This is a genomic window from Roseateles sp. P5_E1 (genome assembly GCF_054049335.1).
In genome coordinates, this window is sequence record NZ_JBFUMN010000011.1 from 1 (window position 1) to 54,619 (window position 54,619).

Sequence of the window (54,619 nt, forward strand, 5' to 3'; positions counted from 1 at the left end):
TGTGCGGTTCAGGGCCTCTTCTTTGGTGACTTTCTTCTGGCCCCGCAGAAGAAAGTTACCCGGCCGCCGGGACGGACTCCCGGCAATGCATCGAGGAGGCGCATTCCCGCCAAAGCAATCACTCAGGCCAGGATCTCCTTGATCACATCCCCGAACACGGTGGTCGCCTTCTCCGCCCGCCCTTGATGCGCAAACACCAGCTTCTTGTGGTTCAGCCCCAGCTGATGCAGCAGCGTCGCCTGCAGGTCATACGTATCGATCACCCCGGTCTCCGCCCGCAGCCCGATCTCATCGGTGCCGCCATACGTCCCCGGCTTGATGCCGCCCCCCGCGATCCACTGCGTGTAGCCCCAGGGGTTGTGATCCCGCCCGTTGCCTGACTGCCCATACGGCGTGCGCCCGAACTCCGACGCCCAGACCACCAGCGTCGTCTCCAGCAGCCCCCGCGCCTTCAGGTCGGCCAGCAGGGCGCCGACCGGCTGGTCCACCTGCTTGCACATGACGGCGTGGTTCTTCTCGAGGTTGTTGTGGGCGTCCCAGCTGTCCACGCTGTTGTCCGGCGCGCCCGAGATGACGTGGATGAAGCGCACGCCGCGCTCCACCAGGCGGCGGGCGCGCAGCAGGGCCGTGCCGTACTCGTCGGTCTCCTTGGTGCCGATGCCGTAGGCCGTCTTCGTGGCCGCGGTTTCCTTGGCCAGGTCGACGGCCTCCGGCGCCGAGACCTGCATGCGGTAGGCCAGGTCATAGCTCTTGGCGCGGGCGATCAACTCGGTGTCGCCGGGGTAGCGCTCGGCGTGCTCGCCATTCAGGGCGCGCAGCAGGTCGAGCTGGGCGCGCTGCTCCTTTTCCGTGATGCCGTCCGGCCGGGCAAGGTGCAGGATGGGCGAGTCGCCCTTGCGGAAGGGCGTTCCCTGCAGGGCGGCGGGCAGGAAACCGCTGCTCCAGATGACGGCGCCGCGGCCGCCGCCGGCTGAGCCCACGCCCGTGGGCAGCACGACGAAGGCGGGCAGGTCGGGGTTGGCCGAACCCAGGCCGTACTGCACCCACGAGCCCAGGGCCGGGCGGCCCGGTACCAGGCCGGCGGTGTGCAGCTTCAGTGACGCGATGACGTGGGTGCTGCCCTCGGTCTTGCTGCCCTTCAGGAAGGCGATGTCGTCGGCCTGCTTGGCGATGTGGGGCAGCAGGTCCGACACCCAGGCACCGCTTTCGCCATGCTGCTTCCAGGTGCGCTTGCTGGCGTAAAGGTTGCCCACGCCGCCGTCGGTGGCCGTCTTCAGGTCCTTGCCGAAGCTGTCGGGCAGCGGTGTGCCGGCCAGCTTGATCAGTTCGGGCTTGTGGTCGAACAGGTCCAGCGTGCTGGGCGCGCCGGCCATGTGCAGCCAGATGACGGCCTTGGCCTTGGCCGGGTGGTGGGGCTGGCGCGGCAGCGTCGGGTCGAGGAGTTCGCTGGCGAAGGCGGATGAGATGCCGCCGAAGCTGCCCGCGCCGAAAGCGGCGAAGGTGGCGGCACCGGCGTGGCCGAGGAAGTGACGGCGGGAATGATCGTGAGAGTGGCTCATGGGCTGACCTCTTTAGAAGCGATAGGTGAATTCGTTGGTGTTGACCAGCGTGTGGACCAGGTCGACGAAGGCGGCGGCGCGGGCCTTGCTGGCGCCCTTGGTGGGGCTTGTTGGCGCGGCTGCGACCACGGTCGTGGCGCCGCCGTCATCCGCCGACTCATCGCCGCCATCGCCCTTCTTGCGCTTGGCAGCCTGCTGATCCAGATAAGTCAGGAAGGCGGTGCGCTCGTAGCGGTCGGGCTCGCGCTTGTAGGCCGCCTTGTAGAAGCCGTCGATCTGTCTGGCGAGCTTGGGGTCGACGCCCCAGCCCTCGGGCAGATGCGGCTTCTTGACCTCGCCGGCCTGGGCCGTCTGCAAGGTCTCCTGAGCGTTCAGGAAGGCGACCAGCTTCGTCTTCTCCGCGGCCGTGGGCTTGCGCGAGAACAGGATCTCGTAGACGCGGTCRATCTGCGCGGACTCACCTGCAGGCGCCTCCTGGATGACACGGCCGGCCAGAGCCTGGCTCCAGCCCAGCACGAGGTCGCTGTTGACCAGGGCCAGGGCCTGTGGCGCCGTCGTCGTCACGTCGCGCTTGAAGTGAGGGGACTGTGGGTTGGCCCAGTCGAAGGTCTCCAGCAGCGGATAGGGCGAGTTGCGCAGCACGAAGACGTAGAGGCTGCGGCGGTTGTGGTCGCGCGGGTCCTCGGACGTCTGCCAGCGGTTGCGCTGGCCGCCGATGTCGAAGTTGGGCGGAATGGGCGGGTAGACCGACGGGCCGCCGCGCTTCTCCTCCAGCAGGCCGGAGGCGGCCAGCAGCGAGTCGCGCAATTGCTCGGCCTCCAGGCGTTGGCGCGGGAAGGCCCACAGCAGCTTGTTGTCCGGGTCCTGCTTGACCTCACGAGCCTGGCTGGCCTGCCGGTAGGTGCTGGACAGCAGGATCTGCTTGTGCAGCGTCTTCACGCTCCAGCCTTGCTTGACGAAGTCGGCCGAAAGCTTGTCGAGCAGCTCGGGGTGGGTGGGCTTGGTGCCGGTCTTGCCGAAGTCGGCGCTGGTCTCGACGATGCCGCGGCCGAAGAACTGGGCCCATTGGCGGTTGACGAAGACGCGGGCGGTGAGGCCGTTGTCGGGGCTGACCAGCCAGTTGGCCAGGGCCGTGCGGCGGCCCGACGACGTGGCCGTCGGCGCAATCTTCAGCGAGGCGTCGGTCAACAGGGCGGGCAGGCCGGGCTGCACCTCCTGCAGCGGTCGGTCGTAGATGCCCTTGAAGAGGACCTTGGTGGGCGGTGCGTCGTTGCCCAGCTCGACGATGGTGGAGACATTGCCCGGATCCTTGGGCTTGAGGGCGTCGAACTTCTTCAGCTGCGCCGTCAGCACCTCGTACTTGGCGTAGGCCTCCTTGTCCTTGGTCTTGAGCTGGTTCTCGGCGTTGCGCGTGCGGCCCGACAGGGTCCACAGGTTGCGGTGGTAGATCCAGCGGTCGTAGGCATTGCGCTCCGATGCCGGCTTGTTGATGGACTCGCGCGTGGCCGGCACGAAGCCCGACAGGCGATCGGTCTCGAGCTTCTCGATGATGGGCTTGAGCAGCGCGTTGCGCTGTTCGCGGATGTCCTTGGTCGCGTCTTCCCACTTGGCCAGCTGGGCGTCGTAGTCGGCCTTGGCCTTGCCCGTCAGCGGCGAGACATCGTCCTTCCAGCTGGTGTTGGCGAAAAAGGCCTGGAACTCGTAGTACTCCTTCTGAGTGATCTTCTCGGTCTTGTGGTCGTGGCACTGGGCGCAGCCCAGCGTCGTGCCCAGGAAGACGGCCGAGACCGTGTCGGTCAGGTCGTTGGCGACTTCCTGCTTCTTCAGGTTCAGGTCGCGGGCGTTGATCTCGTCGGGCAGGTTGCGCAGGAAGCCGGTGGCGATCAGGGCCTCGGTGCGCTCGGGCCAGAGTTCGTCGCCAGCGATCTGTTCCTTGACGAAGCGGTCGAAGGGCTTGTCGGCGTTGAAGGCGTTGACGACGTAGTCGCGGTAGCGCCAGATGTTGGGACGCGTGCCGTCGGTGTTGTAGCCATCGCTGTCGGCATAGCGGCTCAGGTCCAGCCAGCGGCGCGCCTGGCGCTCGCCGTAGCGCGGCGAGGCCAGCAGGCGCTCGACGAGCTTTTCATGCGCCTTGGGCGACTTGTCGCCCACGAAGGCGTTGACCTCCTCGGGCGTGGGCAGGATGCCCCAGGCGTCGAGCGTGGCGCGGCGGATATAGGCGTGGCGGTCGGCCTCGGGCGAGGGGGCGATGCCTTGCGCCTCGAGCTTGGCCAGCACGAAGGCGTCCAGCGGCTGGCGCACCCAGGCCTTGGCCTTGGTGGCCGGCGTGGCGACTTGCGTGTTCAGTAGCGTGTAGGACCAGGGGCGCTCGCTGCCCTTGGTGAAGCCGCCGGGCGGCGCGTAGTCCTCGGCGGGGCTGAGGGTGGCAACGCCGGCCAGCAGGGCGGCGAGAGCAAGAGGGGCGATCCGGAACTTGGGCACGTAGGTCTCCCGGGGAAATGGCAAAGACGGAACTGAAGGGGTCAGCGCAATAAACGCGCCAGCGAAAACGGCGCGAATCGGGCCAAAAGAAGGGCAGATTTGCGGTGGCGCCAACAGCGCTGTTGAAACACTGTTGGCGGATCGACAGCGCTTACAACCTGGCCATGAACTGGATGCCCACGCTGCGCGGGATGGCCGGCGTGTAGCTGGTGCTGCTGATGGAGCGCACCGTGTCGTCGTTGAACAGGTTCTTGACGATCAGGCTGACGTTGAAGCTCTTGTTGCGCGTGCCGAAGCCGATGCCGGCGTCCACCGTCGTGCTCTTGGGCACGATGGAATAGGCCGAGAGGCTGACGTCCGAGTAGTAGGACGAAGAGAAGGCCACGTTGCCGGTGTAGTTGATCTCCTTGTCGCCCCAGACCGGCTGGCGGTAGTCCACGCCGATGTTGCCGGTGTACTTGGCCGCGCCCGCCAGCGGCCGGCCGCTGATGTCGGTATAGGGCGCGGAGCCGGGGTAGGCGTCCTCGATGCGCTGGGCGGCGTTCGGGAAGGACTTGTACTTGGCGTCGTTGTAAGCGGCCGAGAAGCGCACCGTCAGGTCGCGGATGCCGCCGTAGACGCCGTCGATCTCCAGGCCCTTGACCTCGACCTTGGGCGCGTTGCCGGTGGCGCTGGTGTAGTAGCGGGTGCCGTCGTTGGTCTGCGTCGTCGTGTAGACGTCCAGCACGCGCACGCTCTGCTGGTAGTTCTTGATGCGGGTCTGGAAGACGTCGGCGTTCAGGATCAGCGTCTTGTTGAACAGCGCCGACTTGAAACCCAGCTCGAAGCTGTCGGTCTTCTCGGGTTCGACGGGCGAGGACACGCCGTTGACGAACTGCGCGATGCCAGCCTTCTCGCCGTGTTGCAGCGAGGCATAGCCGGTCAGGTCGCGGTTGAACTTGTAGCTCGGGCTCAGCACCCAGGCCGGTTGCGTCTTCTTGAAGGGCTCGGCCTCGGTGGTGGGGAAGAGCACGCCGATGTTGGCCTGGCGGATTGCCTTGGCATCGGCGACCTGGCGGCGTTGCGCGGCGCTCAGGGCAGCGTAGGTCGGCACGTTGAAGTACTTGGCCGCCGTGGCGTTGGCCAGCGCGATCTGCTCGGCCGTGTTGCCGGCGGCGAGGTCGCCCGTCGCGTTGGTGGCGAAGCCGCCCAGGGCGACGCCGTTGACGCTGACCGGGTTCAGCTCGGGCGCGCTGCCGTCGCTGGTGATGCGGCTGGTGCCGGTGTTGCGGCGGTCCTCGCGCGTCAGGCGGGCGCCGGTGGTCAGCGTCAACGCCTCGCTGAGGTGCCAGTTGGCCTGGGCAAAGATGGCCGCGCTCTTGTTGCGGATGTCCTGCACGCCGGTCGGGCTGTTGTAGGAGGCCTTCACATTGGCCAGGCTGTTGCGCAGCAGGTCGCGGCCGGCGGCGTCGGCGTCCAGTCGGGCGTACTGCGCGTTGTTGGCGAACCAGGCGCCGGCGTCGTTGCCCCACCAGCGGCGGTAGTCAGCGGTGTTGTCCACCTTGATGAAGTACAGGCCCGCCTGGTAGTCGACGAAGCCACCGGGCGCGGACGTCAGGCGCAGCTCCTGCGTGGCCTGGCGGTAGTCGTTCCAGAAACCGCCGGCATTGCGATAAACGTCGAAAGGCGTCGCGTCGTCGTTCACCGCGTCGAAGTGATAGCTCTTGTAGGCGGTGATCGACGTCAGCGTGTGGCTGCCGAGCTGCCAGTTCAGGTCGGCCGTGGCGCCCGAGCTGCCGGTCACCAGCGGGCGCACCGAGTCGGTGGTCAGGAGGTTCTGGTAGTCGGCGAGGGAATAGCCGGTGTTGTCCTTGAACCAGCGGCGGCCCAGGCGCTGCTCGTTGGTCACCGTCGTGATGGGGGCGCCGTTGGAGTAGGTCGTCGGCGGGTTGATGACGGGGAAGCTGCGGCCGTTGGTCGTCTCGCCGGCGCGCGGCTGCAGGTCGAAGGCGAAGCGGGCCTTGAAGTCCGGCGAGGGCGTGACGAGGAACTGCACGCGGCCGGAGATGCGGTCGGTGTTGGTGTAGCTGACATCGCGGTTGTAGGCGTTTTTGATGTCGCCGGCGCCCTTGTTGGCGGAGAAGGTGCCGCGCCAGGCCAGCAGGCCGTCGACGATGGGGCCGCCGATGGCGGCGGTGGCGAACAGGCCGTCGCGCTGGCGAAAGCCCAGTGTGAAATCGGCCGTTGGCGTGAAGCTGGGGCGCTTGGTGGTGAAGATGATGTTGCCGACGCTGGCGTTCTTGCCCAGCAGCGTGCCCTGCGGGCCGCGCGTGACCTCGACGGTGTCGATGTCGACGAAGTCGAAGCTCGACGTCAGCGCGTTGTAGGCATAGGAAACGCCATCCACGATGATGCCCACGCTCGGGTCCTGGGCCTCGGTCTGGCCGATCTTGCCGATGCCGCGGATGGAGATGCTGCTGGTGCGCTGGTTGCCGAGGTTCCAGCTGACGTTGGCGGCGCGCTTGGTGATGTCGTCGATGCCCACGGAACCCAGGCGGTCCAGCTCGGCGCCCTGGATGACGGAGATGGACAGCGGCACGTCCTGCAGCTTCTCGATGCGGTTGCGGCTGCGCACGGTGACGGCGCCGAGGGCCTGGGTGTTGTCCTCGGCCGGCGCGGGCGCGGCGGCTTCCTGGGCGAGGGCACTGCCAGCAGCGAGGGCGGCGATCAGCGCGGTCAGTGGATGCGGGCGAAAGCGATGTTGGGTCGTCATGGAATGGAGTGATCGATAGGGCGGGGTCGGTCACTTCATTGCAGGGAGCGTGCCCAATACGCTGGGCGTCTAAGCAATTGCGCTTCGCGTTGGCAGGCGGCGTTTTGGCGGTTTTCATGGCCCCCGTTGCGAGTCGTGCGTGTGATCGCGCAGTGGGTGCTGTTGCTTGTTGAACAGCAGGTCAGCAAATCGTGCGGCCTGGAACACAGCCACAGAGGCACAGAGGCACAGAGAAATTCATGCCTGTCCTCTGTGTCTCCGTGTCTCTGTGGCTTGTTTGCGTTCTGGCACGGAAGCTGCGCTGTGGGCGAGGTCTGCCACTCCTTTGACCTCATCATGAAAACACTGCACGCACTGGCCGTTGGCGCTCTGCTTAGCCTGACCGCCGTCGCTCACGCCCAGACGGCCGCTTCAGCGCCGGCCGCAGCCGCCGAATGGAAATACAAGACCCCGCGGCTGAAGGCGGCCGAGGTCGATGCCCTGCTGGCCCAGCCGGACAAGCTGCTGGTGCTGGACCTGCGCCGCCCCGACGAGCTGATCAAGTACGGCAGCTTCCCGGCCTTCCTCAACATCCAGAACAAGGATCTCGAAAAGCACCTGGCCTATCTGCCCAGGGATCGCGCCATCCTGACCGTGTCCAACCACGCCGTGCGTGCCGGCCGTGCCGGCGACCTGCTGGCCGAGAAGGGCTATCGGGTTGCGGGTGCGACCGGCAGCGAGGACTACGAGCAGGAAGGCGGCAAGGCCGTCGCCCATATCCAGCCACCGGCGCCACGCGCACAGGCGGCTGCCGGAAGCACCGATGTCGCCGCAGCTCGCCAGCCCTGAAGGCGCGGGCGAGGTTCCGGTCTGGGACCTGCCGCTGCGCGTCTTTCACTGGGCCTTGGTGGGCCTGGTGTCGGCGGCCATAGCGACGGGTCTCGCCGGTGGCGCCTGGATGAGCTGGCATGCCCGTGCCGGCCAGGCCATTGCGGCCCTGCTGGTGTTTCGCCTCGGCTGGGGGCTGTGGGGCACGCGCTATGCACGCTTCGCGCAGTTCTGGCCCGCGCCCACGCGCCTGTGGGCCTATCTGCGCGGGCGCTGGCAGGGCCTGGGCCACAACCCATTGGGCGCGCTGTCCGTCTTCGCCGTGCTGGCCCTGCTGTTCACGCAGGTGCTGACCGGCCTGTTCGGCAATGACGAGATCGGCTTCGCCGGGCCTTGGTCGAGTTGGATCGAGGAAGACCTGAGCCTGAAGCTGACCGGCTGGCACAAGCTCGCAGCCAAGCTGCTCTATGCCTGGCTGGGCCTGCACCTGGCGGCCATTGCCATCCATGTCTTCATTTGCCGCCAGCCCCTGCTGCGCGCGATGTGGCGGGGCCATCAGCCCGGCGCTCCGGCGGCCGCGGCCGAGCGGTCACGGCTGGGCTGGGTGCTGCTAAGCCTTGGCCTGGCGGCGGCGGCCTGGAGCCTGCTGTGGGCGTCGGGGCGTTTCTAAGCCAGCGCACCGCTCAGCACCGCCTGCAGCAGAAGGTGGTGGTTGCGGGCCACCGCCTCGGCCGGCAGTGGGTGGGTGGGCGGGGCGAGCGGCATCGGCAGCGCCGCATCGCCACTGAGATCCTGCCAGGTCATCAGCGCCGCCAGCATCTGCAGCGGGTGGCCCGGCGAGGCGATGCCGTTGAAGACCGGCACGCCGGCGTCGCGGTCGAGCTGGCGCAGGTCGGCCTCGGCCACGCCCTGGCATTCGATGGCGTCATAGAGCTGGCCGAGCAGTCCGGCCATGTCGCGCGGGTCGCGGCGGTCGGCCGGGCCGGGGCTGGTCGCGCGAACGCGCGCCACCTGCGCGCCGAGCTCGGTGGCGGCGAGGAGAAAGGCCTCGGCTTCGAGGCTGGCGTGGTCGTCGCTGAGCAACGCCAGGTTCTTGCCGCGCAGTGGCGCACCCGGGCCGGTGCCGCGCTTGAACTGCCGAGCCCGGCCGATCAGCGTCAGCAGGTCGTCGCGCGTCAGCCCTTCCAGTGACCAGAGAGATTTGTGTTTGAGCATGGCATTGGGTGCATGTCCGGCAAGGCTAGGCGGTACAGCGCGGACCGGGCCTGACGCAGATCAAGTACGCACGGCTGTTTACCAACGGTTTACCGAGCGTTACCCAGTGATGTGCGCCATTGCTCGGCAGTTGTTGGCCGGTTTCTACGCTGCTGTCCATTGCCACACGCCGCCCAGGACACCCCGAAATGCTGACCGCCACGATGACTCCCGCCGCCGCCCATCCCACCTTGCGCGCGCCGGCCGCCGCGCCCCAACGCATTGCCGACACGCTGCAGGGTCTGCAGGCCCACGTGGACATCAGCCGCCGCGTCCTGCACGCCGGCGACCGCGTCTACCGCACGGGCGACGCGTTCGCCAGCCTGCATGTCATCAACTCGGGCTTCTTCAAGACCCTCAACCTCGCCGCGGATGGCCGCGAGCAGGTCGTTGGCCTGCACTTCAAGGGTGATTGGCTCGGCTTCGACGGCATTGCGACCGGCCGCTACGGTTGCGACGCCATCGCGCTGGACACCGGCGAGGTGTGGAGCGTGCGCTACGACGCGCTGCTCGCTGCCTGCGCCCGCCATGCACCGCTGCTCGGCCTGTTGCATTCGGCCATGAGCCGCGAGATCAGCCGCGACCGCGACTCCCTGCTGTCGTTGTGCACGCTGTCGGCCGATGCCCGCGTGGCCGACTTCCTTCGCTACTGGGCCGACGCCATGGCCCAGTGCGGCCTGCGCAGCGACCAGATCACCCTGCGCATGACGCGCGCCGAGATCGGCAACTACCTGGGCATGACGGTGGAGACGGTCAGCCGCGCGCTGACCAGGCTGGCTCGCGAGCAACTGATCGCCTTCACCGAACGTGGCCGCCGCGATATCTGCATCCCCGACGTGGCGGCGCTGGGTGCCTACGTGCAACGCGGCGTCGCCCGGACGCTGCTGCAGTGACTCAGCGCGCCGCGCGAACCAGGGGAGTGGCAAGCGCCCGGTGGCGCAGTAAGGTCGCCGTCATCGAAGACACCCGGACGGAGCTTCCGCATGACATTGGCGTTGAAACTGCAATCGCGTTCCCTGGTGATGGTGGCCGCACTGCTCACGGCGGGCGTGGCCCAGGCGGCCTCGCAGGCCCCGGTGGCAGCCGAGAACGGCATGGTGGTCACGGCCCAGCACCTGGCCACCCGCATCGGCGTGGACGTGCTGAAGGACGGCGGCAACGCGGTGGATGCGGCCGTGGCGGTGGGGTATGCGCTGGCGGTGGTCTACCCCGCGGCGGGCAACCTTGGCGGCGGCGGCTTCATGACCGTGCAGCTGGCCGATGGCCGCAAGACCTTCCTGGACTTCCGCGAGAAGGCACCGCTGGCTGCCACGGCCAATATGTACCTCGACAAGGACGGCAACGTCATCAAGGGCCTGAGCACGCTGGGCCATTTGGCGGTGGGCGTGCCGGGCAGCGTGTCGGGGCTGGAGTACGCACTGGGCAAGTACGGCACGATGAAGCGCGCCGCGGTCATCGCGCCGGCCATCCATTACGCGGAGCTGGGCTTCGTGCTCGACCAGGGCGACATCGACATGCTGCACGCCGCCACCGACGATTTCCGCAAGGACCCGGCCACCGCGGCCATCTTCCTGAACAAGGGCGAGCCTTTCCAGGTCGGCCAGAAGCTGGTGCAAAAGGACCTGGCCACCACGCTCAAGGCCATTCGAGACAAGGGCGAGGCGGGCTTTTACAAAGGCCCTGTGGCCGCCGCCATCGTCGCCTCCAGCCAGGCGGGCAAGGGCATCCTGAGCGCCGCCGACCTCGACCAGTACAAGACGCKCGAACTGCCGCCTGTGGAATGCAATTACCGGGGCTATCACGTCGTCTCAGCGCCRCCACCCAGTTCGGGCGGCGTCATCATCTGCGAGATCCTGAACATCCTGGAGGGCTACCCGCTCAAGGAACTGGGCTTTCGCTCCGCGCAGGCGGTGCACTACCAGATCGAGGCGATGCGCCACGCCTACGTGGACCGCAACAGTTACCTGGGCGACCCGGATTTCGTCAAGAACCCGCTGGACCGGTTGCTCAGCAAGGACTACGCGGCCCAGCTGCGCGCCGTCATCGCGCCGAACAAGGCCGGCGTCTCCAAGGACATCAAGCCCGGCGTGTCGCCGCACGAGGGCAGCAACACCACGCACTACTCCATCGTCGACAAGTGGGGCAATGCCGTGTCGGTGACCTACACCTTGAACGACTGGTTCGGTGCCCGAGTCACCGCGGCCGGGACCGGCGTGCTGCTGAACGACGAGATGGACGACTTCACCGCCAAGGTGGGCGTGCCCAACCTCTACGGCCTGGTGCAGGGCGAGGCCAACCGCATCGAGCCGGGCAAACGGCCGCTGTCGTCCATGAGCCCCACCGTCGTCACCAAGGACGGCAAGACGGTGATGGTGGTCGGCACGCCGGGCGGCAGCCGCATCATCACCGCGGTGCTGCACACGATGATCAACGTCATCGACTACGGCATGGACGTGCAGGAGGCGACGGACGCGCCGCGCTTCCACCAGCAGTGGCTGCCCGAAGCGACCAACGTCGAGGCCTTCGCGCTGTCGCCAGACACGCGCAAGATCCTCGAGGGCTGGGGCCAGAAGTTCGCCGACCCGCAACCCGCCAACCACCTCGCCAGCATCCTGGTTGGCGCGCCCAAGCTGGGCGGCAAGCCGGTGGGCAAGAACCGCTACTACGGGGCCAACGATCCGCGGCGCAATTCCGGGCTGGCGGCGGGCTACTGAAGGGCCCTCACCGGCCCGCCCGACCCGCCGATACTTCCGGCTCCAAGAAGCCGCCCAAGCCCAAGCGTTGAAGCCTGCCGACACCACCACCCCCGCGCCCGCGCCTCAGCGCTGGCGCTGGCTGGCGGTTCTGCTTTTCGTGGTGCTGCTCTGGGGCGTCGTCGAGGTCACCGGCCTGCGCCAGCAGATCAGCCTGCAGGCCGTGCGCGAGGGTTTCGCCCAGCACCGGCTCTGGGGCTTTGCAGCCTTCACGGCGATGTTCGTGCTGGCCAACCTGGCACACATTCCCGGCGCCTTCTTCCTCGCCGCGGCGGTGCTGGCCCTTGGGCCGGCGTGGGGCGCGTTGACGACCTATGTCGCGGCCTGCATCGCCTGCACGGTGACGTTTGTCGTCGTGCGCGCCCTGGGTGCCGACGCGCTGCGTGAGCTGGACAACCGGCTGGCGCGCCGCCTGTTCGCGAAGCTGGACGCCCATCCCGTGCGCAGTGTCGTGCTGCTGCGCACGGTCTTCCACTCGGTGCCGGCGCTGAACTACACGCTGGCGCTGTCCGGCGTGCGGCTGCGCGACTATGTCATCGGCACGCTGCTGGGCCTGCCCCTGCCCATCCTGGTCATCACGACGCTGTTCGACACGCTCGCCGTCTGGATGGGGTGGGCCGCGCATTGACCCCGGCCTGGCAGGGCCTCGCGGCGCTGGCGATGATGGAGTGATGACCTCGTCCACCTCCCGCCAGCTCTGGCTGCTGGCCCTGGCCAATTTCGCCATCGGCATGGGCGCCTTCGTGGTCGTCGGCGTGCTGTCGCCGGTGGCGCTGGCCTTCGGCGTCGACCGGGCGCAAGCCGGTGCGCTGATGAGCGTCTATGCCGGCACCTATGCGGTCGCCTCGCCGCTGCTGGTGGCGGCCACTGGGAGGCTGGACCGAAGGCGGCTGATGTCCATCGGCCTGGCATTGTTTGCGCTGGGTGCCGTGATGGCCGCGCTGGCGCCCAGCTTTGCGCTGCTGCTGGCGGCACGCGCCGTGATGGCCCTGGGCGGCGGCCTGGTCACGCCGGTGGCCGCCTCGGTCGGCGTCGCGTTGGCCGGGCCGGGCCAGCAGGGCCGGGCCCTGGCTATCGTCTTCGGCGGGTTGACGCTGGCCCAGGTGCTGGGCATTCCGGCCGGCGCCTGGCTGGGCTATGCGCTGGGCTGGCAGGCGGCCTTTGTCGTCGTTGCCGTGCTGACCTTGCTGAGCCTCGCCGCTATGGTGGTGGCCCTGCCGGCCGGCATCGCGGTGCCGGTGGCCAGCCTGAAGAGCCTGGGCGCCGTGCTGCGCAGCGGCCGGCTGATGGGGGCAGTGGCCTTCACGGCACTCTTCATCGGCGCGCTCTATGTTTGCTACACCTTTGTGGCGCCGCTGCTGGAGTCCGTCTACGGTCTCAGCCGCGACGGCGTGACCGGCATGCTGCTGCTGTTCGGCCTGGGCGCCGTCGCCGGCAATGCGATGGGCGGCCGACTGACCGACCGCATCGGGTCGCGCCGCACGCTGGTGCTGCTGTGCCTGGCACAGTGCCTGCTGATGCCGGCGCTGACCCTGCCGACCTGGCCGCTGGCGGTGATGGGGGCGCTGGTCTTCACCTGGAGCGTGTTCGGCTGGAGCTTCATGGTGCCGCAGCAGGCGCGGCTGGCGGCGCTGGACCCAGCCCAGCTGCCGGTGCTGTTCGCGTTGAACGCCTCGGCCATTTATGTCGGTGCGACGCTGGGCGCCAGCGTGGGCGGCATGGTGCTGAAGGGGCTCGGCCTGCATGCGCTGGGCCTGTTTGGCGCCGCGCTGGCCCTGCTTGGTCTGGCGTCTTTGGCATTCCGTCGCTGACCTTGGACAGGGGCCGACGAGCACCGGATACTGGCTGTTCCACAAGGAGACACTCCCTATGAAGACCTGGCTGATCGCCACTCTCGCCACTTCCGCCATGTTTGCTGCTGCGGGCGCACAAGCTCACGACGCCGACCCGCTGAAGGCCGCCGTTGCCGCCGACAACCGCTTGGTGGGCAATGTCGCCCGCGATGCACAACGTCACCCCTACGAAACGCTGAGCTTCTTCGGCATCAAGCCGACCGACACCGTCGTCGAACTCGCCCCGGGCGGTGGTTGGTTCACCGAGATCCTTGCCCCCTATCTGCGCGAAGGAGGTCAGCTCTATGCGGCCGACGGCGGCAGCGCGCGCTTCAAGGCCAAGATGGATTCGATGGGCGTCTACGGCAAGGTCAAGATCACGGCCTTCGACCCGGCCAAGGGCGTGTTTGACATCGCCCCGGCCGGCAGCGCCGATGCGGTGCTGACCTTCCGCAATGTGCACAACTGGATGAACGGTGGCACGGCCCAGGCCGTCTTCGACGCCGCTTTCAAGGCGCTGAAGCCTGGCGGCACATTGGGGGTCGAGGAGCACCGGCTGCCGGTCTCGCGCACCCAGGACCCCAAGGCCCCGAGCGGCTATGTGCAGGAGGCCACCGTCATCAAGTTCGCCGAGAACGCGGGTTTCAAGCTTGCCGGCAGAAGCGAGGTCAACGCCAACCCCAAGGACACGGCCGACCACCCCGACGGCGTCTGGACGCTGCCGCCGACCTATGCGCTGAAGGACAAGGATCGCTCGAAGTACCAGGCCATCGGCGAGAGTGACCGCATGACGCTGAAGTTCGTCAAGCCCTGAGAAGGCATTCGCACCTTCTTCGCCCGCGCCCACTCATGAGACATGCTGTGATCGGGTACGGCCGGCTGGCCAGGGCGCTGGTGCCGGCGTTCCGAGCGGCGGGCGAGGAGGTTGTCGTTGGTCGGCGCTCGCCGGGTGAAGGCGAGTTCGCAATGGCCGATGCCGCCCAGGCGGCCGACTGGGTCTGGCTGACAGTCCCCGACGATCAGATCGCCACGACCGCCGCCGCCTTGCCGTGGCGCGCCGGCCAACTGGGCCTGCATTGCAGTGGCGCGACGCCGCTGGCCGCGCTGGGCCCGGCGCCGGCCGCGGCAGGCTTTCACCCATTGAAACTGCTGGCCGGTGATGCCGGCCTCGCCGGCGTGCATGTCGGTATCGAGGCGGATGCAGCACACCGGCCTGCGCTGGAAGCACTCGCTCACGTGCTGGGCCTGGTGCCACTGGCGTTGCCGTCGCCGATGACGGCCCAGGCGCGGGCTGCCTATCACGCGGCGGCCAACCTGGCCGCCAGCGGCGTGCTGGCCGTGCTGGCCGAAGCCCAAACGCTGTGGGCGGCCGCTGGACTGGCGCGGGCCCAAGCCCTGCCGGCTCTGGTGCCGTTGACCCGTGGCGCGTTGGACACGGCCCTGGACCGTGGCCTGGCCGGTGCCGTCTCGGGGCCTGTCGCGCGCGGCGATACCGGCGTGCTGGGCCGCCATCTGCAGGCGCTGGCGTCTGCCGGGCTGGACGCCGACCTGCTGCTGGCCCTGGGCCGGCGCCAGCTCCTGCTGGCCGAGCAAGCCGGCCGCCTGGACGTGGCAACCGCCGCGGCTTTGCGCGCGCTGCTCGCGGCGCCCTGAATTGCAACCCGCGTGACAAAGGCCGCGTTCGGCAGCGCTTGACCATCTGCCGGGCAATTGCGCGCCGTAGAGGCGCTTCTAAACTGGTTGAAGCCCCGTCGCTGCTGCCGGGCCCATTCAGGGAGTTCCACATGTCCGACGCGTCCATCCAGGCCATGATCCGGGCCGACGCCGCCCAGATCCTGCATGACGTGGTCGACGAGTTGCCCGATGCGCGCGAGCGCCTGGCCTATGTGCGCAGCATGACGGAGCAGGCGGCCACCAAGGTGCTCAACCTGGTGGAAGCCGCCCAGGACGACGCCGAGGCCGTGCGCAAGAAGGGCCGCGAGCTGTCCGACGCGCTGAACCGGCTGGCCCTGTCCAGCAACATCAGCGCCGACCGTGCCCGTGCGCTGATGAAGCTGTGCGCCGCCTACGCCGCCGACGCCGCGAGCTTTGCCGCGCGCGAGAAGTCGCTGCACACCGAGATCATGATGTCGCAGGACTTCCAGGATCTCTCGGGCCAGGTCATCAACAAGGTCAGCAAGATGCTGGAGCGCGCCGAGCCGCCGCTGAAGGATCTTGTCCAGTCCCTGCCCGCGCCGGCCGCTGCCGCCGTGTCCGCCGAGCTCGGTGGCGTGCAGACGCCGGACAAGGCGCTCAAGCAGGACGATGTGGACGACCTACTCGCCAGCCTCGGCTTCTAGTTCCAGGACGCCGGGTCCAGCCGGTAATAGCCACTAAGCTCGCTGTACAGCGCCGGGTGGCCGGCAGCGAGCTCGATCGGCCGCTCGAAGAACAGCTCGCTGATCACCGCGAAGAATTCCGCCGGGTCGGTGGCGCCATAGGCGTCGATCAGTCCCGGCTCGCCGCGGGCCAGCCGCCAGCGCAGTGCATCGAACTCGTTCTGCATCACCGTCGACCAGCGCCGATAGGCCTCGGCTGACGGCAGGGCCGGCGCGCCATTGGCCGGGCCGCCCGCCTGGTCGAGCTGATGCGCGAACTCGTGGATGACGACGTTGTGCCCATCGCCCGGCGTGGCCGCACCACGCTTGACTTCATCCCAGGCCAGCAGCACCTGGCCCTGGCTCCAGCTCTCGCCTGCCAGCACGCGGCGCTGGTCTGACAGCACGCCACCCGATTCGGTCACCGGCCGGTCGACGACGAAGGCGCCGGGGTAGACCAGCACCTGGCGCAGCTCCGGGTAGACGCCGCGCGCTGCACCCAGCAGTGGCAGGCAGGCCAGGGCCGCGACGGTGACGCGAATCTCGTCCGTCACGCGCAGGCCACGGCAGCCGAGGATGGGTTTCTCGGCGAGGAAGACCTGCATCAACCCTTTCAGGCGCAGTTGCTGGCGCGCCGGCAGCCGGGACACCAGCGGCACATGGCGGCGCAGCAGGCGCCGCCACGACTGCGGGAAGGGGCGGCTGGCGATGCGCTCGCGGCGGCGGCGCACCCACAGCGGCCACATCGCGATACCGGCGGCGGCGAGCAGGACGAGGCAGAAGCAGATGAACAGCGGCATGCTGGGCAACTGGGCCCGGCCGCACGCTTTGCAAGCCCCCCAGYGCCTGGGGTATGCCCGGCTCGCTTAACCTGCGGCCATGGCCGAGCCCGAATTCCGTCTGCGCGCCTGGCAGGTGCTGCTGGGTGGCATCTGTGCGCTGGTGCTGACCATCGGCCTCGCGCGCTTCGCCTACACGCCGCTGTTGCCGCAGATGCAGGCCCAGGCGGGCCTGGGCGTCGCCGACGGCGGGCTGCTGGCGGCCATCAACTACGCGGGCTATATGAGCGGCGCGCTGCTGGCGGCCTGGATCGAGAGCCCGACCTGGCGCCAGCGCCTGTACAGCTGGGGCCTGCCGACGGCTTTGGTCATCACCGCGCTGATGGGTTGGAGCACGAGCTTCGGCGCCTGGGCGTTGTCGCGCTATGTCGGTGGCCTGTGCGGCGCGGCCGGCATGCTGCTGGGCTCGGGCCTGGTGCAGGGCTGGTTGATCCGGTCGGGGCACCGGCCCGAGCTGGGTATCTACTTCATCGGCCTGGGGCTGGGCATCGTCGTGTCGGCCCTGGGTGCGATGGGCATGACGCAGTGGAATCTGAACTGGGCCCTGCAATGGCAGGGCTATGCCTTGCTCGGCCTGGTCTTCCTGATCCCGGCCTGGGCCTGGCGCCCGCCGGTGCCGCCGCCGGCCGCGAAAGCCGCGTCCGATGCAGCACCCAGCCGGCGTTGGATGGCGCTGATGGTGGCGGCCTATTTCTGCGCGGGCTGGGGCTTCGTCGTCAACGCGACCTTCACTGTCGCCATCGTCGAGGCTCAGCGGCTGCTGGCCGGACAGGGGCCTTGGGCCTGGCTGCTGGTGGGCTTGTCGGCGACGCCGGCTGTGTTCGTCTGGGATCGCATTGCGCGCCGCACGGGCGACGTTGGCGCGCTGCTGATCGCTTTCGGCGTGCAGATCTTCGCCGTGTTGCTGCCGATATTGGCCAGCGGTCTGGTGGCCGCGTTGGCGGGCGCGCTGCTGTATGGCGCGACCTTCATCGGTATCGTCAGCCTGACGCTGGCTCTGGTTGGCCGGCATTCACCCGCCAATCCAGGCAAGGCGATGGCCCGGCTGACGCTGAGCTATGGCATGGCACAGATCAGCGCGCCTGCGCTGACCGGTCGGATGGTCGAGGCCGGCGGCGGCTTCGATGCCGCGCTGTGGCTGACGGCAGCCGTGATGGCGGCCGGCATGGCCTGCCTGGCCGCGCTGCTGCGGGAATCGCGCTGAGCCTTTGCCTCAGCTGCCCTTGCCGGGAGGGGCGGAGCGCTGGTTGCGCACGGCCTCGCTGACGGCCTGGGTGCTGCGCTGCGCCGCCTCGCGTTCAGCGGCGGTGGTGCAGCGCGTCTTGGGCAGCATGCTGCCGGTGGGTGAGTCGCGCTCGCAGATGGTGCCGTTGTCGGCCGCAGCCTGGGCGCCGCTTTGGGCGGGCGGTGTCGTCGAAGCGCAGGCGGCCAGTGCGAGCGGCAGCAGCGTCAGGAAGATTCGTTTCATGTCGAAAGTCGGTTCGGGTGAAGCGCCGCAGAATACCGCGGGCCAGACCTCCTGATTCCCTCGTGATCCCGTGACATCAAGGCCGCTGTCAGCGATGCCGGCAGCGGCAACCCGCTCAGCAGGTTCGGCACCGACCAACACGCCGTGCAGTACGAACACGAGATGGGCCGGCCCAGGGTGCAGCGCGACCGAGACGCGTTTCATCGCCGGGATGGACTGCTATCTGAAGCCGCAGCAACAGTCCGCCACGGAGTAACTCTGTGTGACGCCGTCATCCGCCACGGGCTCGTGGCGGTTAGTGGGGCACGGCCGCGTATTTCGTGGCCTGGAGATCCTCATGAAACGACTGGCCCTGGCCATTGCCCTGATTTCTACCGCCCTGCTGTCGGGCTGCATCATCGTGCCGGCCCGCCACGGCGGTTACCACAGGGACGGCTATTACCGGGATGGCGGCCACCAACGTGACGGCGGTTACTACCGCGGCAGCGTCTACGTTCAGCCTGGCTCGAGGTAACCGAATGGGCCGTCTCCCTGAGGCGGCCTGGAGATTCCGATGAAACGACTCACTCTGGCGTTCGCCCTGGCTTCATCTGCACTGCTGTCGGCCTGCGTGGTCGTGCCTGCCCACCGGGCCGGCTACTACGACGGTGGCTCGGCCATCGTGGTCGACGCGCCGCCTCCCGCACCCTATGCCGAGGTCGTGCCCGTCACGCCCTATACGGGCGCAGTCTGGGTCAATGGCTACTGGGGCTGGAACGGCGGCCGTCACCACTGGGTGCCCGGCTACTACGAGCGCCCGCGTGCCGGCTATCGCTATGAGCCTCACCGCTGGGAGAGCCGCGGTGGCCGCTGGCATTTGCGTGCCGGCGGCTGGATCAGGCTGTAGGGCCTGTCTCCCGGCGGCAATGGGACCCATTGCCGCCGGGCGACAGGCCCTAGACCCGTTCGATGATGGTGGCGATGCCCATTCCGCCGCCGACGCACAGCGTCACGGCGCCGGTCTGGAGATCGCGTCGCTCCAACTCATCGAGCAAGGTGCCCAGCAGCATGGCGCCGGTTGCGCCCAACGGGTGGCCGAGCGCAATTGAACCGCCGTTCACGTTGACGCGATCCAGGTCCAGGCCCAGATCGCGCGCCGTCTTCATCGGCACCGCGGCGAAGGCCTCGTTGATTTCCCACAGGTCGATATCGGACGCCTGCATGCCGGCCTGGCGCAGTGCCTTCTGACAGGCTGGTGTCGTGCCGGTCAACATGATGGTCGGCTCGCTGCCGACGACGGCGGCCGCACGGATGCGCGCGCGGGGCTTGACTCCCGCCGCTTCGCCGCCGGCCTTGGAGCCCACCAGCACCAGGGCTGCGCCATCAACGATGCCCGATGAATTGCCGGCATGGTGGCGGTGTTCGATCGCCGACGCCTGCGGGTATTTGCGCAATGCCAGGCCGTCGAACTTCGCGCCCAGCTTGATGAAGCTGGGGTTCAGCGCAGCCAGCGTGTCGATGGATGTCTGTGGGCGGATGGTTTCGTCCTCGGCCAGCAGCAGGGCGCCGGCTTCGTCATGCACCGGCACCAGCGCGCTCGCGAAGCGCCCTTCGGCACGCGCCGCGGTGGCACGATGGTGGGAGCGCGCCGCGTAGGCGTCGAGCTCATCGCGCGTGAAGCCCTCCAGCGTCGCGATCAGATCAGCGCTGATGCCCTGCGGCACGAAACCGATGGCGCTGACGACGCGCTCGTCCAGCATCCAGGCGCCGCCGTCGCTGCCCATGGGCACGCGGCTCATGCTCTCGACACCGCCGGCCACGACCAGGCGTTCGAAGCCGCTGGCCACCTTGGCCGCTGCGAGGTTGACGCTCTCCAGCCCCGAGGCGCAGAAGCGTGACTGCGTGACGCCGCCCACCGACTGCGCCCAGCCGGCGTCCAGCACGGCGATGCGGGCGATGTCGCCACCCTGCTCGGCGATGGGTGTCACGCAGCCAAGGATGACGTCGTCGACCAACGACGTGTCGAGCCGGGTGCGCTGCTGCAGGGCCTGCAGCACGCTGCGCACCAGCCAGATCGGCGTGGCCGCGTGCAGCGAACCGTCGGGCTTGCCCTTGCCGCGCGGCGTGCGGCAATGGCCGTAGAGATAGGCGTCGAACATGGGGGTCTCCAGGGGCCTCACATGGATCGCGAAGCCAGTTCCTTCATGATTTCATTGGTGCCACCGTAGATGCGCGTCACGCGGGCGTCGGCCCACAGTTCGGCAATCGGCGTCTCCAGCATGTAGCCATAGCCGCCGAAGAGCTGCAGGCAGGCGTCGGTCAGCCGCGAGGCGAGGTCGCTGCACCAGGCCTTCACCAGCGCCGCGCGGGCGGCGTCGAGCTCGCCTTTCAGATGGGCCGAGATGGCGGCATCGAGCAGCGCGCGGGCGGCGAGCACGTCGCTCTGCGCCTGGGCCAGCACGAAACGGGTGTTCTGGAAGTTCCAGATCGGCTGGCCGAAGGCCTCGCGCTGCTTGGCGTAGGCCACCGTGTCGTCCAGCGCGCGTTCCGTCATCGCGACGGCCTGGCAGGCGATGACGAGGCGTTCCTGCGGCAGTTCGCCCATCAACTGGCCAAAGGCCAGGCCCTCGCTTGACCCAAGCAGGTTGGCGGCCGGCACGCGCAGCTCATCAAAGAAAAGCTCGCTGGTGTCCTGGGCGTGCAGGCCGATCTTGTCCAGGCGACGGCGCGTCAGGCCCATCGTGCCGGCATCGATCTCCGCGACGACCAGTGACAAGCCCTTGGTACCCGGTGCGTCCCCGGTGCGGCAGACGATGACGATGAGGTCGGCGTTCTGTCCATTGGTGATGAAGGTCTTCTGCCCGTTGATGACGTAGTGGTCGCCCTTTTTGTCAGTGACGCGGCGTGCGCGGGTGCGGATGGCCTGCAGGTCAGAGCCCGTGCCCGGTTCCGTCATCGCGATGGCGCCAACGCGATTGCCGGTGGCCATCGCTGGCAGCCAGCGCGCCTTCTGCTCGTCATTGCCGTGGCGCAGCAGATAGGGCGCGACGATGGCCGAGTGCACGCTGCCGCCGAAGCCGCCCAGGTTGGCCCGCGCAGCCGCCATGACGATGACGGCCTCATGGCCGAAGTCGCCGCCGCTGCCGCCGAAGGCTTCCGGCATGGCCGCGCACAGCAGGCCCTGGGCACCGGCTTCGTGCCAGGTGTCGCGCTCCATCAGGCCCGCTGCGCGCCAGGCTGCGGCGCGCGGCACCCAGCGCTCGCTGAAGAAGCGCGCGGCGCTGTCCTGAAGCAGGTGGTGCTCCTCGGTCATCCAGTTCGAGGGGAAGAGCGGAAGACTCATGAAATGCCGACGGCTTCTTCCAGCGTCGCGATCTCTTCCTCCACATAGGCCGCCAGCCGGCCCAGGTTGGGCAGGGCGTCGGTTGCAATCAGGCCGAAGTAAAGAGTGCCGGCATAGCTGAACAACGTGATGTTGAGCAGATGGGTGGCCGGCAGTGTCGACATGGGGTGCATCTCCAGCAACGGTGCGCCCTTGATGTACAGGCGCTCGGCCGGCCCGGGCACGTTGGACACCAGCGTGTTGCCCATGGGCGTGACGACATCGGCCAGCTTGAGCATGCCGGCGATCTGGCCGAGCAGGCCGGTCAGGATGGTGTAGGTCTCGACCGCCTCGGGCGCGACGGCGTCGATCATCGTGCGCACATTGCGCAGCGAATAGCCGACATTGCGCAGCCGCACATAGGCGTCATCGGTGGGCGGCGACAGGTCGACCAGGATGATGCCGATCTTGTTGCCGCCGCTCTTTTCGCCTTCGCGGCGCAGGTTCACCGGCATCTGGATGGTGATGGGCCGGTCCAGCTCGATGCCCTCGTCGGCCAGGTAGCGATGCATGGCGCCGTCCAGGCAGGTCAGGGCCACGTGGTTGAGCGTGGCGCGCGACACCTTGCGGATGGCGTCGATGCGGGCCATGGGCACGGCGGTGGTGGCGAACTGGCGGCCTGGCGTGGCATTGCCGGTGAAGGGTGTACCGCGGCTGGCCATGAAGGGCAGGGCGATGGCGTTCTTGGTCAGCTTGATGGCTTCCAGCGCCAGCATGGCCGTGAGCCGGCCGATGCCGACGGCGCGCTTGCTGTTGGCGGTGAGCTGCTTCCAGACGGTGCCGGCGACGGCCTGATCCAGCCGCTTCTTGCGCGACAGGCCGCTGGCGCGGCGCGCGTGCGACAAGGTCCAGACCGGCGTGACCGTGTCGTCGTCGGGCGTCGCGCGCAGGGACTCGACGCCCCAGCGCGTCATCGTGATGCCGTCGGCCACGGCATGGTGCATCTTGTAGTAGATGGCGAATTGCTTGTCCCACAGGCCGGCGATGACATGCACCTCCCACAGCGGCCGGCTGCGGTCCAGCACCGGTTCGTGCAACTCCGCGGCAAAGGCATAGAGGGCCTCGCGGTCGTTCTGGCCGGCCTTGAGCTTGTGGAAGAAGACGTGTTGCGCCAGGTCGACCGATTCGGCCGTGCTCCAGCTCGGCATCAACGTCGGTGAGACGAAATTGATGACCTGGTCGAAGGGTGCCTGCACGTCGGTGTGCGTCAGGAACTCCTCATAGAGCTGCTTGGCGAAGTTGGCGCCGCCACCCTTGGGAATCTGGTGGATGTGCAGGCCCGCCACATGCTTGGGACTGGCCTCGCTTTCGGCAATGAAGAAGGCGAGGTCGAGCAGGGAGAGTCGGCTCATGATGTCTCGTGTCGTTCCGGGCGGCCCAGCATAGGCGCGCCGGTGAGACGGTCAAGGCCGGGAATTTACGCGCTTGTTTCTGCGTCCCCGCTGGACGACTTTCGCTTGCCGCTGCGGCGTTCCTTGTCGGCCAGACGCGCGGCCTCTGCCTCGGCGGCCTTGCGCTCTTCCTCGTCGGCCGCCGCTCGACGCCAGGCCGTCATCTCTTGTGGGGTTTCCAGCGTAATGCAACCGAGGGCCCCGCCGCGGAAGTCCATCAGCAACGCTTCGGCGGCCTTGTGCATCAGCACGCCGCCGCCGCGCACCTTGGCGCCGCGTTTGGTGCCGATGGCCTCCAGCACGGCGTCGTCGGCGCCAAGCTCGGTGAGGCCGTAGCGCTGCTGCAGGCGCTCGGGGTAGTGGCGCTTGAGCACGGCGATCAGCTCCAGCGCCACCTCCTCCTCGTCGAAGGCATTGCGGCCGATGGCGCCGCTGGCGGCCAGGTTGTAGCCGCTCTGCTCGATGGCGATGCGTGGCCACAGCATGCCCGGCGTGTCGAACAGGTAGAAGCCGTTCTCCAGCACGAACTTCTGCTCGATCTTGGTGATGCCGGGCTCGTCGCCCGTCTTGGCGGCGCGCTTGCCGACCAGGGTATTGATCAGCGTGCTCTTGCCAACGTTGGGAATGCCGCAGATCAGCACGCGCAGCGGCTTGTGCATGTCGCCGCGCAGCGGTGCGAGCTCGCGGCAGGCCTTGATGAGGGCGCGCGCCGGCGCCTTGTCGCCGGCATCCAGCGGGATGGCGCGGGTGTGCGGCTGGGCGTTGTAGTAGTCCAGCCAGGCGGCGGTCTGGGCCGGGTCGGCCAGGTCCTGCTTGTTCAGTACCTTCAGCGACGGCCGGCCCGTCGTCAGTGCAGCCAGCAGCGGGTTGCTGCTGGAGCCGGGCAGGCGCGCGTCGAGCAGTTCAATGACCACGTCCAGCCCCGCCTTCACGCGATCCTTGATCGCCTGACGGGTGGAATTCATGTGGCCGGGGAACCAGTTGATGGGCATGCGCGGGAGAGGTGGGAACTTGGGAGGGCGGATTGTCGGTGGCTTACATCCGGTTGCGGCGATCTGCGCCGCATCCCCCAAGATCTGGGGGTAGTCGTTGAGGTGAATATGAGATTCGAAGGCGTACTGAGCGCGTGGAACCAGGATGCCGGCTACGGCACCATCCGGCCCTCTGGCGGGGGAGAGGAAGTCTTCGTCGGCTTGGCCGCGTTCCCGACAGACGGCGAGGGTCCTCGGATGGACGAGCCGCTGAGCTTTGAAATTGTCACGAGCCGTGACGGTCGCAAGCAGGCGGTGAATCTGAAGCGGCTGTCGCAGGCCCATCTCAGCCCGGCGCTGCGCGCATCGGCGGGCGGCACCCGCGTCCGCGCCCGTCAGGCCCAGAAGAAACGGCGCCTGGGCTTGCTGGCCGGTGGCGCCGTGGTCACGGTGATGCTGGTGGCGGGTGGGGTGCACTGGTGGCAGCCCGCGGACCGGACCGGCGAGTTGCCGGTGATGAAGCGGTAAGGCGCTGCTCTCGGGCGCTGCTCATGCCAGCCGGCCTGCATGCCGGCTGTCCTGAAACCCGCGTCGCACAGTGCGCAGGCACTGTGCTCGGTCGGGTTTCAGTCCTCGTTCTTGAAGACGAGCTTGACTTCGTGAGTGGCCTTTTCGCCGGGCTCGAACTTCCACTCCATCAGCGCCGCCTTCACGGCGCGGTCGAAGACCCGCTTGGGTTCGGCTTCGACGATCTCGACGTCGCTGACCTTGCCGTCGGCTTCGATGGTCATCTTGGCCTTGACCGAGCCGGTGGAGATGCCCTTCTTGGAGGCCTCGGCTGGGAACTCAGGCGGCACCTTCTTGACGACCTTGGGTGCGGCCTGAGCGGCCAGGGCCAGCATCAGGCTGGCGGCCAGGATGGTGGCGGAACGCAGGAATGACATGGCGAGCCTCGGAAAGTAATTGATGGGGTCAGGCGGCGCGGAAGAAGCCGACCGCCTCGATCAGCCGCGTCGAGCTGTCGCGCAGGGCGTCCGCCGAGCGGCTGAGATCGCCGACCAGGCTGGTGTTTTGCTGCGTGGCCTTGTCGAGCTCGTTCATCGCGCCGTTGACGACGCCGACGCCCGTGGCCTGCTCCTGGGCCGAATGCGAGATTTCCTCGATCAACTGACCCATGTTGTTGACTTCGTCGACGACGCTGCGGATGGTGACGCCGGCGTTGTTGACCAGCGTGGTGCCGTTTTCGACCTTGACGGTCGATTCCTGGATCAGCACCTTGATTTCCTTGGCGGCGCCGGCCGAGCGCTGAGCCAGCGCACGCACTTCGGCGGCCACCACGGCGAAGCCGCGGCCATGTTCGCCGGCCCGGGCGGCCTCCACGGCCGCGTTCAGGGCCAGGATGTTGGTCTGGAAGGCGATGCCGTCGATGACGCCGATGATGTCGCCGATCTTCTTGGAGCTGGCGCTGATCTCTTCCATGGTCTCGACGACCTTGGAGACGACGGCGCCACCATTGCTGGCGGCCTGGCGGGCCGTCACGGCGATGCCAGCCGCGCGACGGGTCAGATCGCTGGCGCCCTTGAGCGTGGAGGCGATCTCTTCCACCGAAGCGGCGGTGTTCTGCAGGCTGGCGGCGGAACGCGTGGTGCGCTCGGCCAGATTGGAATTGCTGTCGGCAATGGAGCCGGAGTTCTGGGCCACCTCGCTGGCGGCGGTGGACACATCGCGCACAACGCCCGAGAGAGCCTGCTGCATGTCCTTCATGGCCTGCAGCATCTGGCTGAGTTCGTCGCGGCCTTCGACCTGGATGTCCTGCGTCAGATCACCGGCGGCAATGGCCTCGGCGGCCAGCTGGGCCTTGCGGGCCGGGGCGACGATGGAACGGGTGATGACGAGGCCGCCACCGATGCCGATGACCACGGCCACGACCAGCAGGACGATGGTCACCCAGACGGAGAAGCGGGCCAGTTCGACACCGGACGTGGCCAGTGCCTTGCCGCTTTCAAACTGGATGTCGACCAGCTTCTTCAGGCCTTCCTGCAGGGCCGCCTGGGCGGGGCGCAGGTCGGTTATCAGGCTTTCACGAGCCTCGTCGGGCGTGCCGTCGGTCTGGATCTTCTGGAATTTTTCGAGTGCAGCCAGGAACTTGGCCTTGTGACCCCGCACCTCGGCGATGGCGGCCTTTTCTCCGTCACCCGAGACAGCGTCTTCCAGGCTCTTGAGCTGCTTTTCGCCTTCTTCAAGCGCGTCGGTGACGGCCTTCTTCTGCTTCTTGATGGCACCAGCGGTATCCAGCAGCAGCAAGTCACGCACGGCGCGGGAAATGATGTTGACCTGGCTTTCCAGACCGTTGGCTGCGCCAATCTTGAAGAGGCTGGAGTTGGCGGTGCGGTCCAGATCCTTGGCCAGGCCGTTCGCATTCTTCGCGCCGTAAATGCCGATCCCCACCAGCAGCAAAATGAGCAGGCCAAAGCTCAAGGCCAACCGATGGCCGATGCGCAATTGCGTCAGGAAGTTCATCTGTTCAGGTCCTTGTCCGGTGATCGGGTATCGGCGGCGGGCTGCCGCTCTTGAATTCAACGACGACTGTAGGGCTCTCGGCCCTGTTTTTGACGGCCCTACCCGGGAGCCGCGCGCAGTGTGTCGCGACCTGTGACCATTTGCTACCTGCCTGCGGCAGGCTTGCGTGAAGTCGTTCACGTCGGCCCCCCGCGCCCAGGGGCTTGTGGGTTCAACGGGCCGCCACGGCGCGCAGCCTCAGCACCTCGACGGCATCGACTTCACCTGCAGCGTGGCCGAAGGATGCCCGCAGATGGCTGGTCAGCGCGGCCAGGTCTTCGGCGCCCAGCACGCCCGCGAAGGGCGGCATGCCGTAGGGGCGCGGGTTGCCGGGCGTCGCCGGCGCGAAGCCGCCGCGCTCGATGAGGCGGATCAGGTTGGCGGCACTGGCCTGGGTGACCAGGCGGCTGCCGGCCAGCGCAGGGTAGGCGGGGGCACCGCTCGCGTCGCGCCGCCCCTGGCCCTGCTCGCCGTGGCAGGCTGCGCAGTGCTCGCGGTAGAGGCCGGCGCCGCGCTTGCGGCGGCGCGCATCCGGCTCGGCCGGCTCGGAGCGGGAAACGGCCTGCTCGGGCAAGGCACGCAGATAACTGCTCATTGCGGCGAGGTCGGCATCGTCCAGCGCCGCAGTGCTGCCGATGACGACCTCGGCCATGGGGCCGAGCGCCACATGACCTTGCGCCTTGCCGTCGCGCAGCCAGCGTTGCAGCACCTCAGTCGGCCAACGCTGCACACCGGCCTCGGCCGGGTCATGCAGCGAAGGGGCCACCCAGCCCAGGCCGGCCAGCAGGCCACCGCGGAAATCCGCTGCACCACGGTCGCCACCCAGGGCATCGCGGCCGGCGTGGCAGGCGCTGCAATGGGCCAGGCCCTGGCTGAGATAGGCGCCACGGTTCCAGGCCGCGTCCCGGGCCGGGTCGGGTTGGTAGACCCCGGGCCTGAAGTACAAGGTCCGCCAGACGGCGACGGCCAGCTGGCTCCCGTAAGGCCAGCGCAGCTCATGCTCGCGCCGTGGCGCGGTCGCGGGCGGCTGGGCCTGCATCCAGGCATACAGGGCGTCGGCGTCCTCGCGGTTGACGAGGGTGGTGTTGGTGATTGGGTGAGCCGGCACCAGCAGTCGGCCGTCGCGGCTGCGGCCGAAATGCAGCGCCTGCCAGAAGTCGTTGCTGGTCCAGCCACCCAGGCCGGTGGCGGCGGGCGTCAGATTGGATGAGAAGGCGGTGCCAAAAGGCGTCGGGATCGCCCGGCCTCCGGCCAGGCGTTCACCACCGCGGGCCGTGTGGCAGCCGGCGCAATTGCCCACGGCGGCGAGGTAGGCGCCGCGTTCCAGGCTGACGGGTGCGGCGGAGGGCGGCGTTGCGTCGCCCAGGGCGCGTTGCCAGGCCAGCAACCCGAAAGCGGTGGCAATGGCCAGCAGGGCCAGCAACGCGAGGCCGATCAAGAGGCGCTTCATGGCGGCAGGCCGCCGCAGCGCAACGGCGGCGGGGCAGCCAGGGTGGGCGCGGGATGCGGGTCGGCCGGCAGGGCCCGGCCGGCGAGGAATTGGGTGATCGCGTTGATCTCAGGCTCGGTCAGGGTCTTGGCGATATGCGCCATGCAATCCGGCGCCTGGGCGCGGCGCTGTCCGCTGCGCCAGGCGCCGAGCTGGCCGTTCAGATAGTCGCGTGACAGACCGAGCAGGCCCGGTATGGCGGGCTGAGTCCCTGTCAGGCGCTCGCCATGGCAGGCGGTGCAGGCCGGCAGGCGGCGGGCGGCGTCGCCGCGGTTGACCAGCGCCTCGGCGCGGGCCAGCTCGGTAGCCGGAAGGCCAGACTTCTGCGGCGGCGCATAGGGCAGGTCCAGCGATGCGAAATGACCGGCCAGCTCCTCCAAATAGGCGTCGGACAGTGGCGCGATGAGTTCGCTCATCAAACCGTAGTCGCGCCGGCCGTCGCGGAAGTTCAGCAACTGGTTGTAGAGATAGCCGGCCGGCTTGCCGGCCAGACGGGGGTAGTAGCCGTCGGGTGCGGCGCGCCCCTCCTTGCCATGGCAGCCGGTGCAGGCCAACGCTCGCTGCGCGAGCGTGTCAGGGGCGGGCTGGGCCTGGGCCGCGAGCGCGGTCAGGGTCAGCAGCCAGGCGGCCTTCACCCCCGCGCTCCGAAAATGGCGCCGCCGACGCGCACCATCGTCGAGCCGGCCGCGATGGCGTCCTCAAGGTCTGCGCTCATGCCCAGCGACAGCGTGTCCAGGGCCAAGCCGGCCTGCTTCAACGTCTCGAACAGCGCGGCCATGGCCCGATGCTGCGCCAGCGCTTCGGGGCCGGGTTCGGGCACCGCCATCAGGCCACGCAGCTGCAGCCGGGGCAAGGTTGCGACCTCGCGAGCCAGCGCCGCCACGTCATCGGGCAGCAGGCCGCTCTTGCTGGCCTCGCCGCTGATGTTGACTTGCAGGCAGACATTGAGCGGCGCCAGCTCGGCCGGCCGTTGCTCGGACAACCGCTGGGCGATCTTGAGCCGGTCTACGCTGTGCACCCAATCGAACTGTTCGGCCACGGGCTTGGTCTTGTTGGACTGCAGCGGGCCGATCAGATGCCATTCGATCTGGCCGCGCAGATCGCTCAGCTCGCCGACCTTGGCCAGGCCTTCCTGCACATAGTTCTCCCCGAAGGCGCGGGCGCCGGCCTCAAAGGCCTCGCGCACGGCGTAGGCCGGGAAGGTCTTGCTGACGACGAGCAGACGGACCGCCTGGGATGGGCGGCCGGCCGAGGCACATGCCGCAGCGATGCGATTTTTGGTGGCTTGGAGGGAGTCGGAGATCGCCATAATGGTCCGAGCACTCCACAGATCATCATGGACATCACTCAGCTGCTGGCATTTTCGGTCAAGAACAAGGCGTCGGACCTGCACCTTTCGGCCGGCCTGCCGCCGATGATCCGGGTGCATGGCGACGTGCGCCGCATCAATGTCGAGGCCCTGGACCACCGCGCGGTCCACGACATGGTGTACGACATCATGAACGACTCCCAGCGCAAGATGTACGAGGAGACGCTGGAAGTCGACTTCTCCTTCGAGATCCAGGGCCTGGCGCGCTTTCGCGTCAACGCCTTCAACCAGAACCGTGGCGCGGGCGCCGTATTCCGGACCATTCCAAGCAAGATCCTCAGCCTGGAGCAGCTCAACGCGCCCAAGGTCTTCGCCGAACTGGCGCTCAAGCCGCGCGGCATGGTGCTGGTGACCGGCCCGACCGGCTCGGGCAAGAGCACGACGCTGGCCGCCATGGTCAACCACCTCAACGAGAACGAGTACGGCCACATCCTCACCATCGAGGATCCGATCGAGTTCGTGCACGAATCCAAGAAGAGCCTGATCAACCAGCGCGAGGTCGGCCCGCACACGCACTCGTTCGCGAACGCGCTGCGCTCGGCGCTGCGCGAAGACCCGGACTGCGTGCTGGTGGGCGAAATGCGCGACCTGGAAACCATCCGGCTGGCGCTGACCGCCGCGGAAACGGGCCACCTGGTGTTCGGCACGCTGCACACCTCGTCGGCCGCCAAGACGGTGGACCGCATCGTCGACGTCTTCCCCGCGGCCGAGAAGGAGATGGTGCGGGCGATGGTGTCCGAATCRCTGGTGGCCGTCATCTCGCAGAGCCTGTGCAAGCTGAAGGACGGCACCGGCCGCGTCGCGTCGCACGAGATCATGCTGGGCACCTCGGCCATCCGCAACCTGATCCGCGAGAACAAGGTGGCGCAGATGTACTCGTCCATCCAGACGGGCAACTCGCAGGGCATGCAGACGCTGGACCAGAACCTGACCGACCTCGTCCGCCGCAACATCATTTCGCCCGCCGAAGCTCGCTCGAAAGCGAAGTTTCCGGAAAATTTCCCGGGCTAGTCCCGGGGAATTTGACGTCACTCATGTGGCTCGCCACGTGAGTGACGGCAAAACGCCGCACACATAGAAAGCCATTCATGGAACGCGATCAGGCCTCCAAGTTCATCAACGATCTGCTGCGGCTGATGCTGTCGCGCAAGGGCTCCGACCTCTTCCTGACGGCAGAGTTCCCGCCGGCCATCAAGGTGGACGGCAAGCTGACCAAGGTCTCGCCTCAGCCCTTGACCGGCCAGCACACGCTGCAGCTGGCGCGGGCCATCATGAACGACAAGCAGGCGGCCGAGTTCGAGCGCACCAAGGAGTGCAACTTCGCGATCTCGCCGCATGGCGTCGGGCGCTTTCGCGTGAACGCCTTCCTGCAGCAGGGCCAGGTCGGCCTGGTGCTGCGGACGATTCCGTCGACGCTGCCCACCATCCAGTCGCTGGACCTGCCGGTCATCCTGCGCGAGGTGGTGCAGCACAAGCGCGGCCTGGTCATCGTCGTCGGCGCCACCGGCTCGGGCAAGAGCACATCGCTGGCCGCGATGATCGACGAGCGCAACGAGACGACCTACGGCCACATCGTCACCATCGAGGACCCGATCGAGTTCGTGCATCCGCACAAGAACTGCATCGTTTCGCAGCGCGAGCTGGGCCTGGACACCGACAGCTGGGAGGCCGCGCTGAAGAACTCGCTGCGCCAGGCGCCCGACGTCATCCTGATGGGCGAGCTGCGTGACCGCGAGACCATGGAGCACGCGGTGGCCTTTGCCGAGACCGGCCACCTGTGCATGGCGACGCTGCACGCCAACAGCGCCAACCAGGCGCTGGACCGCATCATCAACTTCTTCCCCGAGGACCGCCGCCAGCAGCTGCTGATGGACCTGTCGCTGAACCTGCGCGCGCTGATCAGCCAGCGCCTGCTGCCGCGCCGCGAAGGTAAGGGCCGTGTCGCCGCGGTCGAGATACTGCTGAATTCGCCGCTGATCTCAGACCTGATCTTCAAGGGCGAGATCACCGAGATCAAGGAGCTGATGAAGCGCTCCCGCGAGCAGGGTATGCAGACCTTCGACCAGTCCCTCTTCGACCTCTACGAGGCCGGCAAGGTCACCTACGAAGACGCGCTGCGCAATGCCGACTCGGTCAACGACCTGCGCCTGCAGATCAAGCTCAACAGCGAGCGCGCTCGCAGCGGCGACCTGTCCAGCGGCACCGAACACCTGACGATTCTTTGACCCATTGCTCATGACCACCCGCAGCTACGACCCCGTTCCCGCCCGCCGCGTCGCCTTCCTGGGCCTGGGCGTCATGGGCCATCCGATGGCCGGCCATCTGGCGCGCGCTGGCCACCAGGTCACCGTCTACAACCGCACGCAGTCCAAGGCCGAAGCCTGGGTCAAGGAATACGGAGGTGCCTTTGCCGCCACGCCAGCTGAGGCCGCCCGGGGCGCGGAGTTCGTGTTCTGCTGTGTTGGCAACGACGATGACCTGCGCTCGGTGGCGCTCGGCGACGAAGGTGCATTCGCCGGCATGACCTCGGGAGCCGTCTTCGTGGACCACACCACAGCCTCGGCGGCCGTGGCTCGCGAGCTGCACGACGAGGCAGCCAAGCGAGGCGTCGCCTTCGTTGATGCGCCGGTCTCCGGTGGCCAGGCCGGTGCAGTCAACGGTGCCCTGACCGTCATGTGTGGCGGCGATGCGGCCCCTTTTGACATGGTGAAACCCATCGCCCTGGCCTTCGCCAAGGCCGTGACCCTGCTCGGCGGCCCGGGCTCGGGACAGCTTGCCAAGATGGTCAACCAGATCTGCATCGCCGGTGTCGTGCAGGGCCTGTCCGAGGCCGTGCGCTTTGGTCAGAACGCCGGCCTGGACATGACCCAGGTACTCGAAGTCATCGGCAAGGGTGCGGCCCAAAGCTGGCAGATGGACAACCGCGGCAAGACCATGGTCGAAGGCAAGTTCGACTTCGGCTTCGCGGTCGACTGGATGCGCAAGGATTTGGGCCTCGTGCTCGACGAGGCGCGCCGCAATGGCTCACGCCTGCCGGTGACGGCGCTGGTGGACCAGTTCTATGCGGACGTCCAGTCCATGGGCGGGAATCGCTGGGACACGTCCAGCTTGATCAAGCGTCTCTGACCCAACAAAGCCACAGAGTCACAGAGGCACGGAGAAAGCCTCAGCGAATTCCTCTGCGTCTCCGTGCCTCTGTGGCTGTGCTCAGAGCTACTGCTTTTTCGGTGTGAGGCGAGCGAGTTCGTCTTCGCTGATGATCTCGAACGCCCGGATCACTTTCTTGACGCCGCCGACCTGGCGCGCGATCTCGGTGGCGCGATTGGCCTCGCGTTCGGTCACGCGGCCCATCAGGAAGACCTGGCCGCGCTCGACGACAACGTAGAAGGCATTGCTCAGCAGGTCGCGCGCGTCGATGAACGAGGCCTTGACCTTGCCCTGGATGACGACGTCGTTGGAGCGACCGCTCAGTGCGCTGTGCATCGTGACCGCAGTCTCGTTCAGCACCTTGGTGACGTTCTCGACGCCGGCGACGATGCGCTCCACCTGAGCTTGGTCGGCTTCGTTGCGGGCCTCGCCGGTGATCAGCGCGACGCGGTTGTAGCTGTTGACGTTGATGTGCACCTTGTCGCCCAGCTGCTCGCGGATGCGGGCGCCGGCCTTGATCTCGATGGTCTCGTCCTCGAGCTGGGTGGCCGAGGTGCGGCGGTCGGTGGCGACGCTGACGCCACCCACCATCGCGCCGCCGATCAGCAGTGGCGCGCACCCGGTGGCAAGCGTGCTGGCGAGGATGGCGGCGGTCAGGGTGAGGCTGAGTTTTTTCATCGGGGTTCCGTCAAGGAGGTTATTCGTCGCTGCCGAGCAGTTGCAGGTCGACAGCGTCGACCAGCGCATGCAGCAGCACGCGCTGGGCTTCCACAACGCGTGGCTCGCGGCCGTGGCTGACGCGGATCTGGATATCGGTGTCCTGCAGCAGGCCGCGCCATTCGTCGGCGGCGCCCGGTGGCTGGGCGGTCAACGCGATGATGCTCATCTCCTGCGCATGGGCCACGGCCACGGCTGACTGCCAGGCGTCGCGCTGCTCGCGCAGGGGCTCGATCATGACGAGGACGTCACCCGGGTGGCCATGGGCCTGCAGGAGGCGCGCCAGGTCCACGCCCGCGGCGTCACGGGCCTGGGCGGACAAGCTCCAGGCGGCCAGGCCAGGCCTCTCCTGCTCGAAGCGGCCGGCCAGGCGGGCGGCCAGATAGTCGGCGTCCATGCTGGCCAGGCCCTGGCCGGCACACAGGATGCGGCTGCCGCCAGTGACGGCGTCCACCACCATCTGCGCGGCCATCGCCAGGGGCCGCGCCAGTTGCTCGGCGGCTTGGTAGAGCAGGTCGGCGCTCTCGAAGAATTGCTGTTGGATGCGTTGCTCGATCATTGGGGCGGGATCATAGTCAGCGCGGCAGCGGCGTCGGTATCAACCCGCATCGAAGGCGGCCTRCAGCCAGGTGAGTTCAGCGCCATCGATGGCAACGACGTCGAAACGGCAGGGCGGTGGGCTGGCCTGGCGCAGCAGATAGTGCTGGGCCGCGTGGATCAGGCGCTGCTGCTTCCTGGCCGTCACGCTGGCGGCCGCGCCGCCATGCGAATCGCTCGCCCTTGCCCGCACCTCGACGAAGACCAAGGTGCCGTCGCGGTCCTGCAGGATCAGGTCAACTTCGCCGGCACGGCGGTTGGGGCCGCCGCCGACTCGATAATTCCGCTCCACCAGGCGCAGGCCGGCGCGCTGCAGATGCGCGAGCGCCGCGTCCTCGCCCGCCAGGCCGATCTCGGCCCGGTCAGGTTTTGAACGAGAGCCCCACTTGAACATTGATGCCTCTGTGCTTCGTCAGGCCGCACAAGCCGCAGCCGGCGGCCAGCAGTATCCGGCCGCCACGCTCTATCTCGTCGCGACGCCGATCGGCAATCTGGCTGATATCTCCTTGCGTGCTATCCATGCCTTAAGCCTGGCCGACGCCCTGGCCTGCGAGGACACGCGCCAGGGAGCTCAGTTGCTGCGCCATCTGGGCCTGCACAAGCCGCTGATCGCGCTGCACCAGCACAACGAGCGCGAGGCCAGCGCCACTGTCCTCGCACGGCTGGCCGCCGGTGAGCGCGTGGCCTATGCCTCCGACGCCGGCACGCCGGCCATCTCGGACCCCGGCGCCGTGCTCGTGCAGGAGGTGGTCGCAGCCGGCTACCGCGTACTGCCGCTGCCCGGGCCGAGCAGCGCGGTGACGGCCCTCAGCGTGGCTGGCGACACGGCGGCCCGGGGCTTTGCGTTTGCCGGCTTCCTGCCGACCAAGGCCGGCGAACGCCGCACGGCGCTGCAGGCGGTGCTGGCTGTGGAAGGCCAGAGCCAGGTCGTGTTCGAGGCGCCGCACCGTATCGTCGAGGTGATTGCACTGCTGGCCGAACTGGCGCCGACGCGTCGCGCGACGGTCTGCCGCGAGCTGACCAAGCAGTTCGAGAGCATCCACACCGCCGAGGCTGCGACGCTGCCGGCCTGGCTCGCGGCCGACGCCCAGCGCCAGCGTGGCGAGTTCGTCCTCGTGCTGCATGCCTTGGCGCCGCAGGCCGCGGCGGACGATGAACTGCCCACTGAGGCCCTGCGCGTGCTGGCCCTGCTCGTCGCCGAATTGCCGCTCAAGCAGGCCGTCGCCCTGGCCGCGCAGATCAGCGGCGCGCCGCGCAACCGCCTCTACGACGCCGGCCTGGCCCTCAAGCGCGGCGGCGACGAGTGAAGAGGCTGCCGGCCGCCAGGCCCAGTGCCAGCAGCAGCGCGGGCGCGGGCTCGGGCACCGCGGCAGCGAGCAGATAGACATTGCCGTCAATGCCGACGGCATAGAGGGCGCCATTGCCTCCTTCGCCGAAGCTGGTCAGCGTCGAGCCGCCGAAGGGCGAGGCCAGTGGCGTGGCGGTGCCGCCGTTCAGGGTCCAGATGCGGCCGGAGATGTAGTCGCCGAATACGTATTTGCCGTCGAGGCTGGCATCCGCGCCGCCGCGGTAGACATAGCCGCCAATGACGGTGGCATCGCCGTTGGTGCGGCCGTAGTCGTAGATCGGCTCGGTCAGGTTGGGCGGCGTGGGGTCGCTGATCCCGGGCGTAGCGATCGTGCCCTCGCGCACGCGCCAGCCGTAGTTGGCGCCGCGGCCGAGGCCGGAGGCAGCGGAAGCGAAATCCACTTCTTCCCGCGCGCCCTGGCCCACGTCGCCAATCCACAGGTCGCCCGTCTGGCGGTCGAAGCTGTTGCGGTAGGGGTTGCGCAGGCCATAGGCCCAGATCTCGTCATTGCCTGCCACGCCGACAAAGGGGTTGTCCGTTGGCACCGTGTAGCCGCCCGCGGCGCTCGGTGTGATGCGCAGCAGCTTGCCCAGGTTGCTGTTGAGGTTCTGGGCGTTGTTGTCGGGATCGTTGGAGCTGCCGCCGTCGCCGGTGGCGACGTAGAGGTTGCCCGGGTCCGCGGCATTGAAGCCGATCCAGCCGGCCTTGTGGTTGCTGCGCCCGGCCGGCTGGGCCACCGTGATGACCGTCTTGGCGCTGGCCAGGTCCACGGCACCTGCGCCGTTGACGGTGTAGCTCGCGACGACGGTGCTCAGTGTCGTCTTGTCGATGTAGTCGACATAGAAGCGGCCGTTGTTCGCGAAGCCGGGGTCGAAGGCCAGGCCCAGCAGGCCACGCTCGCCGCCGGTGTCGATCTGCCCCGACAGGTTGAGCCAGGTCGAAACAGTGCCACCGCTGTCCTGCACCTTGATGCGCCCGGTCTTCTCAACGATGAAGAGCCGCGAATCGCCGCTGGGGGCGGTCAGGAAGACGGGCTGCTCATAGCCCGAGCCGACCAGGGTGGCGGCGAAGGCAGGACCGGCAGCAGCGGCCAGGGCCAGCGTGGCGAGCGGGAAAAGCTTCATGCGGCGCTCCAAATCCGTGAAGGACGGATACGCCGCATGCTGTGCGGGGCCTCGCCTCGCCGGCCATCCCTAGCAGGCCACCGCCAGGGATGGATTTGTTAGCAGGCGTAATGCATGGGTCATCTGGCTCGACACGCGGCTGCGTTGCGTCACTGCTCCCGGGCGTTGTGCTTCTTGCGGTGGATGTCGCGGCTGGCGCCGTCTTGCATGGCGGTCAGGCGGCGGCGCTCTTTGGCGGTGACGGTGCCGTCGGCCTTGGCCTTCGCCTCGGCGTGGTCGACGCGAGCCTGTTCCTTCTCCAGGCGCTGGGTCTCGTGGGCCGTCAGGCTGCCGCTGGCGGCGCCTTGCGCGATCCGGGCCTGCTGGTTGGCCTCGCGCTGGTCGATGCGAGGCGTGTTGGTGCCGGGCGTCTGGGCGAAGGCGCTGGCACCGGTGAGGGTCAGCAGGGCGATCAGGGCTTTGTGAAAGGTCTTCATCGGGGACTCCTTGGGGACGTCGGGTTGCAAGGTCTGTCCACAACGACGCCTTTTTCCGCGCGGCTGACACCCTGCCGGTAAAGAAGGATGTCCATGTCTTCCAATGCCTGACGCCCGACTTCCTAGAATCAAGCCATGATCGCCGTCGAACCCACCCTGGCCCGCCTGGCCACCGCCCGCTCGCAACTGCTGGAGCCCTTCGGCCTCACCGAGGCCTCGCTCTCGCAGGCGTTGCGCCTGATCACCGAGCATCGCGTCGATGACGCCGACCTCTATTTCCAGACCACGCGCGCCGAGGGCTGGAGCCTGGAGGAGGGCATCGTCAAGAGCGGCAGCTTCAGCATCGACCAGGGCGTCGGCGTGCGCGCCGTGGCCGGCGAGAAGACGGCATTCGCCTACTCGGACGACATCTCGCTCGATTCGCTGCTGGACGCCGCGCGCACCGTGCGCACCATCGCCGCGGCTGGGCAGAGCAAGAAGGTCAAGGTGCCGGGCCAGAGCCGCGTGGCCGGCAGCCGCGAGCTGTACGGCGTGTCCGACCCCATTGCCAGCCTCGACAGTGCCGCCAAGGTCGCGCTGCTGGAGCGCGCCGAGAAGATGGCCCGCGCCAAGGATCCGCGCGTCGCGCAGGTCATGGCCGGCCTGGCCGCTGAGCACGAGGTGGTGCTGATCGCGCGTGCCGACGGCACGCTGGCAGCGGACGTGCGCCCGCTGGTGCGCCTGTCCATCACCGTCATCGCCGAGAGCAATGGCCGCCGCGAGGTCGGCTCGGGCGGCGGCGGTGGGCGCTTCGGCTTGGCCTATTTCACTGACGAGATGATCGCCAGCTATGTCGAGCAGGCCGTGCACGCGGCGCTCACCAATCTCGAAAGCCGCCCGGCACCGGCCGGCGAGATGGTCGTCGTGGTCGGCCCGGGCTGGCCCGGTGTGCTGCTGCATGAAGCTGTTGGCCACGGCCTGGAGGGCGACTTCAACCGCAAGGGCTCGAGCGCCTTTGCCGGCCGCATCGGCCAGCGCGTGGCTTCCAAGGGCGTGACGGTGCTGGACGACGGCACCATCCCCGACCGCCGCGGCTCGCTCAACGTCGACGACGAGGGCTGTGCCAGCCAGCGCAATGTGCTGATCGAGGACGGCATCCTGAAGGGCTATATCCAGGACGCGATGAATGCGCGGCTGATGAAGGTCGCCCCCACCGGCAACGGCCGCCGCGAGAGCTATGCCCATGTGCCGATGCCGCGCATGACCAACACCTACATGCTGGGCGGCAAGGACGATCCCAAGGAGATCGTCGCGTCGATCAAGAAGGGCCTGTACGCCACCAACTTCGGCGGCGGCCAGGTCGACATCACCAGCGGCAAGTTCGTGTTCTCGGCCAGCGAGGCCTACTGGGTCGAGAACGGCAAGATCCAGTACCCCGTCAAGGGCGCCACCATCATCGGCAACGGCCCGGACGCGCTGACCCGCGTCAGCATGATCGGCAACGACATGGCGCTGGACACGGGTGTGGGCGTCTGCGGCAAGGAAGGGCAGAGCGTGCCGGTGGGCGTGGGGCAGCCGACGTTGCGGATCGAGGGGCTGACGGTGGGTGGCACGGCTTGAACATGGCTCCCGGCGTTGGGAGGGCGCTCTCAGACGCTTGGCTGCACGGCCTTCTGCTCCTGAGCGGCGCGTTCGCCGCCTTGGTGGTTGCGCGTGCGGTGGACGACCCGCCGGTTCAGATCGGCGGGCGTCTTTGGATGCCCTTTGTGCCCTTCCTGTTGTTGCTCGTGCTCATGCCGTTGTTTGCAGCTTTTGCCAACTCAGGGCGGAAACGGCTGGCGGGTTGGCTGCTTGCGATTTTGTTCTCACTGCCCCTCTGGATCATCGCGAGCAGAGGTGTGCTGGACTGGTGGAATCGCAAGCACGACTCCAGCCCTGGAGAATGGATGGAGGCTTCAATCGCCACCAAAAGCGTGACTCGGCGAGGTTATTACTTCAAAGGGCATTTGGAGCAGGCACTCGACGGAGAAAGGCTCGATATCCGTCTCCCAGCCCTGAAGGATTTGAAGCCTGGCGCCAAGATCTGGGTCAAGGTGCATCCGGGCGCACTTGGGTGGCCCTGGGGCAGTGAATGGCGTGTGACGCCTTCCGATTGACCGCGGCTCGGCGCTATCCGTCGCCGAGCACGATGGCTGCTTTGCAACCCGCCGAAACCGCGGCGCAGCCGGCGTGCTAGATTCCGCTCCCATGTCCCGCGCTGCTTACTTTAGCTTTTGGTTTTTTCCCCGCCCCGGCGGTGGAGAGTCCTGAGCGCGCGCGCTGAACCCAGACTCCCTACAAACCGCCGGGCCCGCAAAGCCCGGCGGTTTTTTGTTTTCTGAAAGGCTGATCCGATGAACGCCAAAGTCTCTTCCGTCGAACCCGAAGCCCAGCGCTGGTACTCCCAGGACGACAAGACCAGTGCCACCGATGACGAGCGCATCGTCGACGTCACGCCGCTGCCGCCGCCGGAACATCTGATCCGCTTCTTCCCCATCCGCGGCACGGCGATGGAGAACCTGATCGGCCAGACCCGCCAGCGCATCCGCAGGATCATGAGCGGCGAGGACGACCGGCTGCTCGTCGTCATCGGCCCCTGCTCCATCCACGACCCGACGGCCGCCATCGAGTACGCCCGCAAGCTCAAGGAGCAGCGCGAGAAGTACGCCGGCACGCTGGAGATCGTCATGCGCGTCTACTTCGAGAAGCCGCGTACGACGGTGGGCTGGAAGGGCCTGATCAACGACCCCTATCTGGACGAGAGCTACCGCATCGACGAGGGCCTGCGCATCGCCCGCCAGCTGCTGCTGGAGATCAACCGCCTGGGCGTGCCGGCCGGCAGCGAGTTCCTTGACGTCATCTCGCCGCAGTACATCGGCGACTTGATCGCCTGGGGCGCCATCGGTGCGCGCACGACCGAAAGCCAGGTGCACCGCGAGCTGGCCTCGGGCCTGTCGGCGCCCATTGGCTTCAAGAACGGCACCGACGGCAACATCAAGATCGCSACCGACGCCATCCAGGCGGCGGCGCGSGGCCACCATTTCCTGTCGGTGCACAAGAACGGCCAGGTCGCSATYGTSGAGACSMRCGGCAACRMSGACTGCCACGTCATCCTGCGCGGCGGCAAGGCGCCCAACTACGACGCCAAGAGTGTCGCCGAGGCCTGCGCTGACCTGGCCAAGTCCAAGCTGCCGCAGCGCCTGATGGTGGACTGTTCGCACGCCAACTCCAGCAAGCAGCACCAGCGCCAGCTGGACGTGGCGCGCGACATTGCCGGCCAGATGCGCGAGGGCGGCAAGAGCATCTTCGGCGTCATGGTGGAAAGCCACCTGCATGACGGCGCCCAGAAGTTCACGCCCGGCAAGGACGACCCGGCCGCACTCGAATACGGCAAGAGCATCACCGAYGCCTGCCTSGGCTGGGACGACTCCCTGGCCGTGCTGGACGTGCTGTCCGAGGCGGTTCGCGCGACACGGGCCTGATCGCACTGGCGCTTGAGTGCGGGCCCCCGAATCAAGGGGTAAATCAAGGGGTCGGGGGCGCGGCCCGGCGCGCCCGGGAGTAGCCTGAGCCTTTGGGCATCCTGAGGATCAGCACCATGCGACATCTACTGCTTGCGGCCGCTTTCTCTGCCCTGCTCGCCGCCCCCGCGCAGGCGGTGGTGGTCATTGGGTTCGAAGGCGTGAACGCCACTTATCCCAGCACCAGCTACGCCGACATCCTGAGCTTTTACAGCGGCGGCACCAGCAGCCAGGGCACGACGGGCGCCAATCTGGGCGCGACCTTCGCGAGCAACGCGGTGGCGGTTTGCCTGAATGCGCTGGGCGGAAGCTGCTCGAATGCCTCGCGCGGCGGCCTGTCGGTGACCTCGTCGCAGGGCGGTATGGGCATCGGCAGTGGCACCTCAACGTATTTCGACTTTCCCAGCGGCTTCAGCTTCGCGATCGGCTTCAGCTACGCGGTGGCGCCTGGCTCGGTGGCAACTATTTCTGCCTACAGCGGCCTGGGCGGCAACGGTGCACTGTTGGCGCCGCCGCTGGTGCTGCTGCCGGGCTCGCCAGGTTGCGCGGCCTACAACGCCAGCCGGTGCCCCTTCGGGCCGGGCGGGTACTCCTTCTCGGGCGTGGCGAAGTCGGTGGTGTTTACCGGGCAGCCGGGCAAGGTGGTGTGGGACGACCTGACCCTGGGCGCCAACGACCCGCAGTCTCCCGTGCCGGAGCCCGCAGCCTGGCTGAGCTTGATGCTCGGCCTTGCATCGCTGACTGTCCTGGGGCGGCGCCAAGCCCTGCCCCGGCCGCGTGACTGAGCGCGGGTCCTCCAGCAGTCGTCCTCGACCCGGATCGTCGGTCCACTGACACAATCCGGGCCATGCAAGCCCGGATCACCGTCATCTTCGCCACCGGCGCGCCGGTCGACATCCAGCTCGACGGCACCGAGGTGCTGGGCTTCGAGGCCGCCCGCCGCTGGCTGGACGAGAACTTCGTCCGCCTGGAGTGCGAGCCCCTGCGAGGCTCGGGCAAGGTGCTGCTGGCCGACAAGCTGGTGGGCGTCGCGCTGGCCGCAGGGCCGGCTGCGTTTGCCGATGCCGCCTGGGCGCTGGACTACGCCCGCGCGGCGGCCGGTTCGCTGTCCAAGGCGCTGATCAAAGTCGACGTGCCACGGCTTGCAGTTTCCTACTGACGCCCCCACTTGAACTCCTGCCGCGCGGCCCGACCTGAGGCCGCGTTTTGTTTTGATGGACACCTCACCATGACCAAGCAAACCCACGCCTTCCAGGCCGAAGTCAAGCAGATCCTGCACCTCGTCACGCACTCGCTGTACTCCAACAAGGAGATCTTCCTGCGCGAGCTGGTGAGCAACGCCAGCGACGCCTGCGACAAGCTGCGCTTCGAGGCGCTGGACAACGCGGCGCTGTTTGAAGACAACCCCAACCTGGAAGTGCGCGTCAGCTTCGACGAGGCAGCCAAGACGCTGACCATCAGCGACAACGGCATCGGCATGAGCGCCGACGAGGCTGCCTCGCATCTGGGCACCATCGCCAAGAGCGGCACGCGCGAGTTCATGGCCAAGCTGGAGGGCGACCAGAAGAAGGACGCCCAGCTGATCGGCCAGTTCGGCGTGGGCTTCTACTCCGGCTTCATCGTTGCCGACCGCATCACGGTCGAGACCCGCCGCGCCGGTCTGCCGGTGGACCAGGCCGTGCGCTGGAGCAGCGAAGGCACCGGCGAGTACGAGCTGGAGACCATCACCAAGGCTGGCCGCGGCACCGACGTCATCCTGCATCTGCGCGACGGCGAGGAAGAGTTCCTGAAGACCTGGCGCGTCAAGTCGACCATCAGCAAGTACAGCGACCACATTTCGCTCCCCATCCTGATGAAGAAGGAAGAGTGGGACGCGGACAACGCCAAGCAGGTCGTGCTCGACGAATGGGAGCCGGTCAACAAGGCTTCGGCGCTGTGGTCGCGTTCCAAGAGCGAGGTCACGCAAGAACAGTACGAAGAGTTCTACAAGCAGATCAGCCACGACAGCGACGCGCCGCTGGCCTACACGCACAACCGCGTCGAGGGCCGCAGCGAGTACACCCAGCTGCTCTACATCCCGCAGAAGGCGCCCTTCGACCTTTGGAACCGCGACAAGCGCGGCGGCGTGAAGCTCTACGTGAAGCGCGTCTTCATCATGGACGACGCCGAGGCGCTGATGCCGGTCTACCTGCGCTTCGTCAAGGGCGTGATCGACTCGGCCGACCTGCCGCTGAACGTCAGCCGTGAGCTGCTGCAGGAAAGTCGCGACGTGAAGGCCATCCGCGAGGGCTCCACCAAGCGCGTGCTGGGCATGCTGGAAAGCCTGGCCAACAGCGAAGAGCAGGCCGACAAGGACAAGTACGCCGCCTTCTGGAAGGACTTCGGCCAGGTGCTGAAGGAAGGCATCGGCGAAGACCACCAGAACCAGGAACGCCTGGCCAAGCTGTTCCGCTTTGCCTCGACGCATGCCGACGCGAACGTCAGCCTGGCCGACTATGTGTCGCGCCTGAAGGACGGCCAGGACGTCATCTACTACATCACCGCCGATTCGCTCGCTGCTGCGAAGCACAGCCCACAGCTAGAGATCTTCCGCAAGAAGGGCATCGAGGTGCTGCTGTTGGTCGACCGCGTCGACGAGTGGATGCTCAGCCACCTCTATGAATTCGAAGGCAAGACGCTGCAGTCCGTCGCCAAGGGCGCCGTGGACCTGGGCAAGCTGCTGGACGAGGACGAGAAGAAGAAGGCCGACGAGACGGCAGAGAGCCTGAAGCCGCTGCTGGACAAGCTGAAAGAAGCGCTGAAGGACCGTGCCAAGGACGTGCGCGTGACAACCCGCCTGGTCGACTCGCCCGCCTGCATCGTCGTGGAAGAGGGCGACATGAGCGGCCATCTGGCGCGCCTGTTGAAGCAGGCCGGCCAGACCGCGCCCGAGAGCAAGCCAACGCTGGAGATCAACGCCGAGCACGCACTGGTGAAGAAGCTGGATGGCAGCGATCACTTCGACGACCTCGCCCAGGTGCTGTTCGACCAGGCCGTGCTGGCCGAAGGCGGTCACCTGGAAGACCCGGCGGCCTATGTGAAGCGCGTCAACGCGCTGCTGACGGGTTGACCGTCGCGGCGCTGCAGTTCAGCGCCAGGCCCGGTCCTTGAGTCCGGGCCGGTCTGGGCGCCGGCGGCCTTGCTGGGGCGCCGAGTCGGCCCTGCTTCTGCGCTCTTTACGTGGCTTTGTGACGGTTTTGCGACAGGTCCCGTGCCCCCGGGCTTTCGCCTCGGCCGGCTCGCGGCTACCCTCCTAGGGTTTCCACCGAGTTTGCGTCGTACATGGTTCCGAGTGAGTTCTGCGCCTCTGTTGCGGCCGTGCCAGCGGCCATGGTGACCCGACGCCTCGTGCTGAGGCCACCGCGGGAAAGCGATCTGGATACCCTGACGGCGCTGCATGCCGACCCAGCGGTGAACCGTTTCTGTGCCGCCGCGACGCCGCACGGCCGCGCGGCCACCGAAACCCAGTTGCAGGCCTGGCTTGCTCACTGGCAGACGCGGGGTTTCGGCCACTGGGCCATCGCCGAGCGCGAACAACCTGAGACGCTGATCGGCTTTGGCGGCCTGATGCACCGCAGCGTTGCCGGCCACGCCGGCCTCTACCTTTACTACCGCATCACGCCCCAGGCCTGGGGCCGCGGCCTGGCATCGGAAATGGCCCAGCATGCGATGAGCCAGGCTTTCGAACAGCACCACGAAAGTACCGTCGTCGCTGCCGTTTTGCCCAGCAATGCGCCAACGCGCAAGACGCTGGAGTGTCTGGGCCTGCGCATGAAAGGCACATTGGCCGATGGCCCCGGCAGCGCCGCTGCGCTGCTCTATGAGCTGGGTGCCGACCGTTGGGCTGCCCTGCCCAAGGTCGAACCTGAAGCCATCGCCTTCGCGGCCTGAGCCTGAAACTCAACCCGCAAACCGCCTCAGGCCGACGAGGTCCAGCACCCGCAGGCCGCCATATTCGATGCGGATCAGGTTGGCATCGCCCAAGCGATGCAGCGCCTGGTTCACCCGCTGGCGCGACAACCCCACCAGATAGCCCAGCTCCTGCTGCGTGATGCGCAGCCAGTTGCCCACGCCTGGGTAGAGGGTCGGGTGGAAGAGGGCGGCGAGGTTGCGGGCGACGCGCACGTCGGGGTCGTGGATGCGGTCGGTCTCTCGCGCGGCGATGAACTGGCCCAGGCGTTCGTTCAGCTGGTCCAGCACGAAGCGGTTGAAGGCGATGCTGCCGTCGAGCAGCGCATGGAAGCTCTCGATGGGCAGGCCGGCCACGACGCTGGGCCGCAGGGCCTGGATGTTGTAGCGGTAGACCTCGCGCTTGAGCAGGGTGCCCTCGCCAAACCAGCCGCCCGGCGGGATGCCGGTGAAGGTGACGGCTGCGCCCAGCGAGTCGTCGTTGTTCATCTTCAGCAGGCCGTCGACGACGCCAAACCACAAGGTGGCTGGTCGGCCGATGCGGCACAGCCGCTCGCCGGGCTCGGCATCGCCGACCTCCAGCGTCGTGAGAGCGCGCTCGCGCAACGGGCCGTCGAGCAGCTTCAGCCAGGGGATGGCATCCAGCTCAGCCGGCGCTGGCCGGCGTGTGCGTTGTCTGAGCGGCAGCGGCGTGTTGGCCATGGGGGCGGGAAAGTCTGGGCCGTGAAGACCCCTAAATTGTCGTCGTACGGACAGATGGGCGTCAAAGTACTGACCAGAATGGGGCTCACAGACGCAGGCTCCAGCCCGTGCATTGGAGACAGGCTTGACGACCTTCCCCCGGCTCTTGCTCGACCACGCCGCCCAGCGGCCAGACGCGCCCGCGTTGCGCGAGAAGGCTTACGGCGTGTGGCAGACGCTGTCGTGGGCGCGGCTGGCGGCATTGGTGCAGGAGCTGGCCCTGGGCCTGTCGGCCGCCGGCCTGCGTCGTGGTGAGCATCTCGTGGTCGTCGGCGAAAACCGGCCGCGCCTGTACGCCAGCATGCTGGCCGCGCAATGCCTGGGCGCCATCCCAGTGCCGCTTTATCAAGACGCCGTCGCCGCCGAATTCGTCTTCCCGCTGAACAACGCGGAGATCGCGTTTGCCATCGTCGAGGACCAGGAGCAGGTCGACAAGCTGCTGGAGCTGCGCGAGCAATGCCCCCAGTTGAAGCGCATCTGGTTCGACGACCCACGCGGCCTGCGCAACTACGACGAGCCGGGTCTCGCTTCGCTGGACGAGCTGGCTACGCGGGGCCGCGCCTATGCGGCCGAGCGACCCGAGTTCTTCGCCGCCGAGGTGGCGGCCTGCCTGCCCGGTGACGTCGCGGCGCTGTTCTTCACCTCCGGCACGACGGGCAACCCCAAGGGCGTCATGCACACCCATGCGACGCTGATCGACCGTGCCCAGGCCGGCCAGCGCTTCGACAAGCTGACCGACCATGAAGAGGTGCTGGCCTATCTGCCGCCGGCCTGGGTGGGCCAGAACATCTTCAGCTATGCGCAGTGGCTGGCCGTGGGCTATGTCGTCAACTGCCCGGAGTCGGCCTCCACCGTCAGCATCGATCTGAAGGAGGTCGGCCCGACCTACTACTTCGCGCCGCCGCGCGTGTTCGAGGGACTGCTGACGACGGTCATGATCCGCATGGAGGACGCCTCGGCGCCCAAGCGTTGGCTGTTCGAGCGCTGCATGAGCCTGGCCCGACGTGTTGGCCCGCGGTTGATGGACAAGCAGCCGGTGGGCTTGCTGGATCGGCTGGCCTACGCCATCGGAGACTTGGCTGTCTATGGCCCGCTGCGCAACACCCTGGGCTTCTCGCGCGTGCGGGTCGCCTACACAGCGGGCGAGGCCATCGGCCCCGACCTGTTCAGCTTCTACCGCGCCATCGGCATCAATCTGAAGCAGCTCTACGGCTCGACGGAGACGGCCGTTTTCGTCTGCCTGCAACCCGACCATGAGGCGCGTGCCGACACGGTGGGCGTGCCCATCGATGGCGTGGAGATCAAGCTGACCGACAGTGGCGAGCTGCTGGTGCGCTCGCCCGGGCTGCTCAAGGGCTATTACAAGAACGATGCGGCGACGGCCGAAGCGCTGACGCCAGACGGCTGGTTCCACACCGGCGACGCCGGCTTCCTGACGCCTGGCGGCCACCTGAAGATCATCGACCGCGCCAAGGATGTCGGCCGTCTGATGGGCGGCACCTTCGACGGTGCGATGTTTGCGCCCAAATACGTCGAGAACAAGCTGAAGTTCTTCCCGCACATCAAGGAGGCGGTCTGCTTCGGCGACAAGCGCGACAAGGTCTGCGCCTTCATCAACATCGACTTCGAGGCCGTCGGCAACTGGGCCGAGCGCCGCAACCTGCCTTACGCCGGCTATACGGACCTCGCCCAGCGCGCCGAGGTCTATGAGCTCATCCTCGACTGCGTCGAGAAGGTCAATGCGGACCTGGCGCAGGACGAGCTGCTGGCCGGCAGCCAGATCAGCCGCTTCCTTGTTTTGCACAAGGAGCTGGACGCCGACGACGGTGAGCTGACGCGCACCCGCAAGGTCAGGCGCGGTGCGATTGCCGAGAAATACGGCGTGCTCATTGATGCGCTGTACGACGGCAAGGTGTCGCAGTACATCGAGACCCAGGTGAAGTTCGAGGATGGCCGCACGTCGATGGTGGCGGCCGACCTGCGTATCGTCGAGGCACGCACCTTCCCGCCGGTTCGGAGCGCCGCATGAAGAAGATCGGCGAGGTCGTGCTGGAGGTGAAGAACATCTCGCTGGCCTTTGGTGGCGTGAAGGCGCTGACCGATATCAGCTTCGATGTGCGCGAGCACGAGGTGCGCGCCATCATCGGCCCCAACGGCGCGGGCAAGAGCTCGATGCTGAACTGCATCAATGGCGTCTACCAGCCGCAGCAGGGCGCCATCACGCTGCGCGGCAAGACCTTCAAGGGCATGAGTCCGCGCCAGGTGGCCGAGATGGGCGTGGCGCGCACCTTCCAGAACCTGGCCCTGTTCAAGGGCATGAGCGTGCTGGACAACATCATGACCGGCCGCAACCTGCGCATGAAGCGCGGCCTGTTCTGGCAGGCCCTGCACCTCGGCCCCGCGCGGCGCGAGGAAAGCGAACAGCGCGAGGCGGTGGAACGCATCATCGACTTCCTCGAGATCCAGGCCTACCGCAAGACGCCGGTTGGTCGCCTGCCCTACGGCCTGCAGAAACGCGTCGACCTCGGCCGCGCGCTGGCGATGGAGCCCAGCCTCTTGCTGCTGGACGAGCCCATGGCCGGCATGAATGTGGAGGAGAAGCAGGACATGTGTCGCTTCATCCTGGACGTCAACGACGAGTTCGGCACGACCATCGTGCTGATCGAGCACGACATGGGTGTCGTCATGGACATCTCGGACCGCGTCGTCGTGCTGGACTACGGCAAGAAGATCGGTGACGGTGCGCCGGATGACGTGCGCAGGAACGAAGACGTCATCAAGGCCTACCTCGGAGCAAGCCACTGATGGGCCCATTCCTCGAAACCCTGATCGGCGGCCTGATGGCCGGCATGCTGTATTCGCTGATCGCCCTCGGCTTCGTGCTGATCTTCAAGGCCAGTGGCGTCTTCAACTTCGCCCAGGGCGCGATGGTGTTGTTTGCAGCGCTGGCGATGGCGCGCTTTGCCGAGTGGATTCCGAAGTTCACGGGCCTGGACGGCAAGGTGCTCATCAACGTGCTGGCCTTCGTGGGCGCGCTGGCTGTCATGGTCGTCGTGGCCTGGCTGGTGGAACGGTTGGCGCTGTCCAAGCTCGTCAACCAGGAAGGCGTGACGCTGTTGATGGCCACGCTCGGCATCGCCTATCTGCTCGAGGGCCTGGGTCAGACGCTGTTCGGCAACGACATCTACAAGATCGACATCGGGCTGCCCAAGGACCCGATGTTCCTGTTCGAGGACGTCTTTCAGGGCGGCATCCTCGTCAGCAAGGAAGACCTCTACGCCGCGCTGATCGCAGCGGCATTGGTCGCGGGGCTGTCGCTGTTCTTCCAGAAGACCGCCACCGGCCGCGCGCTGCGCGCCGTGGCCGATGACCACCAGGCCGCGCAGAGCATCGGCATCCCGCTGTCGCGCATCTGGGTCATCGTCTGGAGCGTGGCGGGCTTTGTCGCGCTGGTGGCCGGGATGATCTGGGGCAGCAAGCTGGGGGTGCAGTTCTCGCTGTCGCTGGTGGCGCTGAAGGCGCTGCCGGTCGTAATCCTGGGCGGACTGACCAGCGTGCCGGGTGCCATCGTGGGCGGGCTGCTGATCGGGGTGGGGGAGAAGCTGTCGGAGGCCTACTTGGGGCCGATGCTGGGCGGCGGCATTGAGTATTGGTTCGGGTACGTGCTCGTGCTCGTTGTCTTGCTGGTTCGGCCCCAGGGGCTGTTCGGCGAGAAGATCATTGATCGGGTCTGACGATGCTTTACCGCGAGAACGGCCAGTTCAAAACCTCTTACTCGGCGGACGGCCAGATCCTGCCCATCCGGCAGGATCGCATCGCGATGGCGCTGATGCTCATCGCTGCCTTCGTCGTCATCCCTATGGTCTCCAGCGAATACCTGCTGCGCGCCATCTTCATCCCCTTCCTGATCCTGTCCCTCGCCGCGCTCGGCCTTAACGTGCTGGTCGGCTACTGCGGCCAGATCTCGCTGGGCTCGGGCGCCTTCATGGCCGTGGGCGCCTATGTGGCCTACAACTGCCAGGCTCGCTTCGAGGGCATGCCGCTGATCGTGTCGCTGCTGGCTGGCGGCCTCGGAGCCACCGTGCTGGGCGTGGCCTTTGGACTGCCGTCGCTGCGCATCAAGGGCCTCTACCTCGCGGTCGCCACGCTGGCCGCGCAGTTCTTTGTCGATTGGGCCTGCCTGCGCCTGCCCTGGGTCACCAACGGTTCTTCGTCCGGTTCGGTCAGCGTGGCCGGCCTGAGCATTGCCGGCTTCAGCGTCGAGTCGCCTGCGTCGCGCTATCTGCTCTGCCTGGCCTTCGTTGTCGTCTTCGCGCTGGCCACCAAGAACCTCGTGCGCGGCCACATCGGCCGCTCGTGGATGGCCATGCGCGACATGGACGTGGCGGCCGCCGTCATCGGCATCCGGCCCATGCAGGCCAAGCTCAGCGCCTTTGCCGTGTCGAGCTTCATCATCGGCGTGGCCGGTGCGTTGTGGGGCTTCGTGCACCTGGGCTCGTGGGAGCCGGCCGCCTTCGGCATCAACCGCTCGTTCGACCTGCTCTTCATGGTCATCATCGGCGGCCTGGGCTCGATCTCGGGTGCCTTCTTCGGCGCGGCCTTCATCGTCGTGCTGCCGCTGATCCTGGACAAGCTGCCCTACTGGACCGGCCTGCCGATCGACACCGCCACCGCCTCGCACCTCGCGCTGATGATCTTCGGCGCCCTCATCGTGTTCTTCCTGATCAAGGAACCACACGGCCTCGCGCGACTCTGGGCGACCGCCAAGGAAAAGCTCAGACTCTGGCCCTTCCCGCATTGATACCCACAACGACAAGGAGACAGCCCCATGAAGACTCTCATCACCTGCGCGGCCCTGGCCGCCCTGCAACTCTTCGCGGCCCCCGCGGCTATGGCGCAAGCCAAGGAGCAGTTCTTCCCGTTGCTGGTGTATCGCACGGGCCCTTACTCACCCAATGGCACGCCCTGGGCCAATGGCAAGCAGGACTACATCAAGCTCATCAACGCCCGCGATGGCGGCGTCAACGGCGTGAAGCTCACGTTCGAGGAGTGCGAGACCGGCTATGCCACCGACAAGGGCGTGGAGTGCTATGAGCGCCTGAAGGGCAAGGGCGCGACGCTGTTCGACCCGCAGGCCACCGGCATCACCTTCGCGCTGACCGACAAGGTCCCCAACGACAAGATCCCGCTGATCACACTGGGCTATGGCCTGTCGGCCTCGGCCGATGGCGGCGTGTTCGCCTGGAACTTCCCGCTGATGGGCAGCTACTGGACGGCGGCCGACATCCTCGTCCAGCACATCGCCAAGAAGGAAGGCGGGCTGGACAAGCTCAAGGGCAAGAAGATCGCGCTGGTCTATCACGACAGCCCCTTCGGCAAGGAGCCGATCCCGCTGCTGGAGGAGCGCAGCAAGGCGCATGGCTTCGAGCTGGTGAAGATCCCGGTCACGGCGCCCGGTGTGGAGCAGAAGTCGGCCTGGCTGCAGGTGCGCCAGCAGAAGCCTGACTACACGCTGCTTTGGGGCTGGGGCGTCATGAACTCSACYGCGCTGAAGGAGGCSMWSGCCACCGGCTAYCCGCGCGASAAGATGTACGGCGTSTGGTGGKCSGGSGCCGAGCCGGATGTGAAGGACGTGGGCGAGGSCGCCAAGGGCTACAACGCGCTGAACCTCAACACTTCGGGACAGAGCCCCAAGGTCATCCAGGACATCCTCAAACTCGTGCACGAGAAGGGCCAGGGTACGGGCCCGAAGGACGAGGTCGGCTCGGTGCTCTACACGCGCGGCCTGGTCATCCAGGCGCTCGGCGTGGAGGCCGTGCGGCGTGCGCAGGAGCGTTTCGGCAAGGGCAAGGTCATGACCGGCGAGCAGGTGCGCTGGGGCCTGGAGAACCTGGCGCTGGACGACAAGAAGCTGGCCTCGCTGGGCCTGACCGGCGTGATCCGCCCGATCAGCACCAGCTGCTATGACCACCAGGGTTCGACCTGGGCGCGCATCCACACCTGGGACGGCGCGAAGTGGAGCTTCAGCAGCGATTGGTACGAGGCGGACGCACAGATCATCAAGCCGATGGTGAAGGCGGCGGCGGACAAGTACGCCGGTGAGAAGAAGCTGACCCGCCGCACGCCGGCGGAATGCCAGAGCTGAGCCGCGCGGCGGCTCAGCTCTTCGAGCTGGCAATGCCCCGCTCCCACCCCTTCCCCGCCCTCCGTGAGGGCGGGGTGCTGAGGCCCCACCCCTGTCCCCTCCCCCACGGGGAGGGGCGCCACCCGCGAGAGCATCCATGCTGAGGAAAGAGTTGCGATGACAGCCCCCCTCCTGAACGTCAACGGCATCGAAGTCATCTACAACCACGTCATCCTCGTGCTCAAGGGCGTGTCCCTGCAGGTAGCCGAGGGCCAGGTGGTGGCCTTGCTGGGGGGCAATGGCGCCGGCAAGACCACCACGCTGCGCGCGGTCTCCAACCTGCTTGAAGGCGAGCGCGGCGAGGTCACCAAGGGCAGCATCGAGCTGCGCGGCGAGCGCATCGAGAAGCTGTCTACCTCGGCCATGGTGGAGCGCGGGGTGGTGCAGGTCATGGARGGCCGGCACTGCTTCGCCCACCTGACCATCGAGGAGAACCTGATGACCGGCGCCTACACGCGCAAGGACGGGCGTGGCGCCGTGGCGGCGACGCTGGACAAGGTCTACACCTACTTCCCGCGCCTGAAGACGCGCCGCACCAGCCAGGCGGCCTACACGTCGGGCGGCGAGCAGCAGATGTGCGCCATCGGCCGCGCGCTGATGGCCAACCCCAAGATGGTGTTGCTGGACGAGCCGTCGATGGGCCTGGCGCCGCAGATCGTCGAGGAGGTGTTCGAGATCGTGCGCGACCTCAACACCAAGGAGAGGACGACCTTCCTGCTGGCCGAGCAGAACACCAGCATGGCGCTGCGTTATGCCGACTACGGCTACATCCTGGAGAACGGCCGCGTCGTCATGGACGGCGCTGCCAGCGCATTGCGCGAGAACGAGGACGTCAAGGAGTTCTATCTCGGCGTGGGCGGGGAAGGGCGACGCAGTTTCAAGGACGTGAAGAGCTACAAGCGAAGGAAGAGGTGGCTGGCATGAGTGACGACAACTGGGAGATGGCGCCGCCACCTTTTGATGCGGACTCGGCGCTGCTGACGATGAAGCGCTTCGCGCGCGACCAACGCGTGCTGGCCGAGCGGGGCGAAGGCTGGATGCTCGGCGCCGACGTGGTGCTCAAGCTGGCGGTGGAGGGTGCGACCGTCAAGGTCCAGCTCACCAAGCGCCCGGCGCGCACGCCCGAGTGGGACACCTTCACGCTGAAGTCCGCGACCGAGCTGCGCAAGTTGCAGGACGAGATCAAGCGCCGGCTCACGCGTTGGAAGGACGAGGAGTGAGCGCCGCGCCGGGCCGCCCCAAGCAAGCTCGCTCCCGCTTGGCGGGACAGACCGTAGGCCGAAGGGTGCACCAATGAGCTCGGAGTTCTTCGACGCGCTGGAGACGCGCGACCCGGCCGCGCGTGAGGCCGCGCTGATGGCTGCGCTGCCGGAACAGATCGCGCATGCCCAATCCAGCAGTCCGGCCTACACCGAGCTGTTGGTCGGCGTCGATGCGAACGCGATCACGTCGCGGGCCGCGCTGGCCACGTTGCCGCTGACGCGCAAGAGCAGCCTCGCCGCCGCCCAGGCCGCTCGGCGCGCACCGCGCTTGGGCGGATTTGCGGCCGGCATGCCGCGGCGCATCTTCCAGTCGCCCGGGCCGCTCTACGAACCCGAGCCCGATGCCGACGGCGCCGACCCCTGGCGCGCTGCCCGCGCCCTGCATGCCKCCGGCATCCGCGCGGGGCAGCTCGCCCATGTGGGCTTCAGCTACCACCTGACACCAGCAGGCGCCATGATGGAAGCCGGCCTGCGGGCCCTGGGTGCGGCCAGCTTTCCGGGCGGCGTTGGCAACACCGAGCTGCAATTGCAGGCCCTCCTGGACCTGCAGCCCGAGGCCTATGCCGGCACGCCCAGCCTGCTGCGCATCTTGCTCGAGAAGGCGGCCGAGGGCGGGCACGTGCTGCCTTATCTGCAGTGTGCCCTGGTCAGCGGTGAGGCCTGCCCGCCGGCGCTCGTTGCATGGTTTTCCGCACGCGGCGTCGATGCCTACCAGTGCTATGCGACGGCCGACCTCGGCCTCATCGCCTACCAGACCACGGCGCGTGAAGGCCTGGTCGTCGACGAAGGCGTCATCGTCGAGATCGTGCGGCCCGGCTCTGCTGAGCCTGTGCCGGACGGCGAGGTCGGCGAAGTCATCGTGACGACGCTGAGCGCCGGCTACCCGCTGATCCGCTTTGCCACCGGCGACCTCTCTGCCGTGCTGGCCGGTGCCAGTCCTTGTGGCCGCACCAACCAGCGCCTGCGCGGCTGGCTGGGCCGGGCCGACCAGTCGGCCAAGGTGCGTGGCATGTTCGTGCATGCAGGCCAGGTGGCCGAGGTGCTGGCGCGCTGTGGCCAGCGCGGCCGGGCCCGCCTCGTTGTCGACGGGGAGCTGGCCAACGACCGCATGTGCCTGCAGCTCGAGGCCGCGCCGGCCGAGGGCCTTGTCGAGCAGTTGCAGATGGCGCTGCGCGACATCACCAAGCTGCGCGGTGAGGTCGAGCTGCTGGCCCCGGGCAGCCTGCCCAACGATGGCCTGGTCATCGAGGATCGCCGCCCCGTGTGACGCGCGTTTGAAGGCCTCGGGGCCGGCGGGGCCTGTTCGCACTGCGGCAGTAGGCCGCGAAGGCCAGCCGCCAGGGGCCAATCAAGGCGCAGCGCGCCGCCCGCACTCGTGTGCGGGCCAGCGTTGCAACGCGGAGTGGCGCCTGGCGGCTGGCCTTCCCTTCGGGTTGTGGCTAGAAAGTCCGCGAGCGGCGTTGCAAATCCTCGCCGGGCACCCAGCCCGTCTGCGGTTTGCGCCTTGCTCGCGGGCTTTCTGGCCACAACGCGGCCTGCTACCGCAGTGTGAACAGGCCCTAACCTGAATCGGTGACAGGAAGGCCCGCATGGACTCAGCTTGGCGGGGCCACCACAGTCCGCCGCTTTGCCGGCCACCGCTGGCACCAGCCGAGGACGCGACATGACCCTTGCCCGCCATCTTCTGCCCACCCTGCTCGTGCTGCTGCTCGCAGCCTGCGGTGGTGGCAGCAACGACCCCCAAGTCTCTTCCCAAGCTTCCCAGGCCGAAAGCGAGCTGGCCAAAGCCGCCGCCGCGCGCCCGCGCGCCAAGGACCCTGACCATCACGAGTTCTCGGCCACGCTGTCCGCGCCCTTCGCGGTCACCGCCGCCAGCGGCGAGCGCGTGTTCAGTGTGCAGATGGACCACCCCGGCATTGCCGACGGCCAGGTCTTTGCGTGGGCGCTCAGCCTCGTCGACGCGCAGGGCCACGTGCTGCAGCGCTGGAGCGGCGAATCGCGCTATGCCGGTGCGCCGGTGGTGGCCAGCGTGCGCTGGGCCGGTCGCGGCACCGGCGGCACGGCACTGGCCGATGGCCTCTACCAGCTCAAGCTTGAGGCCGCCAGCCTCGACGCCGCCACCGCGCTGAGCCAGGGTGCGACCACCGGCCGCGCCGAGCGCCTGCTGGCCGCTGCCGCGCCGCTGGACCATGCCGAGCAGCAATGGCCGGTTGCCCTCGGCCAGCCGGCCAGCGTCGACCTGCCGCCCTATGCGGCCATGCCCACGGCCGCCGGCCGCGGCCTCGTCAAGGCGC

General features: G+C 67.7%; 54 protein-coding genes (1 of these 54 cut by a window edge). 33 read left to right on the forward strand and 21 right to left on the reverse strand.

Features of this window, described 5'->3' with window-relative positions; genetic code table 11:
- Nucleotides 1-122: 122 nt before the first annotated feature.
- The 3 genes from ACXJKJ_RS12120 to ACXJKJ_RS12130 all read right to left on the reverse strand — a co-directional run bounded on the left by ACXJKJ_RS12120 (nucleotide 123) and on the right by ACXJKJ_RS12130 (nucleotide 6,792).
- On the reverse strand, nucleotides 123-1,559 hold the full coding sequence (locus tag ACXJKJ_RS12120) for a DUF1501 domain-containing protein (RefSeq protein ID WP_457390279.1): 1,437 nt from the start codon (nucleotides 1,557-1,559) through the stop codon (nucleotides 123-125).
- A gap of 12 nt (nucleotides 1,560-1,571) precedes the next feature.
- A complete protein-coding gene (locus ACXJKJ_RS12125; protein ID WP_457390280.1) occupies nucleotides 1,572-4,040 on the reverse strand; it encodes a DUF1549 and DUF1553 domain-containing protein in 2,469 nt (822 codons plus the stop codon).
- A gap of 151 nt (nucleotides 4,041-4,191) precedes the next feature.
- Nucleotides 4,192-6,792 (reverse strand): TonB-dependent receptor, encoded by a 2,601-nt coding sequence (locus tag ACXJKJ_RS12130; RefSeq protein WP_457390281.1) that lies wholly within the window; start codon nucleotides 6,790-6,792, stop codon nucleotides 4,192-4,194.
- 336 nt (nucleotides 6,793-7,128) lie between these two features.
- Here ACXJKJ_RS12130 and ACXJKJ_RS12135 point away from each other — a divergent pair, with 336 nt between their 5' ends.
- Both ACXJKJ_RS12135 and ACXJKJ_RS12140 read left to right on the forward strand, forming a co-directional pair.
- Nucleotides 7,129-7,620, forward strand: a complete 492-nt coding sequence (locus ACXJKJ_RS12135; protein ID WP_056193147.1) for a rhodanese-like domain-containing protein — start codon at nucleotides 7,129-7,131, stop codon at nucleotides 7,618-7,620.
- Entirely contained in the window at nucleotides 7,595-8,269 is a 675-nt protein-coding gene (locus ACXJKJ_RS12140; protein WP_457390282.1) for a cytochrome b/b6 domain-containing protein, read from the forward strand. Before ACXJKJ_RS12135 ends, ACXJKJ_RS12140 begins: the two co-directional genes overlap by 26 nt.
- On the opposite strand, the gene ACXJKJ_RS12145 is transcribed toward ACXJKJ_RS12140, so the two are convergent.
- A complete protein-coding gene (locus ACXJKJ_RS12145) occupies nucleotides 8,266-8,814 on the reverse strand; it encodes a hypothetical protein (RefSeq protein ID WP_457390283.1) in 549 nt (182 codons plus the stop codon). The two genes, ACXJKJ_RS12140 and ACXJKJ_RS12145, sit on opposite strands and share 4 nt — an antisense overlap.
- Nucleotides 8,815-9,002: 188 nt before the next feature.
- Between ACXJKJ_RS12145 and ACXJKJ_RS12150 the strand changes: the two genes are divergently transcribed.
- From ACXJKJ_RS12150 to ACXJKJ_RS12180, 7 genes are all read left to right on the forward strand, one after another.
- Entirely contained in the window at nucleotides 9,003-9,746 is a 744-nt protein-coding gene (locus ACXJKJ_RS12150; RefSeq protein WP_056193065.1) for a Crp/Fnr family transcriptional regulator, read from the forward strand.
- Nucleotides 9,747-9,875: 129 nt separating this feature from the next.
- Nucleotides 9,876-11,567, forward strand: a complete 1,692-nt coding sequence (gene ggt, locus ACXJKJ_RS12155) for a gamma-glutamyltransferase (protein WP_457390350.1) — start codon at nucleotides 9,876-9,878, stop codon at nucleotides 11,565-11,567.
- Between the two features lie 67 nt (nucleotides 11,568-11,634).
- Nucleotides 11,635-12,234: a TVP38/TMEM64 family protein gene (locus ACXJKJ_RS12160; RefSeq protein ID WP_082532430.1), complete on the forward strand. Its 600-nt coding sequence runs from the start codon at nucleotides 11,635-11,637 to the stop codon at nucleotides 12,232-12,234.
- A gap of 43 nt (nucleotides 12,235-12,277) precedes the next feature.
- On the forward strand, nucleotides 12,278-13,417 hold the full coding sequence (locus ACXJKJ_RS12165; protein ID WP_457390284.1) for an MFS transporter: 1,140 nt from the start codon (nucleotides 12,278-12,280) through the stop codon (nucleotides 13,415-13,417).
- Between the two features lie 58 nt (nucleotides 13,418-13,475).
- Entirely contained in the window at nucleotides 13,476-14,252 is a 777-nt protein-coding gene (locus tag ACXJKJ_RS12170) for a class I SAM-dependent methyltransferase (protein ID WP_056193056.1), read from the forward strand.
- Between the two features lie 35 nt (nucleotides 14,253-14,287).
- Nucleotides 14,288-15,091 (forward strand): DUF2520 domain-containing protein, encoded by an 804-nt coding sequence (locus tag ACXJKJ_RS12175; protein ID WP_457390285.1) that lies wholly within the window; start codon nucleotides 14,288-14,290, stop codon nucleotides 15,089-15,091.
- Nucleotides 15,092-15,222: 131 nt separating this feature from the next.
- Nucleotides 15,223-15,777: a protein phosphatase CheZ gene (locus tag ACXJKJ_RS12180; RefSeq protein ID WP_056193051.1), complete on the forward strand. Its 555-nt coding sequence runs from the start codon at nucleotides 15,223-15,225 to the stop codon at nucleotides 15,775-15,777.
- Here the strand turns inward: ACXJKJ_RS12180 and ACXJKJ_RS12185 are convergent.
- The gene (locus ACXJKJ_RS12185) at nucleotides 15,774-16,595 is read right to left on the reverse strand and encodes a M90 family metallopeptidase (protein WP_056193048.1); all 822 of its coding nucleotides are present in this window, start codon (nucleotides 16,593-16,595) and stop codon (nucleotides 15,774-15,776) included. The two genes, ACXJKJ_RS12180 and ACXJKJ_RS12185, sit on opposite strands and share 4 nt — an antisense overlap.
- Before the next feature lie 79 nt (nucleotides 16,596-16,674).
- On the opposite strand from ACXJKJ_RS12185, the gene ACXJKJ_RS12190 reads away from it, so the two are divergent.
- Complete coding sequence (locus ACXJKJ_RS12190; protein ID WP_457390286.1) at nucleotides 16,675-17,838, forward strand: YbfB/YjiJ family MFS transporter; 1,164 nt, start codon at nucleotides 16,675-16,677, stop codon at nucleotides 17,836-17,838.
- Nucleotides 17,839-17,847: 9 nt separating this feature from the next.
- Here ACXJKJ_RS12190 and ACXJKJ_RS12195 read toward each other — a convergent pair whose 3' ends face one another.
- Entirely contained in the window at nucleotides 17,848-18,102 is a 255-nt protein-coding gene (locus tag ACXJKJ_RS12195; protein WP_157281155.1) for a hypothetical protein, read from the reverse strand.
- Nucleotides 18,103-18,439: 337 nt separating this feature from the next.
- On the opposite strand from ACXJKJ_RS12195, the gene ACXJKJ_RS12200 reads away from it, so the two are divergent.
- Nucleotides 18,440-18,616, forward strand: a complete 177-nt coding sequence (locus tag ACXJKJ_RS12200) for a hypothetical protein (RefSeq protein WP_200955217.1) — start codon at nucleotides 18,440-18,442, stop codon at nucleotides 18,614-18,616.
- Between the two features lie 39 nt (nucleotides 18,617-18,655).
- On the forward strand, nucleotides 18,656-18,988 hold the full coding sequence (locus ACXJKJ_RS12205; RefSeq protein ID WP_056193040.1) for a YXWGXW repeat-containing protein: 333 nt from the start codon (nucleotides 18,656-18,658) through the stop codon (nucleotides 18,986-18,988).
- Between the two features lie 49 nt (nucleotides 18,989-19,037).
- Here the strand turns inward: ACXJKJ_RS12205 and ACXJKJ_RS12210 are convergent, their stop codons facing one another.
- From ACXJKJ_RS12210 to ylqF, 4 genes are all read right to left on the reverse strand, one after another.
- On the reverse strand, nucleotides 19,038-20,240 hold the full coding sequence (locus ACXJKJ_RS12210; protein ID WP_457390287.1) for an acetyl-CoA C-acetyltransferase: 1,203 nt from the start codon (nucleotides 20,238-20,240) through the stop codon (nucleotides 19,038-19,040).
- Between the two features lie 17 nt (nucleotides 20,241-20,257).
- A complete protein-coding gene (locus ACXJKJ_RS12215; protein WP_457390288.1) occupies nucleotides 20,258-21,424 on the reverse strand; it encodes an acyl-CoA dehydrogenase family protein in 1,167 nt (388 codons plus the stop codon).
- Nucleotides 21,421-22,815: a wax ester/triacylglycerol synthase domain-containing protein gene (locus ACXJKJ_RS12220; RefSeq protein WP_457390289.1), complete on the reverse strand. Its 1,395-nt coding sequence runs from the start codon at nucleotides 22,813-22,815 to the stop codon at nucleotides 21,421-21,423. Before ACXJKJ_RS12220 ends, ACXJKJ_RS12215 begins: the two co-directional genes overlap by 4 nt.
- A gap of 65 nt (nucleotides 22,816-22,880) precedes the next feature.
- Entirely contained in the window at nucleotides 22,881-23,846 is a 966-nt protein-coding gene (gene ylqF, locus ACXJKJ_RS12225) for a ribosome biogenesis GTPase YlqF (protein ID WP_457351548.1), read from the reverse strand.
- A gap of 108 nt (nucleotides 23,847-23,954) precedes the next feature.
- Here ylqF and ACXJKJ_RS12230 point away from each other — a divergent pair, with 108 nt between their 5' ends.
- Complete coding sequence (locus ACXJKJ_RS12230) at nucleotides 23,955-24,353, forward strand: cold-shock protein (protein WP_157281153.1); 399 nt, start codon at nucleotides 23,955-23,957, stop codon at nucleotides 24,351-24,353.
- A gap of 98 nt (nucleotides 24,354-24,451) precedes the next feature.
- Here the strand turns inward: ACXJKJ_RS12230 and ACXJKJ_RS12235 are convergent, their stop codons facing one another.
- From ACXJKJ_RS12235 to ACXJKJ_RS12255, 5 genes are all read right to left on the reverse strand, one after another.
- Nucleotides 24,452-24,769: an energy transducer TonB gene (locus ACXJKJ_RS12235; protein WP_056193025.1), complete on the reverse strand. Its 318-nt coding sequence runs from the start codon at nucleotides 24,767-24,769 to the stop codon at nucleotides 24,452-24,454.
- Nucleotides 24,770-24,797: 28 nt separating this feature from the next.
- Nucleotides 24,798-26,345 (reverse strand): methyl-accepting chemotaxis protein, encoded by a 1,548-nt coding sequence (locus tag ACXJKJ_RS12240; protein WP_056193022.1) that lies wholly within the window; start codon nucleotides 26,343-26,345, stop codon nucleotides 24,798-24,800.
- 211 nt (nucleotides 26,346-26,556) lie between these two features.
- Nucleotides 26,557-27,834 (reverse strand): c-type cytochrome, encoded by a 1,278-nt coding sequence (locus tag ACXJKJ_RS12245; RefSeq protein WP_457390290.1) that lies wholly within the window; start codon nucleotides 27,832-27,834, stop codon nucleotides 26,557-26,559.
- Complete coding sequence (locus tag ACXJKJ_RS12250) at nucleotides 27,831-28,508, reverse strand: c-type cytochrome (RefSeq protein ID WP_457390291.1); 678 nt, start codon at nucleotides 28,506-28,508, stop codon at nucleotides 27,831-27,833. The genes ACXJKJ_RS12245 and ACXJKJ_RS12250 overlap by 4 nt, the downstream gene beginning before the upstream one ends.
- Nucleotides 28,505-29,182: a YggS family pyridoxal phosphate-dependent enzyme gene (locus ACXJKJ_RS12255; RefSeq protein WP_457390293.1), complete on the reverse strand. Its 678-nt coding sequence runs from the start codon at nucleotides 29,180-29,182 to the stop codon at nucleotides 28,505-28,507. The genes ACXJKJ_RS12250 and ACXJKJ_RS12255 overlap by 4 nt, the downstream gene beginning before the upstream one ends.
- A gap of 27 nt (nucleotides 29,183-29,209) precedes the next feature.
- Between ACXJKJ_RS12255 and ACXJKJ_RS12260 the strand changes: the two genes are divergently transcribed.
- From ACXJKJ_RS12260 to ACXJKJ_RS12270, 3 genes are all read left to right on the forward strand, one after another.
- Nucleotides 29,210-30,253 (forward strand): type IV pilus twitching motility protein PilT, encoded by a 1,044-nt coding sequence (locus ACXJKJ_RS12260; protein ID WP_056193010.1) that lies wholly within the window; start codon nucleotides 29,210-29,212, stop codon nucleotides 30,251-30,253.
- Nucleotides 30,254-30,330: 77 nt separating this feature from the next.
- On the forward strand, nucleotides 30,331-31,467 hold the full coding sequence (locus ACXJKJ_RS12265; RefSeq protein WP_056193006.1) for a PilT/PilU family type 4a pilus ATPase: 1,137 nt from the start codon (nucleotides 30,331-30,333) through the stop codon (nucleotides 31,465-31,467).
- 10 nt (nucleotides 31,468-31,477) lie between these two features.
- Nucleotides 31,478-32,368, forward strand: coding sequence for an NAD(P)-dependent oxidoreductase (locus ACXJKJ_RS12270; protein WP_457390294.1), 891 nt, complete (start codon nucleotides 31,478-31,480; stop codon nucleotides 32,366-32,368).
- Between the two features lie 87 nt (nucleotides 32,369-32,455).
- Here ACXJKJ_RS12270 and ACXJKJ_RS12275 read toward each other — a convergent pair whose 3' ends face one another.
- Genes ACXJKJ_RS12275 through ACXJKJ_RS12285 form a run of 3 tightly spaced genes read right to left on the reverse strand, consistent with a single transcriptional unit; the run spans nucleotide 32,456 to nucleotide 34,097 of the window.
- Nucleotides 32,456-33,067, reverse strand: a complete 612-nt coding sequence (locus ACXJKJ_RS12275; RefSeq protein ID WP_457323941.1) for a BON domain-containing protein — start codon at nucleotides 33,065-33,067, stop codon at nucleotides 32,456-32,458.
- A gap of 19 nt (nucleotides 33,068-33,086) precedes the next feature.
- Complete coding sequence (locus ACXJKJ_RS12280) at nucleotides 33,087-33,665, reverse strand: SIS domain-containing protein (protein ID WP_056192992.1); 579 nt, start codon at nucleotides 33,663-33,665, stop codon at nucleotides 33,087-33,089.
- A 39-nt stretch (nucleotides 33,666-33,704) separates the two neighbouring features.
- Nucleotides 33,705-34,097, reverse strand: coding sequence for a YraN family protein (locus tag ACXJKJ_RS12285; protein ID WP_457390295.1), 393 nt, complete (start codon nucleotides 34,095-34,097; stop codon nucleotides 33,705-33,707).
- On the opposite strand from ACXJKJ_RS12285, the gene rsmI reads away from it, so the two are divergent.
- Nucleotides 34,090-35,010, forward strand: coding sequence for a 16S rRNA (cytidine(1402)-2'-O)-methyltransferase (rsmI, locus tag ACXJKJ_RS12290; RefSeq protein ID WP_457390296.1), 921 nt, complete (start codon nucleotides 34,090-34,092; stop codon nucleotides 35,008-35,010). The genes ACXJKJ_RS12285 and rsmI overlap by 8 nt on opposite strands.
- Here the strand turns inward: rsmI and ACXJKJ_RS12295 are convergent.
- Nucleotides 34,988-36,175, reverse strand: a complete 1,188-nt coding sequence (locus ACXJKJ_RS12295; protein WP_457390297.1) for a PQQ-dependent sugar dehydrogenase — start codon at nucleotides 36,173-36,175, stop codon at nucleotides 34,988-34,990. The two genes, rsmI and ACXJKJ_RS12295, sit on opposite strands and share 23 nt — an antisense overlap.
- 149 nt (nucleotides 36,176-36,324) lie before the next feature.
- Nucleotides 36,325-36,651, reverse strand: coding sequence for a hypothetical protein (locus ACXJKJ_RS12300; protein ID WP_457323945.1), 327 nt, complete (start codon nucleotides 36,649-36,651; stop codon nucleotides 36,325-36,327).
- A 135-nt stretch (nucleotides 36,652-36,786) separates the two neighbouring features.
- On the opposite strand from ACXJKJ_RS12300, the gene tldD reads away from it, so the two are divergent.
- The 7 genes from tldD (at nucleotide 36,787) to ACXJKJ_RS12335 (ending at nucleotide 44,120) form a co-directional block, all read left to right on the forward strand.
- Complete coding sequence (gene tldD / locus ACXJKJ_RS12305) at nucleotides 36,787-38,250, forward strand: metalloprotease TldD (RefSeq protein ID WP_457351532.1); 1,464 nt, start codon at nucleotides 36,787-36,789, stop codon at nucleotides 38,248-38,250.
- Entirely contained in the window at nucleotides 38,247-38,786 is a 540-nt protein-coding gene (locus ACXJKJ_RS12310) for a hypothetical protein (protein ID WP_457390298.1), read from the forward strand. The genes tldD and ACXJKJ_RS12310 overlap by 4 nt, the downstream gene beginning before the upstream one ends.
- Before the next feature lie 237 nt (nucleotides 38,787-39,023).
- Nucleotides 39,024-40,151, forward strand: coding sequence for a 3-deoxy-7-phosphoheptulonate synthase (locus ACXJKJ_RS12315; protein WP_457390299.1), 1,128 nt, complete (start codon nucleotides 39,024-39,026; stop codon nucleotides 40,149-40,151).
- Between the two features lie 116 nt (nucleotides 40,152-40,267).
- The gene (locus tag ACXJKJ_RS12320) at nucleotides 40,268-40,975 is read left to right on the forward strand and encodes a PEP-CTERM sorting domain-containing protein (protein ID WP_457390300.1); all 708 of its coding nucleotides are present in this window, start codon (nucleotides 40,268-40,270) and stop codon (nucleotides 40,973-40,975) included.
- 62 nt (nucleotides 40,976-41,037) lie between these two features.
- Complete coding sequence (locus tag ACXJKJ_RS12325) at nucleotides 41,038-41,349, forward strand: hypothetical protein (protein ID WP_056192972.1); 312 nt, start codon at nucleotides 41,038-41,040, stop codon at nucleotides 41,347-41,349.
- A 69-nt stretch (nucleotides 41,350-41,418) separates the two neighbouring features.
- The gene (htpG, locus tag ACXJKJ_RS12330) at nucleotides 41,419-43,299 is read left to right on the forward strand and encodes a molecular chaperone HtpG (RefSeq protein ID WP_457390301.1); all 1,881 of its coding nucleotides are present in this window, start codon (nucleotides 41,419-41,421) and stop codon (nucleotides 43,297-43,299) included.
- Nucleotides 43,300-43,559: 260 nt separating this feature from the next.
- Nucleotides 43,560-44,120 (forward strand): GNAT family N-acetyltransferase, encoded by a 561-nt coding sequence (locus tag ACXJKJ_RS12335; RefSeq protein ID WP_162247736.1) that lies wholly within the window; start codon nucleotides 43,560-43,562, stop codon nucleotides 44,118-44,120.
- Between the two features lie 9 nt (nucleotides 44,121-44,129).
- On the opposite strand, the gene ACXJKJ_RS12340 is transcribed toward ACXJKJ_RS12335, so the two are convergent.
- Nucleotides 44,130-44,840, reverse strand: coding sequence for a Crp/Fnr family transcriptional regulator (locus ACXJKJ_RS12340; RefSeq protein ID WP_457390302.1), 711 nt, complete (start codon nucleotides 44,838-44,840; stop codon nucleotides 44,130-44,132).
- A 124-nt stretch (nucleotides 44,841-44,964) separates the two neighbouring features.
- Here ACXJKJ_RS12340 and ACXJKJ_RS12345 point away from each other — a divergent pair, with 124 nt between their 5' ends.
- The 9 genes from ACXJKJ_RS12345 to ACXJKJ_RS12385 all read left to right on the forward strand — a co-directional run.
- Nucleotides 44,965-46,908, forward strand: coding sequence for an AMP-dependent synthetase/ligase (locus ACXJKJ_RS12345; protein ID WP_457390303.1), 1,944 nt, complete (start codon nucleotides 44,965-44,967; stop codon nucleotides 46,906-46,908).
- Complete coding sequence (locus ACXJKJ_RS12350; protein ID WP_457390304.1) at nucleotides 46,905-47,684, forward strand: ABC transporter ATP-binding protein; 780 nt, start codon at nucleotides 46,905-46,907, stop codon at nucleotides 47,682-47,684. Before ACXJKJ_RS12345 ends, ACXJKJ_RS12350 begins: the two co-directional genes overlap by 4 nt.
- On the forward strand, nucleotides 47,684-48,613 hold the full coding sequence (locus ACXJKJ_RS12355) for a branched-chain amino acid ABC transporter permease (RefSeq protein ID WP_457390305.1): 930 nt from the start codon (nucleotides 47,684-47,686) through the stop codon (nucleotides 48,611-48,613). The genes ACXJKJ_RS12350 and ACXJKJ_RS12355 overlap by 1 nt, the downstream gene beginning before the upstream one ends.
- 2 nt (nucleotides 48,614-48,615) lie before the next feature.
- Nucleotides 48,616-49,680, forward strand: coding sequence for a branched-chain amino acid ABC transporter permease (locus ACXJKJ_RS12360; RefSeq protein ID WP_457390306.1), 1,065 nt, complete (start codon nucleotides 48,616-48,618; stop codon nucleotides 49,678-49,680).
- 27 nt (nucleotides 49,681-49,707) lie between these two features.
- The gene (locus ACXJKJ_RS12365; protein WP_457390307.1) at nucleotides 49,708-51,024 is read left to right on the forward strand and encodes an ABC transporter substrate-binding protein; all 1,317 of its coding nucleotides are present in this window, start codon (nucleotides 49,708-49,710) and stop codon (nucleotides 51,022-51,024) included.
- A gap of 156 nt (nucleotides 51,025-51,180) precedes the next feature.
- A complete protein-coding gene (locus ACXJKJ_RS12370) occupies nucleotides 51,181-51,987 on the forward strand; it encodes an ABC transporter ATP-binding protein (RefSeq protein ID WP_056192949.1) in 807 nt (268 codons plus the stop codon).
- A complete protein-coding gene (locus ACXJKJ_RS12375; protein ID WP_057300574.1) occupies nucleotides 51,984-52,283 on the forward strand; it encodes a hypothetical protein in 300 nt (99 codons plus the stop codon). The genes ACXJKJ_RS12370 and ACXJKJ_RS12375 overlap by 4 nt, the downstream gene beginning before the upstream one ends.
- 73 nt (nucleotides 52,284-52,356) lie before the next feature.
- A complete protein-coding gene (locus ACXJKJ_RS12380) occupies nucleotides 52,357-53,592 on the forward strand; it encodes a phenylacetate--CoA ligase family protein (protein ID WP_457390308.1) in 1,236 nt (411 codons plus the stop codon).
- A gap of 396 nt (nucleotides 53,593-53,988) precedes the next feature.
- A protein-coding gene (locus ACXJKJ_RS12385) for a CehA/McbA family metallohydrolase (RefSeq protein WP_457390309.1) crosses the window boundary here: on the forward strand, nucleotides 53,989-54,619 show its 5' end (the start). It continues 1,778 nt past the right edge of the window; 631 of the gene's 2,409 nt are visible here — the first part of the coding sequence; the start codon lies at nucleotides 53,989-53,991; its stop codon lies off the right edge, out of view.

What these genes read in the sequence shown, in the direction of transcription:
- ACXJKJ_RS12120 (WP_457390279.1), bottom strand. Translation starts at nt 1,559, where the DNA reads ATGAGCCACTCTCACGATCATTCCCGCCGTCACTTCCTCGGCCACGCC.
- ACXJKJ_RS12130 (WP_457390281.1), bottom strand. Translation starts at nt 6,792, where the DNA reads ATGACGACCCAACATCGCTTTCGCCCGCATCCACTGACCGCGCTGATC.
- ACXJKJ_RS12135 (WP_056193147.1), top strand. Translation starts at nt 7,129, where the DNA reads ATGAAAACACTGCACGCACTGGCCGTTGGCGCTCTGCTTAGCCTGACC.
- ACXJKJ_RS12140 (WP_457390282.1), top strand. Translation starts at nt 7,595, where the DNA reads ATGTCGCCGCAGCTCGCCAGCCCTGAAGGCGCGGGCGAGGTTCCGGTC.
- ACXJKJ_RS12145 (WP_457390283.1), bottom strand. Translation starts at nt 8,814, where the DNA reads ATGCTCAAACACAAATCTCTCTGGTCACTGGAAGGGCTGACGCGCGAC.
- ACXJKJ_RS12150 (WP_056193065.1), top strand. Translation starts at nt 9,003, where the DNA reads ATGCTGACCGCCACGATGACTCCCGCCGCCGCCCATCCCACCTTGCGC.
- ACXJKJ_RS12165 (WP_457390284.1), top strand. Translation starts at nt 12,278, where the DNA reads ATGACCTCGTCCACCTCCCGCCAGCTCTGGCTGCTGGCCCTGGCCAAT.
- ACXJKJ_RS12170 (WP_056193056.1), top strand. Translation starts at nt 13,476, where the DNA reads ATGAAGACCTGGCTGATCGCCACTCTCGCCACTTCCGCCATGTTTGCT.
- ACXJKJ_RS12175 (WP_457390285.1), top strand. Translation starts at nt 14,288, where the DNA reads ATGAGACATGCTGTGATCGGGTACGGCCGGCTGGCCAGGGCGCTGGTG.
- ACXJKJ_RS12180 (WP_056193051.1), top strand. Translation starts at nt 15,223, where the DNA reads ATGTCCGACGCGTCCATCCAGGCCATGATCCGGGCCGACGCCGCCCAG.
- ACXJKJ_RS12185 (WP_056193048.1), bottom strand. Translation starts at nt 16,595, where the DNA reads ATGCCGCTGTTCATCTGCTTCTGCCTCGTCCTGCTCGCCGCCGCCGGT.
- ACXJKJ_RS12190 (WP_457390286.1), top strand. Translation starts at nt 16,675, where the DNA reads ATGGCCGAGCCCGAATTCCGTCTGCGCGCCTGGCAGGTGCTGCTGGGT.
- ACXJKJ_RS12195 (WP_157281155.1), bottom strand. Translation starts at nt 18,102, where the DNA reads ATGAAACGAATCTTCCTGACGCTGCTGCCGCTCGCACTGGCCGCCTGC.
- ACXJKJ_RS12200 (WP_200955217.1), top strand. Translation starts at nt 18,440, where the DNA reads ATGAAACGACTGGCCCTGGCCATTGCCCTGATTTCTACCGCCCTGCTG.
- ACXJKJ_RS12205 (WP_056193040.1), top strand. Translation starts at nt 18,656, where the DNA reads ATGAAACGACTCACTCTGGCGTTCGCCCTGGCTTCATCTGCACTGCTG.
- ACXJKJ_RS12210 (WP_457390287.1), bottom strand. Translation starts at nt 20,240, where the DNA reads ATGTTCGACGCCTATCTCTACGGCCATTGCCGCACGCCGCGCGGCAAG.
- ACXJKJ_RS12215 (WP_457390288.1), bottom strand. Translation starts at nt 21,424, where the DNA reads ATGAGTCTTCCGCTCTTCCCCTCGAACTGGATGACCGAGGAGCACCAC.
- ACXJKJ_RS12220 (WP_457390289.1), bottom strand. Translation starts at nt 22,815, where the DNA reads ATGAGCCGACTCTCCCTGCTCGACCTCGCCTTCTTCATTGCCGAAAGC.
- ylqF (WP_457351548.1), bottom strand. Translation starts at nt 23,846, where the DNA reads ATGCCCATCAACTGGTTCCCCGGCCACATGAATTCCACCCGTCAGGCG.
- ACXJKJ_RS12230 (WP_157281153.1), top strand. Translation starts at nt 23,955, where the DNA reads ATGAGATTCGAAGGCGTACTGAGCGCGTGGAACCAGGATGCCGGCTAC.
- ACXJKJ_RS12235 (WP_056193025.1), bottom strand. Translation starts at nt 24,769, where the DNA reads ATGTCATTCCTGCGTTCCGCCACCATCCTGGCCGCCAGCCTGATGCTG.
- ACXJKJ_RS12240 (WP_056193022.1), bottom strand. Translation starts at nt 26,345, where the DNA reads ATGAACTTCCTGACGCAATTGCGCATCGGCCATCGGTTGGCCTTGAGC.
- ACXJKJ_RS12245 (WP_457390290.1), bottom strand. Translation starts at nt 27,834, where the DNA reads ATGAAGCGCCTCTTGATCGGCCTCGCGTTGCTGGCCCTGCTGGCCATT.
- ACXJKJ_RS12255 (WP_457390293.1), bottom strand. Translation starts at nt 29,182, where the DNA reads ATGGCGATCTCCGACTCCCTCCAAGCCACCAAAAATCGCATCGCTGCG.
- ACXJKJ_RS12265 (WP_056193006.1), top strand. Translation starts at nt 30,331, where the DNA reads ATGGAACGCGATCAGGCCTCCAAGTTCATCAACGATCTGCTGCGGCTG.
- ACXJKJ_RS12270 (WP_457390294.1), top strand. Translation starts at nt 31,478, where the DNA reads ATGACCACCCGCAGCTACGACCCCGTTCCCGCCCGCCGCGTCGCCTTC.
- ACXJKJ_RS12275 (WP_457323941.1), bottom strand. Translation starts at nt 33,067, where the DNA reads ATGAAAAAACTCAGCCTCACCCTGACCGCCGCCATCCTCGCCAGCACG.
- ACXJKJ_RS12280 (WP_056192992.1), bottom strand. Translation starts at nt 33,665, where the DNA reads ATGATCGAGCAACGCATCCAACAGCAATTCTTCGAGAGCGCCGACCTG.
- ACXJKJ_RS12295 (WP_457390297.1), bottom strand. Translation starts at nt 36,175, where the DNA reads ATGAAGCTTTTCCCGCTCGCCACGCTGGCCCTGGCCGCTGCTGCCGGT.
- ACXJKJ_RS12300 (WP_457323945.1), bottom strand. Translation starts at nt 36,651, where the DNA reads ATGAAGACCTTTCACAAAGCCCTGATCGCCCTGCTGACCCTCACCGGT.
- tldD (WP_457351532.1), top strand. Translation starts at nt 36,787, where the DNA reads ATGATCGCCGTCGAACCCACCCTGGCCCGCCTGGCCACCGCCCGCTCG.
- ACXJKJ_RS12320 (WP_457390300.1), top strand. Translation starts at nt 40,268, where the DNA reads ATGCGACATCTACTGCTTGCGGCCGCTTTCTCTGCCCTGCTCGCCGCC.
- ACXJKJ_RS12325 (WP_056192972.1), top strand. Translation starts at nt 41,038, where the DNA reads ATGCAAGCCCGGATCACCGTCATCTTCGCCACCGGCGCGCCGGTCGAC.
- htpG (WP_457390301.1), top strand. Translation starts at nt 41,419, where the DNA reads ATGACCAAGCAAACCCACGCCTTCCAGGCCGAAGTCAAGCAGATCCTG.
- ACXJKJ_RS12335 (WP_162247736.1), top strand. Translation starts at nt 43,560, where the DNA reads ATGGTGACCCGACGCCTCGTGCTGAGGCCACCGCGGGAAAGCGATCTG.
- ACXJKJ_RS12340 (WP_457390302.1), bottom strand. Translation starts at nt 44,840, where the DNA reads ATGGCCAACACGCCGCTGCCGCTCAGACAACGCACACGCCGGCCAGCG.
- ACXJKJ_RS12350 (WP_457390304.1), top strand. Translation starts at nt 46,905, where the DNA reads ATGAAGAAGATCGGCGAGGTCGTGCTGGAGGTGAAGAACATCTCGCTG.
- ACXJKJ_RS12355 (WP_457390305.1), top strand. Translation starts at nt 47,684, where the DNA reads ATGGGCCCATTCCTCGAAACCCTGATCGGCGGCCTGATGGCCGGCATG.
- ACXJKJ_RS12360 (WP_457390306.1), top strand. Translation starts at nt 48,616, where the DNA reads ATGCTTTACCGCGAGAACGGCCAGTTCAAAACCTCTTACTCGGCGGAC.
- ACXJKJ_RS12375 (WP_057300574.1), top strand. Translation starts at nt 51,984, where the DNA reads ATGAGTGACGACAACTGGGAGATGGCGCCGCCACCTTTTGATGCGGAC.